General features: G+C 59.1%; 35 protein-coding genes (2 of these 35 cut by a window edge). 26 read left to right on the top strand and 9 right to left on the bottom strand.

Features of this window, described 5'->3' with window-relative positions; genetic code table 11:
• The 6 genes from H6650_02345 to H6650_02320 form a co-directional block, all read left to right on the top strand.
• Positions 1–1,127, top strand: the 3' portion of a protein-coding gene (locus H6650_02345) for a hypothetical protein (protein MCB8950833.1). The gene continues 247 nt to the left of window position 1, outside the view; only the last 1,127 of its 1,374 coding nucleotides appear in the window; its start codon lies beyond the left edge, outside the window; it ends in the stop codon at positions 1,125–1,127.
• 129 nt (positions 1,128–1,256) lie between these two features.
• The gene (gene der / locus H6650_02340) at positions 1,257–2,627 is read left to right on the top strand and encodes a ribosome biogenesis GTPase Der (GenBank protein MCB8950832.1); all 1,371 of its coding nucleotides are present in this window, start codon (positions 1,257–1,259) and stop codon (positions 2,625–2,627) included.
• An 89-nt stretch (positions 2,628–2,716) separates the two neighbouring features.
• Positions 2,717–3,586, top strand: coding sequence for a hypothetical protein (locus tag H6650_02335; GenBank protein MCB8950831.1), 870 nt, complete (start codon positions 2,717–2,719; stop codon positions 3,584–3,586).
• Positions 3,583–4,977, top strand: coding sequence for a hypothetical protein (locus tag H6650_02330; GenBank protein MCB8950830.1), 1,395 nt, complete (start codon positions 3,583–3,585; stop codon positions 4,975–4,977). Before H6650_02335 ends, H6650_02330 begins: the two co-directional genes overlap by 4 nt.
• 131 nt (positions 4,978–5,108) lie before the next feature.
• Positions 5,109–5,462, top strand: a complete 354-nt coding sequence (locus tag H6650_02325; protein MCB8950829.1) for a hypothetical protein — start codon at positions 5,109–5,111, stop codon at positions 5,460–5,462.
• Positions 5,459–5,800 carry a DUF4926 domain-containing protein gene (locus H6650_02320; GenBank protein ID MCB8950828.1) on the top strand — a complete coding sequence of 114 codons (342 nt, stop codon included), beginning with the start codon at positions 5,459–5,461 and terminating at the stop codon, positions 5,798–5,800. The genes H6650_02325 and H6650_02320 overlap by 4 nt, the downstream gene beginning before the upstream one ends.
• Before the next feature lie 188 nt (positions 5,801–5,988).
• Here H6650_02320 and H6650_02315 read toward each other — a convergent pair whose 3' ends face one another.
• Positions 5,989–13,518 carry a hypothetical protein gene (locus H6650_02315; protein ID MCB8950827.1) on the bottom strand — a complete coding sequence of 2,510 codons (7,530 nt, stop codon included), beginning with the start codon at positions 13,516–13,518 and terminating at the stop codon, positions 5,989–5,991.
• 761 nt (positions 13,519–14,279) lie between these two features.
• On the opposite strand from H6650_02315, the gene H6650_02310 reads away from it, so the two are divergent.
• Complete coding sequence (locus H6650_02310) at positions 14,280–15,494, top strand: phosphoglycerate kinase (protein ID MCB8950826.1); 1,215 nt, start codon at positions 14,280–14,282, stop codon at positions 15,492–15,494.
• Between the two features lie 208 nt (positions 15,495–15,702).
• Here H6650_02310 and H6650_02305 read toward each other — a convergent pair whose 3' ends face one another.
• The 5 genes from H6650_02305 to H6650_02285 form a co-directional block, all read right to left on the bottom strand.
• Positions 15,703–17,559 (bottom strand): aryl-sulfate sulfotransferase, encoded by a 1,857-nt coding sequence (locus tag H6650_02305; GenBank protein ID MCB8950825.1) that lies wholly within the window; start codon positions 17,557–17,559, stop codon positions 15,703–15,705.
• A gap of 141 nt (positions 17,560–17,700) precedes the next feature.
• Positions 17,701–19,572, bottom strand: a complete 1,872-nt coding sequence (locus tag H6650_02300; protein MCB8950824.1) for an aryl-sulfate sulfotransferase — start codon at positions 19,570–19,572, stop codon at positions 17,701–17,703.
• Between the two features lie 639 nt (positions 19,573–20,211).
• A complete protein-coding gene (asd, locus tag H6650_02295) occupies positions 20,212–21,261 on the bottom strand; it encodes an aspartate-semialdehyde dehydrogenase (GenBank protein ID MCB8950823.1) in 1,050 nt (349 codons plus the stop codon).
• Between the two features lie 545 nt (positions 21,262–21,806).
• Positions 21,807–25,367, bottom strand: coding sequence for a tetratricopeptide repeat protein (locus H6650_02290; protein ID MCB8950822.1), 3,561 nt, complete (start codon positions 25,365–25,367; stop codon positions 21,807–21,809).
• Positions 25,368–25,747: 380 nt separating this feature from the next.
• Entirely contained in the window at positions 25,748–25,918 is a 171-nt protein-coding gene (locus tag H6650_02285; GenBank protein ID MCB8950821.1) for a hypothetical protein, read from the bottom strand.
• 165 nt (positions 25,919–26,083) lie between these two features.
• On the opposite strand from H6650_02285, the gene H6650_02280 reads away from it, so the two are divergent.
• Together H6650_02280 and H6650_02275 are read left to right on the top strand one after the other, a co-directional pair.
• Positions 26,084–28,747, top strand: a complete 2,664-nt coding sequence (locus tag H6650_02280) for a right-handed parallel beta-helix repeat-containing protein (GenBank protein MCB8950820.1) — start codon at positions 26,084–26,086, stop codon at positions 28,745–28,747.
• A 396-nt stretch (positions 28,748–29,143) separates the two neighbouring features.
• Positions 29,144–31,867 (top strand): hypothetical protein, encoded by a 2,724-nt coding sequence (locus tag H6650_02275; GenBank protein ID MCB8950819.1) that lies wholly within the window; start codon positions 29,144–29,146, stop codon positions 31,865–31,867.
• 209 nt (positions 31,868–32,076) lie between these two features.
• On the opposite strand, the gene H6650_02270 is transcribed toward H6650_02275, so the two are convergent.
• Positions 32,077–32,496 (bottom strand): type II toxin-antitoxin system VapC family toxin, encoded by a 420-nt coding sequence (locus H6650_02270; protein ID MCB8950818.1) that lies wholly within the window; start codon positions 32,494–32,496, stop codon positions 32,077–32,079.
• Positions 32,497–32,739 carry a type II toxin-antitoxin system Phd/YefM family antitoxin gene (locus tag H6650_02265; protein MCB8950817.1) on the bottom strand — a complete coding sequence of 81 codons (243 nt, stop codon included), beginning with the start codon at positions 32,737–32,739 and terminating at the stop codon, positions 32,497–32,499.
• A 400-nt stretch (positions 32,740–33,139) separates the two neighbouring features.
• Here H6650_02265 and H6650_02260 point away from each other — a divergent pair, with 400 nt between their 5' ends.
• The 16 genes from H6650_02260 to H6650_02185 all read left to right on the top strand — a co-directional run bounded on the left by H6650_02260 (position 33,140) and on the right by H6650_02185 (position 51,576).
• Positions 33,140–33,355: a hypothetical protein gene (locus H6650_02260; GenBank protein MCB8950816.1), complete on the top strand. Its 216-nt coding sequence runs from the start codon at positions 33,140–33,142 to the stop codon at positions 33,353–33,355.
• A 59-nt stretch (positions 33,356–33,414) separates the two neighbouring features.
• Positions 33,415–34,086 carry a hypothetical protein gene (locus tag H6650_02255; GenBank protein MCB8950815.1) on the top strand — a complete coding sequence of 224 codons (672 nt, stop codon included), beginning with the start codon at positions 33,415–33,417 and terminating at the stop codon, positions 34,084–34,086.
• Positions 34,049–34,264, top strand: a complete 216-nt coding sequence (locus H6650_02250) for a hypothetical protein (protein MCB8950814.1) — start codon at positions 34,049–34,051, stop codon at positions 34,262–34,264. The genes H6650_02255 and H6650_02250 overlap by 38 nt, the downstream gene beginning before the upstream one ends.
• 205 nt (positions 34,265–34,469) lie before the next feature.
• Positions 34,470–35,879 (top strand): right-handed parallel beta-helix repeat-containing protein, encoded by a 1,410-nt coding sequence (locus tag H6650_02245; GenBank protein MCB8950813.1) that lies wholly within the window; start codon positions 34,470–34,472, stop codon positions 35,877–35,879.
• 568 nt (positions 35,880–36,447) lie between these two features.
• On the top strand, positions 36,448–36,582 hold the full coding sequence (locus H6650_02240; GenBank protein ID MCB8950812.1) for a delta-60 repeat domain-containing protein: 135 nt from the start codon (positions 36,448–36,450) through the stop codon (positions 36,580–36,582).
• Entirely contained in the window at positions 36,566–37,126 is a 561-nt protein-coding gene (locus H6650_02235) for a hypothetical protein (GenBank protein ID MCB8950811.1), read from the top strand. The genes H6650_02240 and H6650_02235 overlap by 17 nt, the downstream gene beginning before the upstream one ends.
• A complete protein-coding gene (locus tag H6650_02230) occupies positions 37,110–39,098 on the top strand; it encodes a right-handed parallel beta-helix repeat-containing protein (protein ID MCB8950810.1) in 1,989 nt (662 codons plus the stop codon). Before H6650_02235 ends, H6650_02230 begins: the two co-directional genes overlap by 17 nt.
• A 256-nt stretch (positions 39,099–39,354) precedes the next feature.
• Positions 39,355–40,716, top strand: a complete 1,362-nt coding sequence (locus H6650_02225) for a hypothetical protein (protein MCB8950809.1) — start codon at positions 39,355–39,357, stop codon at positions 40,714–40,716.
• On the top strand, positions 40,700–42,313 hold the full coding sequence (locus H6650_02220; protein ID MCB8950808.1) for a right-handed parallel beta-helix repeat-containing protein: 1,614 nt from the start codon (positions 40,700–40,702) through the stop codon (positions 42,311–42,313). Before H6650_02225 ends, H6650_02220 begins: the two co-directional genes overlap by 17 nt.
• A gap of 584 nt (positions 42,314–42,897) precedes the next feature.
• On the top strand, positions 42,898–43,122 hold the full coding sequence (locus H6650_02215) for a hypothetical protein (GenBank protein ID MCB8950807.1): 225 nt from the start codon (positions 42,898–42,900) through the stop codon (positions 43,120–43,122).
• The gene (locus H6650_02210) at positions 43,091–43,747 is read left to right on the top strand and encodes a hypothetical protein (GenBank protein MCB8950806.1); all 657 of its coding nucleotides are present in this window, start codon (positions 43,091–43,093) and stop codon (positions 43,745–43,747) included. The genes H6650_02215 and H6650_02210 overlap by 32 nt, the downstream gene beginning before the upstream one ends.
• 60 nt (positions 43,748–43,807) lie before the next feature.
• Positions 43,808–44,104 (top strand): hypothetical protein, encoded by a 297-nt coding sequence (locus H6650_02205; GenBank protein MCB8950805.1) that lies wholly within the window; start codon positions 43,808–43,810, stop codon positions 44,102–44,104.
• Positions 44,105–44,409: 305 nt separating this feature from the next.
• Positions 44,410–45,816 (top strand): right-handed parallel beta-helix repeat-containing protein, encoded by a 1,407-nt coding sequence (locus H6650_02200; GenBank protein ID MCB8950804.1) that lies wholly within the window; start codon positions 44,410–44,412, stop codon positions 45,814–45,816.
• Positions 45,817–46,211: 395 nt separating this feature from the next.
• On the top strand, positions 46,212–49,112 hold the full coding sequence (locus H6650_02195; protein MCB8950803.1) for a right-handed parallel beta-helix repeat-containing protein: 2,901 nt from the start codon (positions 46,212–46,214) through the stop codon (positions 49,110–49,112).
• A 161-nt stretch (positions 49,113–49,273) separates the two neighbouring features.
• Entirely contained in the window at positions 49,274–50,749 is a 1,476-nt protein-coding gene (locus H6650_02190; protein ID MCB8950802.1) for a hypothetical protein, read from the top strand.
• A complete protein-coding gene (locus H6650_02185) occupies positions 50,710–51,576 on the top strand; it encodes a hypothetical protein (GenBank protein ID MCB8950801.1) in 867 nt (288 codons plus the stop codon). Before H6650_02190 ends, H6650_02185 begins: the two co-directional genes overlap by 40 nt.
• Before the next feature lie 89 nt (positions 51,577–51,665).
• Here the strand turns inward: H6650_02185 and H6650_02180 are convergent, their stop codons facing one another.
• Positions 51,666–55,478, bottom strand: coding sequence for a tetratricopeptide repeat protein (locus H6650_02180; protein MCB8950800.1), 3,813 nt, complete (start codon positions 55,476–55,478; stop codon positions 51,666–51,668).
• 1,773 nt (positions 55,479–57,251) lie between these two features.
• Here H6650_02180 and H6650_02175 point away from each other — a divergent pair.
• Positions 57,252–57,671: the 5' portion of an Ig-like domain-containing protein gene (locus tag H6650_02175; protein MCB8950799.1), read on the top strand. 8,799 nt of this gene lie beyond the right edge of the window; the window shows 420 of its 9,219 coding nt (coding positions 1–420); the start codon lies at positions 57,252–57,254; its stop codon lies beyond the right edge, outside the window.

Raw genomic sequence — 57,671 nt, 5'->3', positions numbered from 1 at the left:
TTTTGGCCTTCGTGGACCTTTCTCAGGCCCCTTTTGGCAGTGAAGATGTTCCCATTCTGGTGGAAATCAACAAGGAGCAGGTGGAAATCGTCAGTTGGGTTCCCAACACGGCGTCGGTGGTTCTGGAGCGCATTATCAGCAGCGAAGTGCCCGTGAATGTGGATATTCGCGGCAACGTTGCCGGCGGGCATCGTTATTTGCAACCTGTGGTGGAGCCGGCCACAATCACGGTGACGGGGCCGGAGTCCCGCGTGACGGCGTTGAACGAGGCACGTGTGACGGTCTTTCTGGATAATGCGCGGGAGACGCTGGTGGTGTCGCCGCGTCCGTTTTTCTACGATGCACAGGGGAATGTTGCCGGCACAACCAGCGTCAGCCTCAGCACCGATATTGTCCAGGTCACCGTCCCCGTGGAAGAACTGGAAGGGTTTGCCCAGAAACCCATCACCGTCAAATGGCAGGGCACGCCCGCCAACGGCTACCGGCTCCTCAACGTCACCGTAGACCCGGACAGCATCCTGGTCACGGGCCGTCCCACGCAACTGAACTTGTTAAGCCGCCTGGAAACAGAGACAATAGACATTTCCGGGTTGAAAGAGACCTTCACCCAACAGGTCGTCCTGAACCTGCCCAACGGCATATCCCTGGACCAGCCGCAGCCGATCTTCGTCACTGTGGAAATCGAGCCGATCCTCACCAGTGATATTGTCAGCCGCGCGCCGGAGATTCGCGCTCTGGGGCCGGGTCTCACCGTCACCCTGGATACGGAAGTGGTGCGCGTGTTCATTTACGGACCGCTGGAGACCATTGATTCGCTGGAAGAGGACGACGTGCGCGTGACATTGGACCTGATAGGCCTGGACGTGGGCACGTACACGTTGGAGCCGCTGGTGACTATTTCCGCCAATGATCTGGAGGAGCGTTCCGTGCAGCCGCCGGATATCACGGTAGTGATTACGAAGCTCTTGACAACGACGAACGAGATCACGACCACCGGCGCCATTCCGACAACCCTTCCCGCGGCCACCAGCCACGCGCCGCCTCCGCCGGCGCCGGTCCCCATGGCCGCTTACTGGCTGCCCGTGGCCGCGCCACAAAAAACAACGTATTGGTTGAGGCGCCTTTAGGAGCGGAGATTCAATAAGATGGTGAAGTCATTTCCTGACCGCTCCTTGGCGTCCATCGCCAGCGGCGCACGAATCATGATGCGCCGACCCGCGTCCAGGCCAGAACTGGCCAGACGTTCTTGAGGTAAAATGTCCAGAAAACCACTTATCGCCCTGGTGGGGCGGCCCAACGTGGGCAAATCAACTTTATTCAACCGCATCGTGGGCAAACGGCTGGCGGTTGTGTCGGAAACGGCGGGCACGACCCGCGACCGCCTCTATGCGGAGGCGGAGTGGATCGGCGCGACCTTTCTCGTGGTGGATACGGGGGGCATTGAACTCCTGGAAGGGTGGCACACGGAGCCGCTGTCGGAAGATTCGGAGCAGTTTTTGCCCCTGATGCGGGAGCAGGCGGAGATGGCAATCCAGACCGCGGACGTGGTGATCATGGTCGTGGATGGTCGCGGCGGGTTGACGGCGGCTGACCGGGAGGTGGGGGAAATTTTGCGCCGCTCGCGGAAACCGATTTTCGTGGCGGCGAATAAGCTGGAGTCAACGAAGTTGTGGGATACGGCTTACGAGTTTTATGAGTTGGGATTGGGGGAGGTTTTTCCTGTTTCGGCGCTGCATGGGACGGGAGTGGGGGATTTGCTGGATGCGGCGGTGGAGGCGCTGCCGCCCGTTGATGAAGAGGCGGAGGCGAAAGATGATTCGATGAAGGTGGCTCTGGTGGGGCGGCCTAATGTGGGTAAGTCTACGCTGTTGAATAAGTTGTTGGGGGAGGAGCGGGCGATTGTTAGCCCAATTGCCGGCACAACCCGCGACGCCATCGACATCAAATTGACCTACGAAGGGCAGGTGGTGACGCTCGTTGACACGGCGGGCATCCGACGGCGGGGAAAAATCGATCCCGGCGTGGAGAAGTACAGCGTGCTGCGGGCGCTGCGGGCGCTGCACCGGGCCGACGTGGCCTTGCTGCTGATTGATGCCGTGGAGGGTTTGACGGCGCAGGATACGCATATTGCCGGCATGATCACCGAAGAAAACGTCAGCGTCATCCTCCTCGTCAACAAATGGGACGCCGTGGAAAAAGACACCTTCACCGTCAATCAGTACACCGACGCCTTGCGCCAGGGGCTTAACTTCATGCCCTACGTCCCCGTCCTCTTCATCTCCGCCCTCACCGGGCAGCGCGTCAACCGCATCCTACCGGAAGTGCTGCGGGTCCACGAAGGGCGCGCGCACCGCATTCCCACGGGCGAAATGAACAAGATCATGCGCGACGCCGTCAGCAAACATGCCCCGCCCAGTAAAGGCGGCATTCGCGTTAAGTTCTTCTACGCCACCCAGGTCTCCGTGGCTCCCCCCACCTTTGTTTTCTTTGTCAACAAGCCGGAGTGGGTTCATTTTAGCTACCAGCGCTACCTGGAAAACCAGATTCGCCAGGCTTATCCCTTTCCCGGCACGCCCATCAGACTCATTTTCCGTCCTCGCAGCGAAGACAGGTTTGGGAAGGTATGAGGTGGGAGGTGTGAGGTATGAGGTGTGAGGTATGAGGTATGGGGTGTGGGTGAATCTGTGAACTTGCCACGCGCCACTCGCAAACGCGCATGATTACTGAAGAAATCGTTTGGAAAGAAATATGGCCGGTGGTGGAGGGGGCGATTTCGGCGACGTTGGCGGAGGACGAGGCGGCGCTGCGTGCGTGCTTGCAGCCGCGCAAACAGGCGGCGGAGGTGCTTGACCTGTTTGGCGTGGTTGTCTTTGACATCCTGCTGAAGACGGTTTTGGGACGGGGGCGGCTGGCTTTGACGCGCGCCATCGAAACGGAAAACGGTAAGTTCGCGCATGTTGAGATTGTCTGGCCTGACCCTGACCTGGCGAACAACGCCTACACGGCGGCGGACCTGGTGGCCGTGAAGCTGCGCCCGTATCGCGGCCAGTGGCGCATTGTGGAGGTCAATCCGGCCAGTGTGGATATACCATTGACGGAAGCGCGCGCTGCCGGCATTCTGGCCTCCAGCAAAGTTTTCAGCACCTCTGGCGGCGTCCCCAACGAACCGTGGATACTGCCCATCGCCCTGTTCGGCGGGGCGCTGCAAATTCCCTTGCGCCCGCAAGCCATGAAAGACCCCGTTGAGCGACTCTTCTTGCCCGGCTTGCAGCACCGCGCCTACGGCCTCCTCTCCCTCGTCGCCGGTCGCCGCCTCTGGCGCGATTTCAAGAAAAAAGCGAATCCCAACCAGGATGCACCCGCCGCCTGGGCCGCCGCCATCGAATCCGTCATGAGCGAACAAACCATGCGTGACCAGACGCCCGCCGCCACCGGCAAACTGTATCAGGTCAACCTTTCCACCATCCTGCCGCGCATCCGCCAGATCAAGGAAACCTTGCGCATTCAAGGGATGGACGAGCGGTATTCCCCCATCGTCAGCACGCAAATCGTCTACTCGAACCAGGAAGGTAGCCCGGAATCGTGATGGCAAAGGTTGAGCGGCGGCGGTGGGCCATTGGCTTGCTCCTCATTCTCCTGGGCATACTGCTGCACCTGGCCCCGCTGGGGCAAGATAGCCTGTGGTTGGACGAAGCCTTTAGCGTGCAGGCGGCGACGAATAATGACGCGGCCACGCTCTGGAGCCAGAAAGTTGACACCCGGCATCCCCCATTGTATTACATCCTGCTGCGCCAGACTCTGATCACGTTGGGCAGCGAAAGCGAGGCCGCGGCGCGTCTGCCCTCGGCGCTGGCCTCCTTGCTGAATCTGGCGCTCCTGTACTGGTTGGCGCGGCTGCTGTCGGCGGATGCCTTCACCGCCTGGCTGACCGTGGCACTGCTGGCGCTGGCCCCGCTGAGCATCTGGTATGCCGCCGAAGCGCGTATGTACGCCCTGGTGACGACGGCGGGGTTGCTGCTGGCTGTTGGGTTGGCGGCGGACCGTTGGTGGGGGAGTTTGCCGGCATTTGCGGGGCTGGCGGCGGGTCTCGTCCTCGATTACACCATCATTCCGCTGTGGGTGGGGCTGGTGGCCGTCTGGTTGGTTTATTGGTGGTATGGTCGCCGCCGTCTGTGGCATTTGTTGCTGACGTTGGCGGCGATGGGGGGCGCGTGGTGGCTTTTTCGCCCCTTTTTGCCGCATCTGCTGCGCCTGTTGGACCAGATAGAGGGGGTGTATATTTTCGGGCGATTGGCGCGGGTGCTGGGGGTAGAAACGTTGTCTGGGGGGATGCTACTGGCGGGATTGGCGGGCGTGGCCGCGGGGGTGGTGGCGGCGGCGGCAGTATTGCGCGCGGCGCTGCGGCATCCTGGGTGGCGGCGGCGGTTAGGTTGGGTGGCGTTGCCGGCATTTGCCCTGACCACACTCCTCCTTGCCCTGCCCCGCTTCTACACCATTAAGCGCATCCTCGTCGTCGGCTGGCCGTATGTGGTGCTGCTGGTCGCCTGGATCGTGGGCGCGTGGCCGCGGCGGCGGGCGCGGCTGGCGGCGGGGCTGCTGCTGTTGTCGCTGCTGGCGGCGGGGGCGACGGTGCTGACACCGAAGGATGATTGGCGGGGGGTGACGGCGTATGTGGGGGCGGAAATGCCGGCATCCGACCACCTCTGGATCGATCCACCCTGGAACACTATCCCTTACAATTATTACCAGCCTTTACGGGCGGCGGAGCGGGGGCGGCGTGCCGGCAGTACGGAGGAACTGGCGGCGCTGGCGAACGAAGCGGGGTCGCGGGGCGCGGATATCTGGCTCATTAGCGAACGATTTGGCGGTCCGCCCCCCACCTCCGCCGGCGAAGCGTGGCTCGACGCCCATTGGCAGCTTGTGGAAAGCATCCCCTTCTACCGCCTGGAGCTGCGCCACTACCGCCCTCCGCCATAGCCTTGAGACCATTGCCGGTCGCCCAGAATACAAAAGTCTCCCAGACTTTTGTATTCTCCTCCGGCGAACGCTAAGCCGTTACCAACCGGACGTATCTCGACATTCGTTTGCGTTCTGGCTAGAATACACATGTGGAACTACGGGACTATGCTGAATTCATCGTCATTGATCCCGCAAAATTAACTGCCTATGCGTTGAATTTGCGGCATCCAAAAGGCAAGCACAAGGCGCGCGTCTTTCAATCGGTGTTGGGTTATACGGTCGCCAATCACGAGCATCTACTACATCAAGTCAAGCAGAAAGCGCAAGATGCTGATGCCGTGCTGTTACGAATTGACGAATTGGGACGGCATTTGCGCGTCGATCTTTTCATAATGGGACTGTCTGGGCAGACAGCTATGGTGCGCACGGGATGGTTCATTGCCAACAACAGTCAGACGGCACATTTGACAACATTGTTTGTGTTAAGAGAGCGCGAGAAATGATCAAACCTGCTCAATACGACGTCGTGGAAATGCTTCAGCCGGTGCTGGGAGCAAATTTGCCGGCAGGTTCTCAGGGAACCATTGTACATCAATACGACGAAGAAGAATTTGAGATTGAGTTCGTGGACGAATGGGGGGAAACTGTTACCCTGGTACGGCTCAATCGGCAACACTTCCTGGTCATCTGGCGCGCCGAGGGTGAAGAATCTGTTTCCGTGGCCGATCAGGTGGCGCAATTAGTGGATAGGCTGCCGGAAAATGCCGGCACGCAAATACTCAACTTCGCCCATTACCTCTCCTGGCGCACCCAGGGCCTCCCCCAAACGCACCCGGTTTGAGCCGCCCGTAGCCGCCCAGAATACAAAAGTCTCCCAGACTTTTGTATTCTCCGCCAGCAAAGCGTGGCTCGACCCCCACTGTCAATTTGCGGCAACCATCCCCTTTTACCGCCTGAAACTACGGCACTATGGAGCTTCTTAAGACCTCAAAAAGATTTGGCAGTCCATCAGGGTTTTGAATTTTGTGACTAGAGTTCACTTGTGGACAACATGCAAGATTGATACATAGGATTGCACGCAGGTGGCAAGCAAGATTGGTATGCAGGATTACAAGTTGACTGTATTGATTGATAAGAGGATGAGTTTTCCCCATTATCTATGCATTGCAGTGAACCTCCATAATGTTGTTCCGATAATTTGCATGGATTTCCAAATAAATATTCAACAACATCTGTTTCTGTAATAGTCCTTCCAGTAATCTCAGTGACTACATCGGCCATTACTCCTATCCCTTCCTGTAAAGTCATTTCTGTCAACTCTCGTTGGCCTCTTTTACTTAGTGCGCCCTCCTTAGTTACCCACAAGCTATCCGCTATGCGTCCTCTTACTTTCTTAGGAAACAAGACATCTATAACTTCATCTCCAACTTGAACAAGTGCCAAATCGTATATGCCATCCCTCACGATTTTAACACCACAGACAGGGGCACTAGACCAAGCGTCTTCCAACCACGATTCAACAGCACCAGACACCCCAGGAACCGGTATCATACCCCCAATAAAGCTAGCAGCATACTCTCCAGAAGATGATCTGGGTTTGAACATGTCAACTCCTCTTCCTCCATCTAGATAATTATCAACCACATCTCCAACATATCTAGCACCCGTTGAAAGAGTTCCGCCAAGAGCCATCACTCCTAATATGACAGGGACAGCCACTCTACCATCTAGATCAATATAGTTGGTGGGTGAATCTAAAGTATATTGATAATGATGGAGACTTGCAGGTGTTTTTCGTAATCCGCGATAAGTATCTTGAGTTAGCCAAATTCCAGTTACTGGGTCGTATTTGCGGGCGTAGAACTCGTAGAGGCCCATGTTTTCGTCCCACTCCTGGCCGGTGAAGGTGTAGTGGTTGTGGGGGTCGGTGAAGTTGCCGGGGGGTGTTTCGATCTGGCCGAAGGGGTGGTAGCGGTAGTTGTGGCTGGATTGGCCTTGCTGTTTGGTGAGGCCGCTGACGCTGCCCAGGCCGTCGTAGTGGTACCAGTACATCTGCCCTTCCGTGCCGCTGGGGAAGTGGTGCAGGGTGACGATGCGGTTCAGGTCGCTGCGGTAGAAGTTTTCATACTGTGGGTTCCATTGGTTGTATTCGGCAACCGGGTCCCAGCCGTCAAAGACGTACTCCACGCGCTTGGCGCCGCCGCCCCCTTCGTTCGCGTCATACGTCTTGGAGAGCCGCCGCCCCCAACCATCATACTCTAATGTGGTCACGCCGCGGTCCACGCGGTTGCCCTGGACGTTCATCTGGTAATCCTGGGCTTCCAGCAGGCGGTTTTCCGGGTCGTAGGCGTAGTCCGTGCCCTGGACGCGCGGGCCTTGCGGGCCGGGATATTCGGTGTTGGTGCGGCTGCCGTTGGCGTCGTAGCTGAATGTCTGGGTCTGTATGTCGCCGCTGGCGCCGTTGTTGCCCTTGTCCGCCAGTTCCAGTTTCAGCAGCAGTTGGCGAACCACGCCCTGGCTGTTGATCAGGCCGCTTCCGCGCGCCTGGCGCACGCGCAGCCGCAGCGACTCAATGGCCGCGGCCACTTCCGGCTCGTCCGGAACGGGGTGGTCTTCCAGGGCGGCGAGCAAGGCTTCCGCTTCCGCGACCAGAAACTGCGCCGCCAGGGAGTTGATGTGGACCCCATCCTGGGCTTGCACGTCGTAACGGAAGGCGTAGATCGCCTGCGCCACGTTGTCCTCCCGCTTGCTGCCAGGCAGGCGGGGGTGCGTGTTGCCCGTGACCGTCAGCAGGCGGTTGGTGTCGCTGTAGGTGTACACCAGCGTCTGTTCATCGAACGGGCGCGGCGTTTCGCTGTCGTCGTTTGTGTGCAGCAGCAGTCGGTTGCCCACCCGGTCGTAGACGTAATCGGTCCAGACGCCTTCGCTGTCCGCGTCACGAATGAGGCGGCGCAGGCCATCGTAGGTGTACTGGCTGACGACGACGGCGGGGTTGCGCCAGCCGTATTCGGCGACCATTTGCGTGCGGTGGCCGATTTCATTGTAGGTGTAGGAGAAGGCGCTGTTTGTCTCTTGCGCGCCCACGATCTGGCGATTGACGAGCGTTAGCAGGCGGTTGGCGCGGTCATAGCCGGCGGTGGTGATGGTGTCGTTGGGATTGGTGGTTAAGACCATCAGCCCCACGCCATCCCGGTCGTAGCCGGTGAGGTGGCCTTCGGGGTCGGTGACGGTGTGGAGCCAGTCGTTGTCGTAGTAGGCGTAGTCTACGGTACGCCCATCGTGGTACGTGAGGCTGGTGCGGTTGCCCACGGCGTCGTAGCCATACCCCAGGTGGCGACCGAAGGCGTCGGTGACGTCCGTCACCCGGTTCAGGGGGTCGTAGGTCCAGGCGGTCACGCCCAGGTGGTCGGTCATGCTGGTGCGGTTGTTGTTGGCGTCGTAGGTGTAGTCTACGGTAGTGCCATCCAACTCGTAGGCAACATGCTGTAACTGGTTATCGGGGTAGTAGGCATAGTCGGTGCGGTCGCCGTTGGCGTCTATGCGCCAGACGCGGTTGCCGACGGGGTCGTAGCCATACTGCCAGGTGTGGCCTTCGGCATCCACTTCTTGCACCATCCGGTTCAGGCCATCGTAGCTGAAGGCGGTTTGATGCAGATTGGCATCCAGGATCGCGAGCAGGTTGCCCACTTCGTCGTAGCTGTAGTGGGTGTCTACGTTGACGTCGGCGCTTTCCGGTTCGCCGGGACGGTCATTCTGGTTAACGGTGATCAGGCGATACAGGGGGTCATAGTCGTAGCGCGTGACGACGCCATCCGCTTCGATCAAGTAGGTCTGGTTGCCCAGGGGATCATACTGGTAGGTTGTGTTTTCTTGCTCCGCGTTTGTGGTGGCGATGAGGCGATCTACCGGGTCATACTCGTAGGTGGTGGTGTGCAGATTGCCATCGGTCCAGGCGATCTGGTTGCTGTTGGCATCATAGCTGTAGACGTCCACATACCCTTCGGCGTCGGTGACGGTGCGAACACGGTACACGTCATCGTAGGTGTAGCTGTCGTTGGCGTGGCCGTTGGCGTCTACTTCTTGCAGCAGATTGCCCATGGCATCGTAGCTGTATTGCCACTGACCGCCGAGGGCGTCCGTTTGCAGCGCGACGCGGTTCATGCCGTCGTAAACGAAATGGGTCTGGCTACCGCGCGCGTCGGTCAGCGTGAGCAGGTTGTCCAGGCGGTCGTATTCGCTGAGGACGCTGTGGCCTTCGGGGTTGATGACCTCGGTTTGCCGGTCCAGGCCGTCGTAAACGAATTCGATGGCGTGATCGTTGGCGTCGATGAGGAAGCGGAGATTGCTGACGGGGTCGTACTGGTATTCCGTTTCGCCCCCTTCGTTGTCAATGGTGCGGATGCGGCGGTTGACGGGATCATATTGATATTCGGTGACGTAGGCTCCACGTGGGTCATGGATGATACGGAGATTGCCGGCAGCATCGTAAGCAAAACGGGTGGTGACATTCTGGTCGGACAGGTTGTCGCCGCCGGAAACAGCGTTCTGAATCTGGCGGTTGACGCGATCCATGCCATCATAGTCGTAATGCGTGACGACGCCCAGGGGGTCGGTTTCGTCCACCAGGTTGCTGTGCCGGTCGTAGGCGTAGGTCCAGGTGTGGCTGAGGGCGTCGGTACGGGTTTCCAGCCGCGCCAGGCCGTCGTAGGTGAAGGTGGTGGTGTAGGCGCGGGGGTTGGTGAGGGTGACGAGGTTGTCTACGCCATCGTAGGCGTATTGGGTGACTTGTTGTGCGGCGTCTTCCTGCCGCACCAGGCGGTGAGCGGGGTCGTATTGGTAGTGTGTCTGGTTGTGGTTGGCGTCGGTGAGGGTGAGGAGATTGCCGGCATTATCATACCCATACAGCGTCGTCACATTCGTATCTGCCGTCTCCTCCGCGCCGGGAATGTGGTTTTCAATCCGCTTGACATTTCTATCCAGCAAATCGTACTCAAAATGGGTGACTTGATTCTGGGGGCAGGTGTTGCCTGCCAGCGGGCTGTTGCAGCGGCTGATGTCCGTCAGGTTGCGGTTGCCATCGTATTGGTAAAAGGTGTGCGTGTCTTCCGGCGCATGTGTCTCAATGAGATTGTAGACGCCATCGTAGACGTAGGTCCAGGTGCGCCCGGCGGCATCCTGCATGAAGATCGGGTTGCCCATGGGGTCGTAATCATAATCTGTGACCTGAGCCGCGGCGTCTTCCACACGCACCAGCCAATCCAGGTGCGGATCGTACTGGTAGTGAGTCTGATGGAGGTTGGGATCGGTGGTGGAAAGCAGATTGCCGGCAAGATCATACGCATACGACGTGGTCACGTTGGTTTCCGCATCCGGGGGCGCGCCCGGCACAGCGTTGTCAATCCGGCGCACCAGGCGGTCCAACGCATCGTATTCGTAATGGGTGACGCGGCTGGTGGCGCAGGCATCGTCAACCACGGGGCTGTTGCACCAGATTTGGTCCACTACGCGGCGCGCGCCATCGTAGGTGTAGAAGGTGTGCGTGTCTTCGGGCGCATGGACGGCGATCTGGTTGTAGACCGCGTCGTACTCATACGTCCAGACGTAACCGGCCGCGTCTTCCTGGCGAACCAGGTTATTCATGTCGTCGTAGGCGAACGTTGTGGCGAATCCTAACGGGTTCGTCCGCTGGGCCAGCATTTCCGAGGCGTCATACTGGTAGGTGATTTCGCCGCCGTTGGCGTCAACTTCCCGCGCCAAATTATTGTTGGCGTCAAAATCATAGTGCAGGTGGTAGCCAATGGGACCGTCGATGTCGGTGATGTTGTCGCCGCCATCATAGGCGTAGCTCCAGGTGGCGCCGGTGGGGTATTCCGTTTCCGTGAGCCGCCCCAGGGCGTCGTAGGCGTAATGGGTGGTGTAGCCGGCGCCATCGGTGGTGGCGAGCAGGTCACCGGTGTTGGGATCGTACTGGTTGTGGGTGTGCGTGCCGGCATAATCATGCACATCCACCGGCAATCCACGACCATCGTAAACGATTGTGGAAAACGTCCCCCCTGGGCGCTCAATGCGAACCAGATTCCCTTGCGCGTCATACGCATAATGCGTGTCCCGTCCTAACGCATCCTGGGCGCGCGTCACGCGGTTCAGGTCGTTATAATCCCACGCCTGATGCCAGGACAACGGGCCATCCTCCGTCAGCCGGTTCCCACGATCATCATACGTATACGACCATTCCCGTCCCTCCCGGTCCTGGTAGTAAGTGCGGTTATAGTCCGCGTCATAACCAAACGACTCCGCAAAACCGCGGGCGTCGATAATTTCCACATTTTGCCCCAGATCATTGTAACGATAGGTCGTCTCGTTGCCGTAACTATCGGTGATCGTCGTTGTCAGCCCATCATCACTGTAAGCAAAGGTGTTGATTTCCGCGCGGCCAATGCGCTGCCATTCCACACGATACTCATCATCATAGGTCTGCTCCAGGGAAGTATGCCCCTTGGGCGTCACCATCTGGGTCAGGCGTTGGTCGTCATCATAGCCATACGTCGTCGTTTCGCCGCGGGCATCCGTGAAACTGGTCAACAGGTCGTTCGTGTACCCGTAGCTGATGCTTTTGTTTTCCGGGGCATCAATTTGAATGACGCGATCCTGGTCGTCATAGGTGAACGTGAGCCAGCGACCGCTGTCATTTTCCACACGAGTCAGCAGATCCCCGTTGTATTGCAAAGTAATCTGGTTGCCGTTGCGATCCACGCGCGCAATCAGGCGCCCCTGGGCGTCAAAGCGTTCGACTTCCAGTGTGTATTTGTGGCGCAAGACAAACGCATCCCCCTCTTTTGTCAACGTGTCAAAATTCGAGGGGGAATCGGCCACGAAATGGTCGTCTTGCCAGGTAAAACTGGCGGTGTGCCCGTCCGCGTATTGGATTTGCGCCCCTTGATAGAAAGGGGCCGCGTCTATTTCTTGCAGGTAAGCGGCAAAGGGGAAGGTCCAGCCGGGGCCAAACGGCTGCGGCGGTTGGGAAGCCGGCTCCTCGACATACCCCCCGTTACCATCGGCAACGTACTGCATTTCCGTCGCGCCATTCCACAGCAAGGACCGGGCATTATACGTGCGCGCCACGACCAGATCGGTATTGCCAACCCCCATCACGCTCAAGTCATTGGTCTGATAATAGAAATTGCCGTTAGCGGTGTTCACCGGGTCGCTGGAGGCGCGCTGGTATCCCATGTCGTTGCACCCTTTGCGGCACGGCCAGTAGCCGAGGTCTTCCGTTTCGCTGCCATAGGCGGTAAATGTGGGGAAAGTGGCGCTGTTGTTGCACCCATCCACGGCGCTAATGGTGTAGGCGTTCGTCTGGCCAACCGGGTAGGGGACCGCGGCCACGTAATACCCTCCACCATAGTCGTACATGGGATAAGTTTGCCCATTGAAATCAAGGGTGAGGGCCACGCCGCTCTCGTCGGTAACCAGGGCGCTGACGACGGCGTAACCACTGTTTCCGCCCAATTCTAACAGGCGCCCTGTCTGTTCCAGGGTAACGGGGCCGATGATGGGCGGCGTCACGTCGTCGCACGAGCCGCCGCTGACCAGGTAATAGCCCGACGTGCCGCGATGGGGCACGTAGTAATCCCAAAGTTCTATGTAGATGGTATTGATGCCAGGCGCAAAAAGATGAGAAACATTGACAGGCAATGTGCTGGTGATTCCTGGTCCACCTGCACTGTAATCATAATAGTAGTATTGAATAGTGCCGTTTGGTTGTTGAACTTCGAGATAAAAAGCATCATCCGTGGATAGAAGGCCTGTTCCGTCTGACGTCGAAGATAGAGAAACAAAATCGCCAGCATGGTCATAGGAGATAATTGTCGAGAAAAATATGTCCGGTGGCGATTCAGATGGTTCACTAATGGGTTCCACCAATAAAACCGTACCACTGACAATGTTTGCCGCAGACGGCGTAGGGAAATCGTCGGGAGATATAGCGTGGGGATGGGGTAGTTGGACAGTCTCAGCGGATTTCAATGAGGGACCGGCTGCCGGCATTTCCCCGGTCTGCCCTACTTCTTGCGTGGCGGGGACATTTGCGTCGGCGGGAACCGCGGCGTCAACCAGGGCAGCCAACGGTGATACAGATGGCGGCGCGAAGGGTTTGCCGGCACGCACGGCATGGCTGGCGGAGAAACGCCCCTGCGCGCGTTGTTGTCCGTCCGGCGCGGGCGCGTGGTCTGCTTCCAGGGCGTCTGCCGGCATCGTTTGCGCGGATGGATTTACGTTACGGGGGAAATCGGCCAGGGGATCGGGAGCCGCGGGCACGGAAACAACCGGAATGACGCTGTTTGCCGCGTCCAACAATGACTGCACCCGCCATGTGGGGTTGATGCCTTCATCCGGCAGGCGCGGGGAGGAAATGCCGGCATCCGGTCTCCCACCAGCCTCCATCGCACCAGCAGACAAGGGAACCAGCCCTTGCGGATCGACAATGCCACTCAGCGCCTTCTCAATGGCGCTTGTTTGCGGATCGGGAGAAGAGAAAGGCGACGACGCAGGTGATGGCATCTCCCTCTCCGGCACGGATGGAGATGAAACTGCCACGTCATTCGTTTGTGCTTGCGCACGCGAGGGATTATTGACCAGTGGGATAAAAACGCCCAACAACATAGCCAGCAACTGCAGACTGCTGACAGCTCTTAACCAACGACGATACATCGCTACCTCCCAGGCACTTAAATGGCAACCCTAACAGGCTTCTTCTGACCGACTAACGCTCTCCGAAAATGGGTCTAATCTGGCTTAAGACTGACGATGAAATAAAGTATGGAATGGCAAAGTCAGTTTGAAGGAACGGTCAGGAAACAACTTCGTTATTTTTAAAATTTCCGTTCCTAAAGTGGCCGTCCGCAATTAAATGTGCGGACAGCTTGTCAGTAACCGTCCGAAGAAATGTGAAGTTATTTTTGGGCGGTTATTAAGTGTATAGGACTTTATTCTACAATGGGCATAAAATGCCAGATTGTCAATCAGTATATGTTTTTCAGGTGGGGTGTCAATCGAAGAAATGGGGAGGATAATGCCGGCATACAAGTACTTTAGAGCCATTTTCCTCCCTACAGGACATGGGCGTTTGGGGAGTGGCGGCTTCAGCCAGCCCATTTGGGGTTCGCGCATTGTGGCGCGTGCCGCCTATGGGCAACTCCTTTATAATTGGACGACAAACGCGCTTTTGTCCTGGCGCAAGAAGGTAGCCGAAATATATGTCCGGGGCGGTGGCTGTCAAACAAACATCTGGCGCAGCGCATGCCCCCGGTTGAGAGGAAAACATGAACAAGAAAACGATCACCGACATTGACGTAAGTGGGAAGACAGTGCTGGTGCGGGTGGACTTCAACGTTCCCCTGAGTAGCAAGGACCCCAACGACAACATCACCGTTACGGACGACACACGCATCCGCGCCGCCCTGCCCACCATCAACTACCTGCTGGCCCATCACGCGGCCATCATCCTCTGCTCCCACCTGGGGCGGCCCAAGTCCGAGGCGGACCGGCAGTTCGCCATGAATCCGGTGGCGGAGCGACTGTCCGCCTTGCTGGACCGCCCCGTGCGCAAAATGGACGACGTGGTCGGCGACAGCGTCACGCAGGCGGCGGCGGCCATGCAGCCGGGCGACGTGGTTCTGTTGGAAAACACGCGCTTCCATCCCGGCGAGAAGAAGAATGACCCGGCCCTGGCCGCGCGGCTGGCAGACCTGGCGGATGTGTACGTCAACGATGCGTTTGGCACGGCGCACCGCGCCGAAGCAAGTACGGAAGGCGTGGCCCACGCCATGCGCGCGAAGGGCGGGGCGTCCGTGGCCGGCTTCCTCATGGGCAAGGAAATGAGCGCGCTGGGGCAGGCGGTTTCCAATCCGCCGCACCCCTACGTGGCGATTATGGGGGGGGCGAAAATCTCGGACAAAATTAAGCTGATTGAGAATCTGCTGCAAAAGGCGGAGAAGATCCTCATCGGTGGCGGCATGGCGAACACCTTCCTGCGGGCGAAGGGGTACGAAATGGGTCTTTCGCTGGTGGAGGCGGAGGCGGTGGGGGAGGCATCCCGCCTGCTGGACCTGGCGGCGGAGCGGCTGGTGCTGCCGGCAGACCTGGTGGTGGCGGATCGGTTTGCGGCGGATGCGGAGGGGGCGATTGTGCCGGCATCTGGCGTCCCCGCCGACAAAATGGCCCTGGATATTGGCCCGCAAACCGTAGCTCAGTTTGCGGCGCAGTTGGCGGGAGCGCGGCTGGTCGTCTGGAATGGCCCCATGGGCGTGTTTGAGTTCAGCCCCTTTGCCGTAGGCACAAACCGCATCGCCAGCTTGCTGGCCGACCTGGCCGACGGCGGCGCGGAAGTGATCATCGGCGGCGGCGATTCGGCGGCGGCGGTGCAGAATGCAGGGCTGACGGCGCGTATGTCGCACGTGAGCACGGGCGGCGGCGCCAGCCTGGAACTGCTGGAAGGCAAGACACTGCCGGGCATTGCCGCGCTGGATGATAAATAGGCCGCGTTGAGGAAGGAAACTTCATGCGCCGCGGCGCACCATCAATGACAACATCTTCCCGGAAGCTGTTATCCAGGGGCATCATCCGTGACGAAGCTTCCGGGAAGATCATTTTCAGCGGCGGAATGGCGTTCCGCGAATGCAACATCTTCCCGGAAGCTGTTATCCAGGGGCATCATCTGTGACGAAGCTTCCGGGAAGAGGCCGGTTATCGCTCGATCAGGGGCAGCAAGGGGACGGGGTCGTTGGTGAGGTAAAGATTGGGGACGCGGAAGGAGCGGTATGCCGGCATTTCCGTATACAGCTCATAATTCAACGTCCCATCCGGCAGCACCTCCTGCGCCAGCGAATAATTCACCATCTCCCCCGTTTGAATCCCGGAATCAAAGTGATAATTCCCATTCGCCAGCGTCTGCGCGCTGCCCAACGCAAACGCATACGTGCCCAAATTGGCATTCAGCACCAATGACGCCGTCATATTCGCTTCATTGATCTGGAACACCTGCCCGCGGCTGTAGCAAAGCTGCGCATCGGCCGCGCAGCGCGTATTGCCGTTGTCGTAGAGGATAATCTGATTCTCGCTGATGAAATGCGCGTCATGTTGGTGCGTATTCCACAGCGTGTCATCCTCTGTGCCCAGGTCAAAGTCACCCGCCGGCCCCAGATGCCAGAAGACGGTTCCATCCCCCGCGCCGTTGGCGTAGTTGATCTTCACCACCCAATCCTGGTGGCGAATGGAGAGGAGCAGATGGCCATCGGGCGTCGGCGTCACGGAATTCGAGTGGGTCCAATCGTTGGCGATGTCATCCAGCAGCACGGGCGGGCAGCCCGGACCCTCGTTGACGCACGTTTCCCCCAGCACGGCCGCCCGCGCCGGATCCAGGTGCGCGAAGCTGTCCCACGCCCACTTCACTTGCCAGTTCGGGTCCAGCACAATCACGTAGTCGCCAATCACGTCCACGGGACCGGGTCCCTGCACATCCACGAGGATGCGTTCAGTGCTGGCGATGATGGCCATGTCCCCGTTAGGCAGCAGCGTGGCGTCATGATGAAAAGATGTGGCCGGCTCCAGTCCCAGGTCCGCCAGTTGTTCGTTGATGCGCGGGATGTTCGTCTGCCGCACGACGTTGCCGTTCAGGTCCACTTCGCGCAGCACCTGGTCTGCCCGATCGGCTCCATCCAGAATGATAGTGAACGTGCCGCCGGGCATGGGGCGCAGCAGCCAGACAGCATTGAAAAATTCGCGGAGGTAGCCCCACATGGGCCGCCCCAGGAGGTCCGTGGCGTAGGGGAAGTTGTCATGGTTCACGGTTCCAATGATCGCGGAGTGGAGAATGAGGTTCTCGTAGAGGCTGGTATCTCCGTTGGGCGGAATGGTGATGTCGTTGGGGGGCAGGAATTGGTAGAGAATAAACCGGGTAATGTGGTAGCGCGGGGGGCCATAGCCGAGGCTGTTGCCTTGCGCGTCGAAGGTCTCGTGTCTTAGCCAGTAGAATGCCGTGGGGTACATGCCGGCAATATAAAAATTCATACTATGCACGCCATCACACAACTGCTTGTTCGTGGCCGTGGCACGGTTCGTGCCCCGCGCCCAGAATATGACGCGCATCGATTGGCCCGCCGGGCAGGGCGCGGCGCTGTATAAAGCCGTCAACGGATGCCCCGATTCGGAAACCACGGGTTCCGTGGTGGTGCGCGGCAGGTAGTAGAAGCCATGCGTTGCCTGCACCGTTTCGCCGGTGTCGCGGTCGCGCACGGTGGCCACCACCATATACGCGCCATCACCCAGGAGCGCCCACTCGAAGACGTTGCTCTCCTGGAAATCATACATCAGGCGGATGTTGTCGCCGTAGGGCAGGTAGCTAAAACGGTATTCATAATTGCCGGGCGGATCGGCGGTGACGGTCCAGTTAATGATCGTGCCTACGAGCTGCCCGGAGGGGATGTCTGGTGTGAGTTGGACGGAAAAAGTGCCGGCATTTGCCGCATCCGTCGTTCGTGTTTTCTGTATCAGGCCAGTCACAAACGCGCCCAGCAGCACAAACAGTAATAACCATTTCTTCATAATGGGGTTCCCTCCTGTCAGGAAAGTGTGAAGCTTTGAATGATGCCGGCATGAGGAGTGACATTCCTTCTGGAAACGTCACTCCTCGTGGAGATTTTCGCCAAAACGACTCAGACCTGAACCTGATCCCGCGGATCAGGCTTAATCCGCGGGGTTGACGTAATCCAGCGGATTGATCAGGTCCGTGATCGGCGGGCTGCCCGGCTTTGAATACATATTCACCATGCGGAACGAGCGGTACGCCCCTAACTCCAGCAGCAGGCTGTAGTTGGTTGTTCCGTCCGGCGACACCTCCTGCGCCGTGCTGATCAGGTACGTACCCACGGGCTGGATGCCGGAGTTGAAGTGGTAATTGCCGTTAGACAACTTCTCCGCGCTGCCCAGAGCAAATGAATAGTTGCCCAGGTCGGCATTCAGTACCAACGAAGCTGTCATATTCACTTCATCAATCTGGTATACCTGCCCGCGGCTGTAGCAAAGCTCCGGATCAGCCGCGCAGCGGGTGTTGCCATTGTCAAACAACGCGATCTGATTGCCGGCAACATAATTGGCGTCGTGTTGGTGCGTCAGCCAGGCATTGGGGTCCGGATCATTGAGCGTGAAGTCACCGTCAGGTCCCAGGCGCCAGATCACGCTGCCATCACCGGCGCCGTTGGCGTAATTCAGTTTCACCACCCAGTCCTGGTGGCGCATGGAGAGCAACAGATTGCCGTCGGGCGTGTAGGCCACGGAATTGGCGTGCGTCCAGTCGTTGGCGATCACGTCCAGGAACAGCGGCGGGCAACCAGGCCCCTGGCTGACGCAATGCTCGTCGAGAATGGCGAGGCGGGCCGGGTCCAGATGGTCGAAGGCGTTCCAGGCCCAAACAACCTGCCATTCGTGGTCCAGAACCACGATGTAATCCCCAATGACGTCTACGGGACCAGGCCCCTGCACGTCAACAAGGATGCGCTCGTTGTTGCCCAGCATGACGTAGTAGCCATTTTCCATCAGCCGCGCTTCGTGGTGGAACGTGGTAAAGTCATCCGTGAACCCCATGGCCTTTATCTGCGCGTCAACGGCTTCCACGGTTGTTTCCCGCACCACGTTGCCGGCCAGGTCTACTTCACGCATAATCTGCCCTTGCACGTCCGGGCGGTCCGCGCGAATGAGAAAAGTGCCGCCCGGAACGGGGCGCATGAACTGGGTCTGGTTCACGTTGTGGTCATAGTACCAGACCATCCGCCCACCCAGGTCGCGCGCGTGGGGGTAGGCGGGGGTTGTGTCGGTGCCGTTGATGGGAGAAAGCAGAACGAGGATTTCCGCATAGCTTGTTTGCGGTCCGGGAGCGACGTAGGGGTAGGCGAACGGCTTTATGAGGGGGACCGTGCCGGCAATAAAGTACTTCACTGGCCCCGTAGCGACAGGATTGCCCTGCGGGTTGTACACCTGGTGCAGCATAAAGTAGAGGCCCCCCTCGTGCATCCCCCCAATGTAGAAGTTCATCGTATGCGCGCCATCACACGGTTTTTTGTCGGTGGACGACGGGCGCGTTGTCTGGAACTCAATGAAGACGACGCGCATTTTATACCCCGCCGGGCACTTGGGGGCGCTGTACAGGGCCACCAGGTTGTTGGTTGAGAACGAAACAACAGGCGACAGGGGCGCGCGCGGCCGGATAAGGTAGGTGATGGAGGTGGTGCTGATCTGCCCCGTGTTCCGATTCTTGGCCGAGGCCTGCACGACGAACAGGCCATCTTCAATGGGGGTCCACGTCAGCACATTGTCCGGCGTGTAATCGTAAATAATGTGCATCGCTTCTCCCTGTCTGCCGGCGGAAAAACGATACAGGTAGGGATCGGCATCATCGACGGAAATCGTGAACTGAATAGGCGTGCCCAGAAGCTGACCGGTGGGCAGATTGGGCGTAATTGTCACCACCGTGTCTGGCGTGGCGGCGGCACCTTCCCCGGCAAAGGCCACGGGAACAACAAACAACATACAAACCAGAAGAACGAAAAACATCTTTCTCATTTTTCCCTCCGCGGGTTCTGATATTGTGGCGCGTTGCCGGCATATGCGGTAACGCAGAGTGGAGGACGCTGGAGTGCGTCCTAAAAAAAGGCAGCGTGCCGACGCACGAGCTAACGGCGCTGCGATCCTCTCACCGGGATGTCGCCCTGGCTGCGCAAACAACACCCTGGCAAAGTGCTTTTCGCTCGGATTATTATGTTTTCCCGTTGATTTATGGGTGTGGAGGCTCGGTCCGCGGATGCGGACGCGGAGCGCGCTACCCTTTCACGCGCTGCAACACTATTCAATTCGCGCACATTCCACGGCGAAAAATACGCACGGCTCGTCGCGCAGCGAAGTACCGGCGAACTGTATGGCTTTGTTTTTAGATTATAGTCAAATGTTGAACGTTTGTCGACACGGTGTTGGTACTACCCACCTGTCATGTACAGGACGCGAGTGTTCGTGACGTGGCAACTTCAACCGACCCACATAGGGGGCTTGGCCGGCTGAAGCCTCGACGCCGCTCACCCTGCGTGGATTTGGCCAGACTCGACTCAAGGGAATAAGCGCGCGGAAATGCCGGCATTCCAACCCAACGATGCCCCCCAATGCTTGAGAGGAAATGCCGGCATCCCTTCGCCACGAACAACCCTCTCCCTACTTCACATATCCCTGCCGCACCAACAACTCCCCATTCAGGATCGACCCGCTGGCCGCGCCGCGCAGCGTATTGTGCGTCAGCGCCATGTAGCGCAAATCCAGCACATCACACGCCCGCACCTTCCCCACCGTCCAGGCCATCCCATTTTCCGCGTCCCGATCCAGCCGTGGCTGCGGGCGGTCCTCTTCATGCCGGTAAATAAGCGTCCGCGGGGTGCTACTGGGCAGTCCCGCGCACGCGGCGGGCGGCTGCCACGTCTCCAGCGCCGCAATCGCCTCCGCCACCGATGGCGGACGGCTCACCTTTACGGAAACGCTGGCCAGATGCCCATCCAACACCGGAACGCGGTTCGCCTGCGCACTGACGCGCAGGTCCGCCAGCGTCAATTCCCCATCCCGCACCAGGCCCAACAGTTTCTTTGGCTCGTTTTCCAGTTTCTTGTCCTCGCCGCCGATGTGCGGGATCACGTTATCCGAGATGGCCATGGATGGCACGCCCGGATAACCCGCGCCCGAAATGGCTTGTAACGTTACCATAATGGCCGCCTCCAGCCCAAAGGCATCCTGCCATATTTTCATGGGCAGCACGGCGCTGGTCGTAGAGCAATTGGGGCTGGCTACGATGAACCCCGACCAGCCGTTTACCTCCTGCTGGCGGCGAATCAGGCCCGTGTGGTCGGGATTGATCTCCGGAATCAGCAGGGGCACATGCTCCGCCATGCGGAAGGCGGAGGCATTGGTGGCAACCGCGTATCCGGCGGCGGCGAACTGTGGCTCCAACTCGCGCGCCAAATCCGTCGGCAGCGCCGAAAAAACCAGGGGGACGTCCAGATTAGGCTCGCTGGGCAGCACCGTCAGGTCGGCGATGGACGCGGGGGGTTCCCCCGGAATCACCCACTGCACACCCTCACCATAGCGACGGCCTACGGTGCGGTCCGAACCGGTCACCGCGGTGACTTCAAACCAGGGATGGTCTGCCAGCAATTGCACAAAACGTTGGCCGACCGCGCCGGTGGCGGCCAGGACGGCAACGGGAATCTTGGTCATAGCGCAAACTCCTTATGGGGCGAGTTGGAAACTCGCCTCCTTGAAGCATCGTGGTCAGTGGGGCGAGAAAGGACGAGGGAAAGCGGGCGCATGTTCGCCCACCTGTCATCTCTTTTGTCGCGTTTACCATTGACCCCATGTACATTCTCGATATTTCGGGGAAACACAGCCTGAGCTTGTCGAAGGCTGTTGGTTATGTAGATTTCGCCAGACTCCCGTTGAAGGGAGACGACCCCATCGATAAAAGGTCTTTCTGGGACAAAACCCGATTTCTTGCTACGGATCGCGGGATTATAGGCGGAAGGGGGGTGTGGAGCAACCGGCGGGGAAGGCGGGAGAGTACTGAAGGGGCGTGGCTGAAGTTGAAAGGTGGCGTGATCCGTGGCTCACCCGGCCGCAAAGGCAAGAATAGTGGCTGAATGCTCGTCATGTAGGACGCAAAACAGTCGGAAATGATGAAGAAGTCGCCGCAAAGCACGCTTTGCCGGCATCACCCACCCCACCACATTACCAGGATACCCCTCTGGCGACGCTCCCCTTGCGCGTCAATGGCTCTTACTCCGCTTGGAGGCGGTCAGTAGTATCTCTTGATGGGCCTTGACACCTTCGACATAGCAGCGACGCAGCCGGTCATCCGCGATCTTTTGCGCGCGCGCGTTGATGATGTGCGCGGTCTGGATGATGATCTGCTGCGCCAGTTTCGTATTTCCTTGCGCCCGCAATGTGTGACAACATACCAGGCAGGCCATTCCCAGGTCTTCCAGGCCGTCGATATTTCCACTCTGTATTCTTTCCCAGACGGGCCGCGCCTCGCGTTCGGCCTGATCGATCTGCTGATTTTGCAGCAGCGTGTGGGCCAGGCCGGCGCGGGCTTCGAGGGCGCGATGGTGTTGCCCGGTCTGTCGGAACAGGTCCAGGGCCAGGCGGAATGCGGTCTCACTTTCCGGCCATTGGTTAATGCCGGCATAACCCCATCCCAAATACAACTGTGCGCAAGCCTGCGTAAATTTGTTCCCACTGGCTACCCCCACCTCCCAGCCCCGCAAGCAGTAAGCCGTAGCCGCATCGTACTCGCCCCGCTGGTTCAAAAGATACCCTCCCACCATCCCCAAGAAAACAAACTCCAGCGCGCCAATCTCTTCCGCCAGTTGCTCCGCCTCCTGAAAGTAGTGGTTCGCCCTCTGATAATCCCCTAAATGACACAAAACCCTGGTAAGGTCCGTTAGGATGTCCACTTCCTGCCAGCGCCATTTTCCCTCGCGGCACGTGTGCAGCAAGTCAAGCAGTTCATGATAAGCCTGATAGTGTAGCCCCATGTCGTTGTGCATCAACGCTATCTGCTGACGAATAACCATTTGTTCATAGGGATGCCCCCGTTCCTCTACGGAGAGCAGCGCCCTTTCCGCCGCCTGCCGGGCCTCGCGCAGCGCCCCCAACTGGCGATAGACACCTGCCAGAAGATAAAGCCCCTGGCTCTGACCCACGCGGAAATCCATTTCTTGACTGATGGCAACGACACGTTGACTTATTTCCAGGGAACGTTCATAGTCACCCTGGTTGAAGTGAATCGAATTCAAAATACTCAGCGCGTGGCAGAGCAGGCGACGATTCCCAATCTCATGTGCCAGGCCTTCCGCCTTTTCCAGACAGCTTTTGGCCGCGTCAAAATGGTGGCGCGCGCCATAGACGCCGGCCAGATTGCCCAGAATCTGCGCTTCGATGTGGATCAACTGATCCGTCTGGGCCAGTTGCAAGGCCTTTTCCAATATCTCCTGGGCTTCCGCAAAACGGGCCTGCTGTTGCAGGCAACGCCCCCGATGCAAATAAGCCGTAACCAGGAGGAGGGTCGGCAAGCGCACCCTTTCGTCCACGCGCAGAACCTGGTCAATGACCTGTAGCGCCTCATTCGTTTTGCCTTGCGTCAGCAAGCACCGCGCCAGATGTATGCGAATGTATTCCGATAAGAAGGGCGGGGGCGCGGTGTTGCGTTCGTTAATCCATTTCTCGATGGCGTGGAACAAGGATATGCCCATTTCGGTCAGACTGGCCTGGACGAAGTATTCGCTGAGGGGGGCCAGGCTGCCCTGCACGGCTTCCAGGTCACCCTGGGGGGCTGCCCAGGCGATGGCCTGCTGGATATTTTCCCAGTCTATGCGTAACCGATCCGCCGCTTCTCGTGGTTGCCAACCGGTCAGGGCCAGTTCCTGGTCGGCGACGAGCGTCAAATAGAAGCGGGCGTGGGCATGGTAGATCCGTTGCGCATCAGGTTGCCGTTGCAGCTTTTGTTCGGCGAACTGCTGCACGAGGGGATGCCAGTTGTATCGCCCCTCGTTATCCCGCCGCAGCAGGGATTTGTCTATCAGGGCATTCAGGCTGTTGAGCGTGGTGTTGGCGATCTTAAGGGCGGCCTCGCGTTGAAAGCCGCCGCGAAACACCGCCAGTTGTCGCAAGTTGGTTTGCAGGGGGGGAGCCAGGAGCTGCCAGGAACTGTCCAGGGTGGCCCGGATACTGCGTTGTCGTGCCGGCATATCCACGAGTTCCACCCCCAGCATATCCATATTCTCGGCCACCGTCTGGCACAACTCCACATACGTAAGGTAGCCGGCCCAGGCCGCCGCCAGTTCCAACGCCAACGGCAGCCCTTCCACCAGCCGGCAGATACGCGCCACGTAGCCCACGTTCCCGTCATCCAGCGCCGCCGCCTGAGGTTGCCGCATGGCGCGTTCATTGAACAGCCGCACACTGTCGAACGTCAGAGCGGATTCCACATCCATCACATGCGCGGGTGGCACATCCAGACCCGCAAGCGGCAGGTTATAGGCCGCCTGAACGCTCAATCGTTCCCGTGATGTCACTAACAAGGTCACACGTTTGGTGTGTTGCAGCAGATCAACGATAAACGCCTCCTCCCCCATCAAATGTTCCAGATTGTCCAGCAACAGGAAAATGTCTCTGCTGTGCAGGTAATCCAACACCTGGCGCGCGGGCGACTGTCGGCCATTCAGGTCCAGTCGCAATGCATGGGCTACCGCGTGGGGTAAAACGGGACCCTGTTCGTAATTTTGTGTGTCGGCCAGGGAAACTAACCGTACGCCGTCCTCGAAATAAGCGGCAATCTGCGCGGTCACGGCCAGAGCCAACCGCGTTTTGCCGGCGCCGCCCGGTCCGGTAATGACAACCAGGCGGTAGGCGGGATCGAGAAGGGTCTGTTTTAGCTGCCGCAATTCTCTGGTACGTCCCACAAAGGGGGTGGTGGGTTGAGGTAGGGTTGCATCCGTCATGGTTTGGGAGGGTTTTCGCTGCTGTGGTACGGTTCTGCTTGTTCTGAGGGCGTCGGCCAGTTCGATGGTTTCGTGAGAGGGAGGGATGCCCAGTTCCGTGCGCAGGATATGCCGGCACTGCTCATACTGCGCCAATGCCCCCTCTCTCTCTCCCCGCTCCGCCAACAGCCCCATCAACGCCCGATGCGCCGTCTCCTCCCAGGGCACAAACTGCACCAGGCGTCGCCAGGATTGCTCCGCCAGGCTCCAATCACCCAACAACTGCTCATGCGTCGCCAGTGCCTTCAGCAGCAGCACCATCTCGTCTTGATAATGCTCCTGCTTTCGCTGTTGCCATTCGGCAAAAACGGGACTCGGCAGCACTGACAATGCCGGCAAAAACTCCCCCTGATACAGCGCCGCCGCCTGTCGCAAACGACGATTACACACCTGGCAGTGAGTGAGCGCGCGGTGCGGATGATTGGCGCAGGTCCGCATGAGTTCGTCGAAAATGCGCACATCAATATAGCAGCGCGCCGCGTCGGCGGGCAACCGCAATTGAACCGTTTGCGGGCCAATGTCCAGCACCTCGGAACCCAGGCCCTGGCTCACCGGTCGCAGCGTGCGCCGCAGGCGGGAAAGCGATACCCGCAAATTGTTGTGCGCATCCGGTTCCGTTTTTTCGCTCCATAGCAGGTTAGCCAGAGCGGAGCGATCATGGGCTGCCCCGGATTCAACCACCAGGTACGCCAAAAGCGCCCGGATTTTATCAGAGCGGAAGGAAAGGGGACGTCCCTGCCATTCAGCAAGGAAAGAGCCAAAAAGCGTTAGGTGGAAAGAAGCCATCTGATTCCCGTAACGGCTCAGGTGCGGCGCACTTTCCCGGAATGCGCGCGACAAAAATCCCGTTTGTAAGTGCGCCGCACCTCTGGGATCTGAGTGGTTGTTGATTCCCAAAGGCAAAGATTGGTTATTTCATCTGGCAAACTCACGGGCGTGAGTGGTTTTGATAATACAGAAACTACCATCAGGCGTCAACAAAAGAATCCCGACAAAGAAAGCCCTTTTTCCTCCTACGAGAATAATCTTCCCGGAAGCTTCGTCACGGATGATGGCCCTGGGGAACAGCTTCCGGGAAGAGGTTGTCAATCTACGAAAATAACCTTCCCGGAAGCTTCGTCACGGATGATGGCCCTGGGGAACAGCTTCCGGGAAGATGTTGTCATTCATGGTGGCGCGCCGCGGCGCGTGCCATCTCCTCCCGTGTTAACGATCTGGCAATGCTGGTAATGATTTGGTAATGCTCCATCTACTACACTAAGGTCGATGACGGCGTTGCCACACCCGGCGAAGTCGTCGCGGCGGGCGGGGATGAGAAGGCGCTCCCATGCCGGCAAAACAATCTCAATTTACTTGTCCGGCTCAGGGATGGGTGCTGGCCTTCTCTGCTACGGGGAGTACCCGGCTGACGCGGGACAAGCCTTTACTCAGGAGGAATAATGCTTCACAAGATCGCTCACAGATTCATATTTCCGGCGTTACTTTTCGCCACGATATTAGTCGTGCATGGTATAACGCAGGCCGCCAATCCGAATTTTCAACAGATACAGAACATCCCCACACATAGAGCCTGGGACTGGGAAGCGTTCACGATTGGGGGCGATACCTATCTGGCCGTAGCCAATTCCAGCGACGACGTTTCCGTCAATATCAACTCCTATATCTACCGTTGGAACGGCAGCGCGTTTATCGAGACGCAGGCCATCCCGACGAATTCAGCCTATGATTGGGAAGCATTCACGATTGGGGGCGACACCTACCTGGCGCTGGCCAATCTCCACAACGGTATAACGTACCATATTGACTCGCGTATCTATCGCTGGAACGGCAGCGCCTTTGTCGAAGTGCAGGCTATCCCGACGGTCGGAGCCTTTGACTGGGAATCATTTACTATCGGTAGCGATACTTATCTGGCCGTAGCCAGTCACCATAATGACTCCAGCTACAACGCCGATTCTTATATCTACCGCTGGAATGGGAACGCCTTTGTTTTGGTGCAAACCATCCCCACAAATGGGGCCACTGATTGGAAGGCGTTCACCATTGGCAATGATTCATACCTGGCATTGGCCAACTACAACAATGATTCAACTGTCAACGTTGACTCGCGGATCTACCGGTGGAATGGCAGCGCTTTCGCGGAAATACAGGCAATCCCCACCAATGGCGCCTTTGATTGGGAAGCCTTTACCATCGGGGGTGACACGTACCTGGCGGTGGCAAACAGTAGCAATGGGGCAACCCATAATATCAATTCGTATATCTACCGTTGGAATGGCAGCGCCTTCGTTGAGGTACAGGCGATCCCCACCAATGGCGCTAAAGATTGGGAAGCGTTTTCGATGGGTACTGAAACGTATCTGGCAGTGGCCAACCATTACGATGGCGTAACCTTTAATCTTGATTCGCGCATTTATCGCTGGAATGGCAGTTCCTTCGTCGAGATACAGGCTATCCCCGCGCACTCAGCTATTTCCTGGCGGGCATTCACCATCGGCAGCTACACCTACCTGGCAATAGCCAATTCCTATGATGGGACAACTGTGAACGTGGACTCCGTGATTTACAAAGCAGAGTCGGAATCACTGCAAGCACTGGTAGATGCCGCCAATCCGGGTGAAACGATCACATTGACGCCGGGAACGATTTATCTGGGGGCCATCGTGAATAAACCGGGGCTGACCATCGACCTGAACGGGGCCACACTCGCCCCCGGCTCACCCGCGCTGACCATCACCGCCGCGGACGTGACCGTGGATTGCGCCGCCGGCGGCGTGCTGGACGGCGACCCGGGTGGCGCGGGCGGCAACAGCCTCTTCCCGGCCATCCTGGTACAGTCCGGCGGCGACAACCTCATCGTGGACGGCTGCGAAATCCGGCATTGGGAAGACGGCGTACAGGTGGCGGCGGACGTCACCTCCTTCAAGCTGGTCAGCGGCTACCTCCACGACAACACCGACGCCGGCCTGCAAATCGACAGCGGCGTGGCCCTGGGCGGCGTGGTCACCGTGCGCGGCAACCTGTTCAAGGCCAACGGCGGCAACGGCATCCAGCACGACGGCGCCAGCAACCTGGACGCGCAGTACAATTCCTGGGGCGCGCGCGCCGGCGCGGCAAGCGGCGACGGCAGCGGCGGCACGGGACCGCTGGACGTGACCAACCCCACCTTCTCCGAACTGTTCTTCGCCCCCGACCCGACGGACACCGCCCTGGAGCAGCGAGAGGTGTTCAACGGGGAGACCTTCATCACCACCGTGGACGTGGACGCGGCGGGGCTGTACGGGGTGCAGTTTGAACTCACCTACGACGACACCCGCCTGACCCTGAACAGCGCGGCGGCCAGCACCTTTGCCGGCGGCGCGGGTGGCTGCGTCCTGGACACGGCCACCTCCGGCGTGATAACGGGTCACTGCTACCGCCAGGAGCCGGACGCGGACGCGGCGGGCGTGGACAACCAGGTGATTACGCTGGACATGACCTCGATTGCTGCCGGCACGGCCATCTTCGACGTGGCCACCGACCCGGCCCTGCTGGCCAGCGCGGCCCAGGCCGGGGTGAAGGTGTACGTGAACAACGGCGGCTTCGGTGCGGAGGAAGGGAGCGGCCTGCGCCTCATCCTGGACACCAACGACGGTGAAATCATCGTCATCGACCTCCGCTTCACCGGCTTCATCGACCGCGAAGGGCGGCCCAACGACAGTGGGGCCACCATCCAGGTGTTCGACGTCGCCAACCGGGCCACGGCGGTTGAGTTAGGCAACGGCAGCAGCGCCAGTTCCGGCGCGTACACCACCACTCCGCTGGGCGCGGTGCTGGACGAAGTCGTCTACCTCTACAGCGACGCCCCCCTGCACCTGCCCACCACCGCGGACAGCGCCACCGACTACGCCCACGCCTTCACCGCCAGCGGCCCGGACGCCAACGGCCTCATCAGCCCGGCGACCGTCCTCCTCCTCGGCGGCGACGCCAACGACGACAACGAAATCACGCTGGCGGACGCCACCTGCATCGGCGCCGACTTCGGCACGGGCAACAACACCTGCGCCGACGGCGGCGGCGGCGGGCAGCAGAACTCGGACGTGAACGAGACGGGTCTGGTGGACCTGCTCGACCTGGTCCTCATGTCCGGCAACTACGACGGCCAGAGCAGCCCCTGGACGCCGTAAGCGGCCGCTTCTAGATTGGTCCAATCTCAGAGATTGGACCAATCTTGTGTTACACGCACGTTCTCCTCCTCTCTATTGACGTCCATCCCACTTTGGGATGGACGTCTCCTTTTCACTCTCGTGTAATAAACATGCACCATGAATACCCGCGTATTCCCACCCCAAGGGCTGGTAATGATTTGGTAATGCCCTGTTTTGTATACTGCCGGCAAGCAACTGGTGGCAACATCATCCCCAATGGATACGGATTGCCAACCACCGAATGCGAGTGAGAGGGCATTCGCATTACTTTGGCGTAGTTACCACTCGCCGCCCGGCTCAGACGCGGACGCCGGCCCTCTCCACCACGGGGAGCGTTCGCTTGCATCAGGACAGGTTATTCTTCAGGAGGAAAAAATGGTCCACAAACGCGCTCACAGGTTCTTGTTCTTTGCTCTACTGACCGTCATCATAACGGCCATGGTCAGTACCACCCAGGCTGCCGAACCTCAGTTTCAGGAAGTACAAGCTATCTCTACCAATGGGGCCTACGATTGGGAACCGTTTACGATTGGCAGCGATGCCTATTTGGCGGTAGCCAATTACTACAATGACGCAACAGGCAATATTGACTCCCGGATTTATCGTCAAATCAGCGGCACATTTGTTGAGATACAAGCAATCCCCACAAATGAGGCTCGTGATTTGGAATCGTTTACCATTGGCAGCGATACCTACCTGGCAGTGGCTAACTTTAGCAATGGCTCATTCAACATTGACTCCCGTATCTACCGCTGGAATGGCAGTCAGTTCATTGAGATACAGGCTATTGCCACCAATGGGGCACATGACTGGGAAGCGTTTACAATCGGCAGCGACTCCTATCTGGCAGTAGCTAACAGTAGCAATGGTACGACCAGCAACATCGACTCTCGTATTTACCGCTGGAACGGCAGTCAGTTTATTGAGATACAGGCCATCCCTACTAATTGGGCGGCACATTGGACATCCTTTACCATTGGCAGTGACACCTATCTGGCGGTAGCTAACGCCAACAATGGTGCGACGAATAACGTCAACTCCCGCATCTATCGTTGGAATGGCAGCGCTTTTATTGAAGTGCAGGCCATTCCCACCAATGGAGCCGAGGACTGGGAATCGTTTACCATTGGCAGCGACACCTATCTGGCAGTGGCTAACTTGTATAATGACACAACCAAAAACATTGACTCCCGCATCTACCGTTGGAATGGCAGCACCTTTGTCGAGGTGCAAGCCATCCCCACCCATGGAGCGCGTGACTGGGCGGCGTTTACCATCGGGGGCAACAGCTACCTGGCAGTTGCCAATAATGGGGACGACACAACCTCTAACATTGACTCCCGCATCTATCGTTGGAATGGCAGCGCTTTTATTGAAGTGCAAGCCATTGCCACCAGTGGAGCGCGCGATTGGGCGCCGTTTACTATCGGTAGCGCTACTTATCTGGCAGTAGCAAACCAATATGATGGCACAACCCGCAACATCAATTCCCGCATTTATCAGTTCCAGGCAGAATCACTGCAAGAACTAGTGGATGCAGCAAGTCCAGGTGATACGATTATCCTCACGCCAGGAACATCATATTATGGGGCAACTGTAGACAAAGTTGGACTGACGGTTGACGTGAATGGGGCCACCATTATCCCCGGCTCACCCGCGCTAACCATCACCGCCGCGGACGTGACCGTGGATTGCGCCGCCGGCGGCGTGCTGGACGGCGACCCGGACAACACCGGCAGCAACAGCCCCTTCCCGGCCATCCTGGTACAGTCCGGCGGCGACAACCTCATCGTGGACGGCTGCGAAATCCGGCATTGGGAAGACGGCGTGCAGGTGGCGGCGGACGTCACCTCCTTCAAGCTGGTCAGCGGCTACCTCCACGACAACACCGACGCCGGCCTGCAAATCGACAGCGGCGTGGCCCTGGGCGGCGTGGTCACCGTGCGCGGCAACCTGTTCAAGGCCAACGGCGGCAACGGCATCCAGCACGATGGCGCCAGCAACCTGGACGCGCAGTACAACTCCTGGGGCGCGCGCGCCGGCGCGGCCTCCGGCGACGGCAGCGGCGGCACCGGGCCGCTGGACGTGACCAACCCCACCTTCTCCGAACTGTTCTTCGCCCCCGACCCGACGGACACCGCCCTGGAGCAGCGCGAGGTGTTCAACGGGGAGACCTTCATCACCACCGTGGACGTGGACGCGGCGGGGCTGTACGGGGTGCAGTTTGAACTGTACTACGACGACACCAGATTGACGCTCAACGGCGCGGCGGCCAGCACCTTCGCCGGCGGCGCGGGCGGCTGCATCCTGGACACGACCACCTCTGGGGTCATTAGCGGTCACTGCTATCGCCAGGAGCCGGACGCGGACGCGGCGGGGGCGGACAACCAGGTGATCACGCTGGACATGACCTCGATTGCTGCCGGCACGGCCATCTTCGACGTGGCCACCGACCCGGCCCTGCTGGCCAGCGCGGCCCAGGCCGGGGTGAAGGTGTACGTGAACAACGGCGGCTTCGGTGCGGAGGAAGGGAGCGGCCTGCGCCTCATCCTGGACACCAACGACGGCGAAATCATCGTCATCGACCTCCGCTTCACCGGCTTCATCGACCGCGAAGGGCGACCCAACGACAGCGGGGCCACCATCCAGGTGTTCGACGTCGCCAACCGGGCCACGGCGGTTGAGTTAGGCAACGGCAGCAGCGCCAGTTCCGGCGCGTACACCACCACTCCGCTGGGCGCGGTGCTGGACGAAGTCGTCTACCTCTACAGCGACGCCCCCCTGCACCTGCCCACCACCGCGGACAGCGCCACCGACTACGCCCACGCCTTCACCGCCAGCGGCCCGGACGCCAACGGCCTCATCAGCCCGGCGACCGTCCTCCTCCTCGGCGGCGACGCCAACGACGACAACGAAATCACGCTGGCGGACGCCACCTGCATCGGGGCCGACTTCGGCACGGGCAACAACACCTGCGCCGACGGTGGCGGCAATGCGCTACAGAACTCGGACGTGAACGAGACCGGTCTGGTAGACCTGCTCGACCTGGTCCTCATGTCCGGCAACTACGACGGCCAGAGTAGCCCCTGGACGCCGTAAGCGGCCAGTTTTAGATTGGTCCAATCTCAGAGATTGGACCAATCTTGCCACAAACTGAAGTTTGCGCGGACTTTCTTTCCCTCCGTTTTAGCGGCGTCCCCCCATTGTGGGGGGACGCCCCCTCCCCTTGGTTGCTCTGGCTAATTGTCATCACAACTGGCAACCACAGTCTCCAGCCAGTACTGAAGAAGCCTCCTTTCCTTCCGCACCTAGATGTCGAACAAGGGAACGGCTACCTGCTGGGCCGCGGCAAGCAATTTCTGGTCAAGCGTCGCTATGGGTAATCCCAGCCGCATGGATAGCTCTAGATAGGCCGCGTCATAGCTCGAAAGATGGGTCGCCCTTCCCAGGGCCAGAATCTCACCCATTCTTTTCTCTATGCGCTCATGTTCCACAGTGATCGGTAATTGTGCCAGCAGCGCCAGGAAACGTACGCTATCTGTCTGGCGCAGCCGCCACCGGTGCTCCGCGACCAACAGCACATTCACAACCTCCAGCGGCCAGATAGACGGTACGATGGCCTTTGCGGTTATCAATTTGTCAAGCACGGCGTCCGCATAGGGGTCCGCTTCATCCTGGAAACACCAGGTCATGATGACGGAATTGTCAATAACAAAGAGGCTGCTCATTTAACGCCTGCCTTCTTCGATCAGGTCACGAATCGTCGTATCGCCCAGACTGTTTTGTTGGCGAAAGTGACGCAGGTCCGCAATGACCGTAGCAACATCAACCTGCTCGTTTGGATCAACGGGTTGCAGGATGGCCACGGGCACACCGTGTCGGGTGATGGTGATGCGAGCGCCTTGCCGCGCAACGCGCTCCAGTAATTCCGAAAGATGGGTTTTCGCTTCATAAGCGCCGACCGTTTCCATGTAAAACACCCCTTTAGACTAGTATAAGACCAGTCTACAAAACAAGAGACGGCATGTCAATGTTTGAGTTCACTGAAAAAACCGGGTTTTTCGAGTGTCCGGCCGAAATCACCAGAGTGGTTCATGTGTAAAAACCCGGTTTTTGGCCTTTTTTCAGTAGAGTCAACGTTTCATTGTTGGTAATGATTTGGTAATGCCCTGTTTTGTATACTGCCGGCAAGTAGTTGGCGGCAACATTGTCCCCAATGGACGCGAATTGCCAACCACTAAATGCGAATGAGAGGGCATTCGCATTCCTGCGAAACAAGGACTCTCATCTGTCGGCCAAAGCTCAGGCGCCGGCCCTCTCCACCACGGGGAGCGTTTGGTAGGTGGACAGACTTCTTTTCAGGAGGAAGAAATGTTTTATCGACACATCCGTAAATCTTGGACGTTGGCGCTGCTGCTCCTTATCATGATGATCATGACAGGGACTACCCGGGCCGCTAATCCGGACATCCAGCAAGTGCAGATCGTTGTCACAGACGGAGCCTATGATTGGGAGGCGTTTACCATCGGCGGCGACACCTATTTGGCAGTAGCCAATAATTCGCAATGGTTCGACTCACAACCTTGATTCTCGCATTTATCGCTGGAATGGGACTGCCTTCGTTGAAGTGCAGGCGATCCCGACGAATGGGGGCGCGGGATTGGGAACCATTCACCATTGGCGGCGACACCTATCTGGCGGTGGCGAACTCACACAACGACACGACGCCAAATATCAACTCCAAGGTCTATCGCTGGAATGGATCTGCATTTCATTGGAGATGCAGAGCTTTCCTACGAAACCAGACGCCGGATTGGGAATCGTTCGTCATCGGTGGAGACACTTATCTGGCCGTGGCCAATTTCAACGATGCGACAACCCAACAACTTATCTCCCGCATCTATCGTTGGAATGGTAGCCAATTCACGGAGGTACAGGCTATTTCCACGAATGGGGCTTATGATTGGGAACCGTTCACCATTGGCAACGACACGTATCTGGCGCTGACTCAACATTATAGCGCCGGCAACTATAACCAGAGTTCGCGCATCTTTCGTTGGAATGGCAGCTCGTTTATCGAGATACAGACTATCCCCACCCACGGCGCGACCGACTGGGAATCATTCACCATCGGTAGCGACACGTATCTGGCGGTAGCAAATTGGTACGATGGGAGCACCTATGGCCTCAACTCAATTATCTACCGTTGGAATGGCAGCGCCTTTGTCGAGTTCCAGACCATCCCCACCGTTGGAGGTTTTGACTGGCACGCCTTTACCATTGACAACGAAAAACTACCTGGCGTTAGCCAGTCGTAATGATGGCACGAACTGGAACCTGGACTCCCGCATTTACCACTGGAATGGCAGTTCGTTTGTTGAAGTGCAGACTGTTCCCACCCACGGGGCCACTGATTGGGAATCCTTCACCATTGGCAACAGCACCTATCTGGCAGTAGCAAACTATCGTGATGACAGCAACTACTTTCAACATTAACTTCCATCATTTATCAATCCCAGGTAGAGTCCTTACAGGACCTGGTAAATGCCGCCAATCCGGGCGACACCATTACGCTGACACCAGGCGTGGCTTATATGGGAGCAGTTGTAGACAAGGCTGGACTGACCATTGAGATGAATGGGGCCACCATTATCCCCGGCTCCCCCGCCCTGACCATCACCGCCGCGGACGTGACCGTCGATTGCAGCGCCGGCGGCGTGCTGGACGGCGACCCCGGCGGCACAGGCAGTGCAACAGCCCCTTCCCGGCCATCCTGGTGCAGGCGGGCGGCGATAACCTCATCGTCGATGGCTGCGAAATCCTCAATTGGGCGGACGGCGTGCAGGTGGCCGCGGACGTCACCTCCTTCAAGCTGGTCAGCGGCTACCTCCACGACAACACCGACGCCGGCCTGCAAATTGACAGCGGCGTGGCCCTGGGTGGCGTGGTCACCGTGCGCGGCAACCTGTTCAAGGCCAACGGCGGCAACGGCATCCAGCACGATGGCGCCAGCAACCTGGACGCGCAGTACAACTCCTGGGGCGCGCGCGCCGGCGCGGCAAGCGGCGACGGCAGCGGCGGCACCGGGCCGCTGGACGTGACCAACCCCACCTTTGCCGAACTGTTCTTCGCCCCCGACCCGACGGACACCGCCCTGGAGCAGCGCGAGGTGTTCAACGGGGAGACCTTCATCACCACCGTGGGCGTGGACGCGGCGGGGCTGTACGGGGTGCAGTTTGAACTCACCTACGACAACACCCGCCTGACCCTGAACAGTGCGGCGGCCAGCACCTTCGCCGGCGGCGCGGGTGGCTGTGTCCTGGACACGGCCACCTCCGGCGTGATAACGGGTCACTGCTATCGCCAGGAGCCGGACGCGGACGCCGCCGGCGTGGACAACCAGGTGATTACGCTGGACATGACCTCGATTGCTGCCGGCACGGCCATCTTCGACGTGGCCACCGACCCGGCCCTGCTGGCCAGCGCGGCTCAGGCGGGGGTGAAGGTGTACGTGAACAACGGCGGCTTCGGTGCGGAGGAAGGGAGCGGCCTGCGCCTCATCCTGGACACCAACGACGGCGAAATCATCGTCATCGACCTCCGCTTCACCGGCTTCATCGACCGCGAAGGGCGACCCAACGACAGCGGGGCCACCATCCAGGTGTTCGACGTCGCCAACCGGGCCACGGCGGTTGAGTTAGGCAACGGCAGCAGCGCCAGTTCCGGCGCGTACACGACCACCCCGCTGGGCGCGGTGCTGGACGAAGTCGTCTACCTCTACAGCGACGCTCCCCTGCACCTGCCCACCACCGCGGACAGCGCCACCGACTACGCCCACGCCTTCACCGCCAGCGGGCCGGACGCCAACGGCCTCATCAGCCCGGCGACCGTCCTCCTCCTCGGCGGCGACGCCAACGACGACAACGAAATCACGCTGGCGGACGCCACCTGCATCGGGGCCGACTTCGGCACGGGCAACAACACCTGCGCCGACGGTGGCGGCAATGGGCAGCAGAATTCCGACGTGAACGAGACCGGCCTGGTGGACCTGCTCGACCTGGTCCTCATGTCCGGCAACTACGACGGCCAGAGTAGCCCCTGGACGCCGTAATCACACCACTTCTCCTTTAGACGCAGCCCGCGCGTTGGAAAAACGCGAGGGTTGACCCCCACACGTTCTCCTCCTTTCTATTGACGTCCATCTCGTTGTGGGATGGACGTCTTCTTTCCTTTCCCGCCGCCCAGGCGCGACGTGAACAACCGGGTATGCCTCTCCCAAAAGTTGGTAATGATTTGGTAATGCTCTGTTTTGTATACTGCCGGCAAATAGCTGCGGGCAACAGCGTCTCCAAATAGACGTCACCCAGCAACCAGGGAATGCGCATGAGAGGGCACGCGTATTCTTCCAGGCTCATGACATCTCGCCTGCCCTACCGGGAACGGACGACAGCCCTCTCCATCATGGGGAGCGTTCGCTTGCATCAGGGCAGGATATTTTCCAGGAGGAAAAATGTTTCGCAAACACGCTCGAAAGTTAATGTTCTTTGCTCTCCTCACTGTCAGCATTCTCTTAATGACCGGCACGATCCAGGCTGCACCGGGCGATTTGGATTCCAGCTTCGGTACTGGCGGTATAGCTACGATAGGAGGGATAGGGAGGCACGCCGTACCAAGGGGCCATACATGATGGGAAAATCTATCTTGCCGGCCCTGGAGGCGGGCAGACCGTGGCGCGCTTCAACAGCGACGGGAGTGTCGATACCACCTTCGATGGTGATGGTTTTGCGCGGATAGCCCTTGAAACCGAGTTTTAGTCTGGATGTAGCTGTTCAATCTGATGGCAAAGCCATAGCCGTGGGCGAAGCGTATGATGGTGAAGGAGACGCATCCTTCAGCGTCGTGCGATTCAACACAGATGGCAGCCTGGACACCAGCTTTGACGGGGATGGCATTGTCAAGACGGACATTGCCCCAACAATGCATGATACGGCCCGTGCCGTCGCTGTGCAGTCGGATGGCAAAATTGTCGTCGTCGGTGGCTGCTGCAACAATCCCTACCATCTCGCTATCACCCGCTATAACAGTAATGGCAGCCTGGACACCAGTTTCGATGGGGATGGCATTGTCGAGGTTAACATTGGTTCAGAAGTTGCTTTTGCCAGCGATGTTCTCATCCAGCCTGACAATAAAATCGTGGTCGTTGGGCCAACCAAAAATTCAGGAGCGTTTTCAGACCTATTTGTGGCCCGTTTACACAAATGGAAGTCTGGACTCAGGCTTCGGCAGTGGGGGAATCGCTATAACCGGGTTGGCCTCGGAGCAGACCAATTATTACCATGGGTTGGCGTTACAAGATGATGGCAAGATTGTCGTTGCCGGCAAAAAGAACATCAGTGGTAACGATTCTCTCATTGTGCTGCGCTACCAGAGTAATGGTGTGTTGGATGGTAGTTTCGGCAGCGGCGGCATAGTAACCACCGACATTGGCCTATTTCCCGTTGATCGAACAGGAGTAGCCGTTCAGGCCGATGGCAACATTCTGGTAACGGGTAGAAGCGGATCGGGCATTATCCTTCGTTACCTCCCAGATGGGTCATTGGACTCAGAATTTGGGAGCAGTGGTATTGCCACAATCCCAAGCAACTATATCAATGACGTCATCCTACAACCCGATGGCAATATTGTCGCCATCGGCTACGGGAGCGGCGGCACGTGGTTGGCAGCGCGATTGAAACCCGCCGATCTTTTGCTGCAAGACTTGGTGGATGCGGCGAACCCCGGTGATACGATTACGCTGACGCCAGGGGAACAATACATCGGGGCCACAGTGGACAAAGCAGGGCTGACGATTGAGATGAACGGGGCCACCATTTTCCCCGGCTCACCCGCGCTAACCATCACCGCCGCGGACGTGACCGTGGATTGCGCCGCCGGCGGCGTGCTGGACGGCGACCCGGACAACACCGGCAGCAACAGCCCCTTCCCGGCCATCCTGGTACAGTCCGGCGGCGACAACCTCATCGTGGACGGCTGCGAAATCCTCAATTGGGAGGATGGCGTGCAGGTGGCGGCGGACGTCACCTCCTTCAAGCTGGTCAGCAGCTACCTCCACGACAACACTGACGCCGGCCTGCAAATCGACAGTGGCGTGGCCCTGGGCGGCGTGGTCACCGTGCGCGGCAACCTGTTCAAGGCCAACGGCGGCAACGGCATCCAACACGACGGCGCCAGCAACCTGGACGCGCAGTACAACTCCTGGGGCGCGCGCGCCGGCGCGGCCTCCGGCGACGGCAGCGGCGGCACCGGGCCGCTGGACGTGACCAACCCCACCTTCTCCGAACTGTTCTTCGCCCCCGACCCGACGGACACCGCCCTGGAGCAGCGCGAGGTGTTCAACGGGGAGACCTTCATCACCACCGTGGACGTGGATGCGGCGGGGCTGTACGGGGTGCAGTTTGAACTCACCTACGACAACACGCGCCTGACCCTGAACAGCGCGGCGGCCAGCACCTTCGCCGGCGGCGCGGGTGGCTGTGTCCTGAACACGGCCACCTCCGGCGTGATAACGGGGCACTGCTACCGCCAGGAGCCGGACGCGGACGCCGCCGGCGTGGACAACCAGGTGATCACGCTGGACATGACCTCGATTGCTGCCGGCACGGCCATCTTCGACGTGGCCACCGACCCGGCCCTGCTGGCCAGCGCCGCCCAGGCGGGGGTGAAGGTGTACGTGAACAACGGCGGCTTTGGCGCGGAGGAAGGGAGCGGCCTGCGCCTCATCCTGGACACCAACGACGGCGAAATCATCGTCATCGACCTCCGCTTCACCGGCTTCATCGACCGCGAAGGGCGACCCAACGACAGCGGGGCCACCATCCAGGTGTTCGACGTCGCCAACCGGGCCACGGCGGTTGAGTTAGGCAACGGCAGCAGCGCCAGTTCCGGCGCGTACACCACCACTCCGCTGGGCGCGGTGCTGGACGAAGTCGTCTACCTCTACAGCGACGCCCCCCTGCACCTGCCCACCACCGCGGACAGCGCCACCGACTACGCCCACGCCTTCACCGCCAGCGGCCCGGACGCCAACGGCCTCATCAGCCCGGCGACCGTCCTCCTCCTCGGCGGCGACGCCAACGACGACAACGAAATCACGCTGGCGGACGCCACCTGCATCGGGGCCGACTTCGGCACGGGCAACAACACCTGCGCCGACGGTGGCGGCGGCGGGCAGCAGAACTCGGACGTGAACGAGACCGGTCTGGTGGACCTGCTCGACCTGGTCCTCATGTCCGGCAACTACGACGGCCAGAGCAGCCCCTGGACGCCGTAAGCGGCCGCTTTTAGATTGGTCCAATCTCAGAGATTGGACCAATCTTGTGTTACACGTTCTCCTCCTTTCTATTGACGTCCATCCCACTTTGGGATGGACGTCTCTTTCATTCTCGTGTAATAAACATGCACCATGAATACCCGCGTATTCCTCTCCCCATAGTTGGTAATGATTTGGTAATGCCCTGTTTTGTATACTGCCGGCAAGCAACTGGTGGCAACATCATCCCCCATGGATGTGGATTGCCAACCACCGAATGCGAGTGAGAGGGCATTCGCATTACTTTGGCGTTGTTACGATTCGCCGCCCGGCTCAGACGCGGACGCCGGCCCTCTCCACCACGGGGAGCGTCCGACGAAAGCGGGACAGCGTTTTTTTCAGGAGGAAAAATGTCTCACAGACGCGCTCGCAGGTTTTTGTTCTTTGCTCTGCTCATTGTCAGCATCCTGTTATCGAACGGCACGATCCAGGCCGCGCCGGGCGACCTGGATTCAATTTTGGAAATGGCGGCATAGCCACGATAACAGGACCAACCGGCGCAGCTTATTCTGGCGCTATATATAATGGCAAGATATATCTTGCCGGTCTTGGAGGTGGTCAGACCGTGGCCCGTTTTAATAGCGACGGGAGTGTGGATACCACCTTCGATGGCGATGGTTTTGCGCGGATAGTTCTTGGCTCGAGTTTTAGTCTGGATGTGGTTGTTCAATCCGATGGCAAAGCCATAGCCGTAGGCGAAGCGTATGACGGTGAAGGAGACGCATCCTTCAGCGTCGTGCGATTCAACACAGACGGCAGCCTGGACACCAGTTTCGATGGGGATGGCATTGTCAAGACCGACATTTATCCGTCAGGCCATGATACAGCCCGCGCTGTCGCCGTACAGCCGGATGGAAAAATCGTCGTTGTTGGCGGAGTAGGTCCCGATCCCTACCATCCTGCCATCGCCCGTTACAATAGCAATGGCAGTCTGGATACCAGTTTTGATGGGGAGGCGGATGGCATTGTTGAGGTTAACATTGGTTCAGAGGCCGCTTTTGCCAGTGAAGTTGTCATCCAGCCTGATAATAAAATCTTGGTCGTTGGGCCAACCAAGAACGTGGGAGCGAATTCAGATCTATTCGTAGTCCGCTTGAACACGGATGGAAGTCTGGATTCGAGCTTTGGCAGCGGTGGAATGGCGATCATGGGGTTAAACTCGGAGCAGATCCATCACTTCCACAGCCTGGCGCTGCAAGATGACGGCAAGATTGTCGTTGCCGGCAAACAGAAAGTCAGTGGTATCGATTCAATCATTGTTTTACGCTACCAAAGCAATGGCGTTTTGGATAGCGGTTTCGGCAGCGGCGGCATGGTGGCTACAGACGTTGGCAGCATTACCTCTGATCGTACAGGGATTGCCATCCAAACCGACGGCAAGATTCTGGCATCGGGCCAGGGCAACGGAAATGGCGTCGTTCTACGTTATCTCCCCAACGGATCTTTAGACTCGGAATTTGGGAACGGCGGCATCGCCACAATTGCCGGCAGTTTCCTCAATAACCTCGCCCTCCAACCTGATGGCGATATTGTCGCTATTGGGCACCTATGCCGGCGAGTGGATGGCGGCCCGTCTTAAGGCCGCTAATCTTTTGCTGCAAGACCTGGTGGATGCGGCGAACCCCGGCGATACGATTACGCTGACGCCAGGGGAACAATACATCGGAGCCGTGGTGGACAAAGCAGGGCTGACGATTGAGATGAACGGGGCCACCATTATCCCCGGCTCACCCGCGCTAACCATCACCGCCGCGGACGTGACCGTGGATTGCGCCGCCGGCGGCGTGCTGGACGGCGACCCGGACAACACCGGCAGCAACAGCCCCTTCCCGGCCATCCTGGTACAGTCCGGCGGCGACAACCTCATCGTCGACGGCTGCGAAATCCTCAATTGGGAGGATGGCGTGCAGGTGGCCGCGGACGTCACCTCCTTCAAGCTGGTCAGCAGCTACATCCACGACAACACCGACGCCGGCCTGCAAATCGACAGCGGCGTGGCCCTGGGTGGCGTGGTCACCGTGCGCGGCAACCTGTTCAAGGCCAACGGCGGCAACGGCATCCAGCACGACGGCGCCAGCAGCCTGGACGCGCAGTACAACTCCTGGGGCGCGCGCGCCGGCGCGGCCTCCGGCGACGGCAGCGGCGGCACCGGGCCGCTGGACGTGACCAACCCCACCTTTGCCGAACTGTTCTTCGCCCCCGACCCGACGGACACCGCCCTGGAGCAGCGGGAAGTGTTCAACGGGGAGACCTTCATCACCACCATGGACGTGGACGCCGCCGGGCTGTACGGCGTGCAGTTTGAACTCACCTACGACGACACCCGCCTGACCCTGAACAGCGCGGCGGCCAGCACCTTTGCCGGCGGCGCGGGTGGCTGCGTCCTGGACACGTCCACCTCCGGGGTGATAACGGGTCACTGCTACCGCCAGGAGCCGGACGCGGACGCGGCGGGCGTGGACAACCAGGTGATTACGCTGGACATGACCTCGATTGCTGCCGGCACGGCCATCTTCGACGTGGCCACCGACCCGGCCCTGCTGGCCAGCGCGGCCCAGGCCGGGGTGAAGGTGTACGTGAACAACGGCGGCTTCGGTGCGGAGGAAGGGAGCGGCCTGCGCCTCATCCTGGACACCAACGACGGTGAAATCATCGTCATCGACCTCCGCTTCACCGGCTTCATCGACCGCGAAGGACGCCCCAACGACAGCGGGGCCACCATCCAGGTGTTCGACGTCGCCAACCGGGCCACGGCGGTTGAGTTAGGCAACGGCAGCAGCGCCAGTTCCGGCGCGTACACGACCACCCCGCTGGGCGCGATGCTGGACGAAGTCGTCTACCTCTACAGCGACGCCCCCCTGCACCTGCCCACCACCCCGGACAGCGCCACCGACTACGCCCACCCCTTCACCGCCAGCGGCCCGGACGCCAACGGCCTCATCAGCCCGGCGACCGTCCTCCTCCTCGGCGGCGACGCCAACGACGACAACGAAATCACGCTGGCGGACGCCACCTGCATCGGGGCCGACTTCGGCACGGGCAACAACACCTGCGCCGACGGCGGCGGCAATGGGTTGCAGAACTCCGACGTGAACGAGACGGGTCTGGTGGACCTGCTCGACCTGGTCCTCATGTCCGGCAACTACGACGGCCAGAGTAGCCCCTGGACGCCGTAAGCGGCCGCTTCTAGATTGGTCCAATCTCTGAGATTGGACCAATCTTGTGTTACACGCACGTTCTCTCCTCTCTGAAGACGTCCATCCCGTTGTGGGATGGACGTCTCTTTTTCACCTTCACGCACTCCAGGCGCGCCGTGAACGGCTGTGTATTCCTCTCCCAAAAGTTGGTAATGATTTGGTAATGCTCTGTTTTGTATACTGCCGGCAAGCAGTTGAGGGCAACATCGTCTCTAAGTGACCGTCTATAAACAACTTCCCGTTTTTAAGATTGACTCTTCTGAAAAAAGGCCAAACGGGCCGCGGCATAATCTTTTTACACGTGAACCACTCTGGCAATTTCCGCCGGACAATCGAAAACCCGGTTTTTTCAGTGAACTCAAGATTGGACCAATCTCAGCAAGTTAATTTTGGACGATTACTAAATAGACGAAAAACCACCGACCGCAGAATGCGCGTGAGAGGGCACTTGCATTCTTCCAGGTTCATGACATTTCGCCTGTCCCACCGGGCACGGACGACGGCCCTCTCCATCACGGGGAGCGTTTGCTTGCATTGGGGCAGGTTATTCTTCAGGAGGAAAAATGGTTCACCAACGTGTTCGCGGATTCGCTTTCCTTGTCCTGCTGGCTGTCACAGTGCTTCTGATGGCCGGCAAAACCCAGGCTGCCGGCAGCCTGGACACCAGCTTTGGCGGCGATGGCATCGTCACCACCGCCTTCGGCGGCAACGACGTCATCATTACCGCCATGAAACGGCAGACAGACGGACGGCAAAATGGTCGTCGCCGGGTACACGAACGTCTATAACGGCAGCGACATTGTTGTCGCCCGCTTCAACACGGACGGCAGCCTGGACAGCAGTTTTGACGGGGATGGATATGCCATCATCTATCTCACGGAGCGTTCGGAGCTTGCCAACGATCTTTTCATCCAATCCGATGGCAAGATCGTCCTTGCCGGTTATCAGTGGACGGGAGCCGGGGGAGGCAACGGCGGCGATTCACTCGTGATGCGCTTGAATAGCAATGGCTCCGTGGACACAAGCTTCGGCAGCAGCGGCAAAACCCTCATCGATTTATCCCCGGGAACAGGGAGCGATTCCTTGCACAGGAAGTGGCCGTGCAACCGGATGGCAAGATCGTCGCCGCCGGATATGCTGAAAACGGCGGCAGCGGCGGCCCGCAACATTTTGTCGCCGTGCGACTCACAAGCGGTGGCTCGCTGGACACCAGTTTCGGCGGTTCCGGAATTGTTTCCACAGCGGTCGAATCAGTCCCCGGTCTGGCCTATGGCATGGCCCTGCAATCGGATGGCCGCATTGTCGTCGCCGGGCAGACGCCTGGCCCGGACCAGGACAGGAAGATTTCGCCCTGGTTCGTTTTCAACAGCAACGGCAGCTTGGACACCAGTTTTGACGGGGATGGCATGGTGATCACCCATTTTAATGCCGGCACTAACACCTCATCAATCCAGCGTGTCATCTTGCAACCGGATGGCAAGATCATCGCCGTTGGGGAGATGGTCCGGCGTCGTTGCCCTGGCGCGTTACAACACCGATGGCAGCCTGGACACCGGTTTCGGCAACGGCGGCACCGTCACCACGGACACCTTCGGCTCCGGAGGAGAATCAGGCCACCAGGCGGCGCTTCAGGCTGATGGCAAGATCGTGGTAGCCGGATACACCTCCAATGGCAGCAATAATGACTTTCTGGTGCTGCGCTACAACAGCAATGGCTCTCCCGATACAGGTTTTGGCAGCGGCGGCTTTGGGGTGTTACCACACCCATAGGCGTGGGGATGACATCGCCACCGATGCCGCCGTCTTGCCAGACGGAAATATCCTGACGTCCCGATGGCTATAGCTGGGACGGCAGCCGTAATTTGGTTGCTATGGCCCGCTATCTGCCTGTCAACCTCTCGCTGCAAGACCTGGTGGACGCCGCCAATCCCGGCGACACCATCACCCTGATGGCGCCGGCGAACTGTACGATGGGGCGGTCGTCAACAAGGCGGGCGTGACCATTGATCTGAATGGAGCCACCATCGCCCCCGGCTCCCTGCCCTGACCATGACCGCCGCGGATGTGACCGTAGATTGCGGCGCCGGCGGCGTGTTGGATGGCGACCCCGGTGGCGCGGGCAGCAACAGCCCCTTCCGGCCATCCTGGTGCAGTCCGGCGGCGACAACCTCATCGTCGATGGCTGCGAAATCCTGCACTGGGAAGACGGCGTGCAGGTGGCCGCGGACGTCACCTCCTTCAAGTTAGTTAGCAGCTACATTCACGACAACACCGACGCCGGCCTGCAAATCGACAGCGGCGTGGCCCTGGGCGGCGTGGTCACCGTGCGCGGCAACCTGTTCAAGGCCAACGGCGGCAACGGCATCCAACACGACGGCGCCAGCAACCTGGACGCGCAGTACAACGCCTGGGGCGCGCGCGCCGGCGCGGCCTCCGGCGACGGCAGCGGCGGCACCGGGCCGCTGGACGTGACCAACCCCACCTTTGCCGAACTGTTCTTCGCCCCCGACCCGACGGACACCGCCCTGGAGCAGCGGGAAGTGTTCAACGGGGAGACCTTCATCACCACCATGGACGTGGACGCGGCGGGGCTGTACGGGGTGCAGTTTGAACTCACCTACGACGACACCCGCCTGACCCTGAACAGTGCGGCGGCCAGCACCTTCGCCGGCGGCGCGGGCGGCTGCATCCTGGACACGACCACCTCTGGGGTCATTAGCGGTCACTGCTACCGCCAGGAGCCGGACGCGGACGCGGCGGGCGTGGACAACCAGGTGATTACGCTGGACATGACCTCGATTGCTGCCGGCACGGCCATCTTCGACGTGGCCACCGACCCCACCCTGCTGGCCAGCGCGGCTCAGGCGGGGGTGAAGGTGTACGTGAACAACGGCGGCTTCGGCACGGAGGAAGGGAGCGGGCTGCGCCTCATCCTGGACACCAACGACGGCGAAATCATCGTCATCGACCTCCGCTTCACCGGCTTCATCGACCGCGAAGGGCGACCCAACGACAGCGGGGCCACCATCCAGGTGTTCGACGTCGCCAACCGGGCCACGGCGGTTGAGTTAGGCAACGGCAGCAGCGCCAGTTCCGGCGCGTACACCACCACCCCGCTGGGCGCGGTGCTGGACGAAGTCGTCTACCTCTACAGCGACGCTCCCCTGCACCTGCCCACCACCGCGGACAGCGCCACCGACTACGCCCACGCCTTCACCGCCAGCGGGCCGGACGCCAACGGCCTCATCAGCCCGGCGACCGTCCTCCTCCTCGGCGGCGACGCCAACGACGACAACGAAATCACGCTGGCGGACGCCACCTGCATCGGCGCCGACTTCGGCACGGGCAACAACACCTGCGCCGACGGCGGCGGCAATGGGTTGCAGAACTCCGACGTGAACGAGACGGGTCTGGTGGACCTGCTCGACCTGGTCCTCATGTCCGGCAACTACGACGGCCAGAGTAGCCCCTGGACGCCGTAAGCGGCCACTTTTAGATTGGTCCAATCTCTGAGATTGGACCAATCTTGTGTTACACGCACGTTCTCCTCCTTTCTATTGACGTCCATCCCGTTGCGGGATGGACGTTTCCTTTTCACTTCTAGGCAGCCGGGGCGCGCCGTGAACGACTGCGAATTCCTGTCCTAAAAGTTGGTAATGATTTGGTAATGCTCTGTTTTGTATACTGCCGGCAAGCAGTTGCGGGCAACATCGTTTCCAATAGACGTAAACCACCAACCACCGAATGCGCGTGAGAGGGCACTCGTATTCTTCCCGGTTCATTACATCTCACCTGTCCCTCAGGCACGGACGACGGCCCTCTCCATCACGGGGAGCGTTCGCTTGCATCAGGGCAGGTTACTCTTCAGGAGGAAAAAATGGTTCACAAACACGTTCGCAGATTCGCTTTCCTTGTCTTGCTGGCTGTCACAGTGCTTCTGATGGCCGGCAAAACACAGGCCGCCGGCAGCCTGGACACCAGTTTTGGCGGCGATGGCATTGTCACCACCGCCCTCGGTGGCAACGACGTTACCATCACTGCCATGAGGCTACAGACGGACGGCAAAATGGTCGTCGCCGGGTACACGAACGTCTATAACGCCAGCGACATTGTTGTTGCCCGCTTCAACACGGATGGCAGCCTGGACACCAGTTTTGATGGGGATGGATATGCTATCATCTATCTCACGGAGCGTTCGGAGCTTGCCAACGATCTTTTCATCCAATCCGATGGCAAGATCGTCCTTGCCGGTTATCAGTGGACCGGAGCCGGGGGGGGCAACGGCGGCGATTCACTCGTGATGCGCTTGAATAGCAATGGCTCCGTGGACACAAGCTTCGGCAGCAGCGGCAAAACCCTCATCGATTTGTCCCCGGGAACAGGGAATGATGTCTTACAGGAAGTGGCCGTGCAACCGGATGGCAAGATCGTCGCTGCCGGATACGCTGAAAACGGTGGTAGCGGCGGCCCGAATCATTTTGTTGCCGTACGACTCACAAGCGGTGGCTCGCTGGACACCAGTTTCGGCGGTTCCGGAATTGTTTCCACAGCGGTCGAATCAGTCCCCGGTCTGGCCTATGGCATGGCCCTGCAATCGGATGGCCGCATTGTCGTTGCCGGACAGACGTATCCTGGCCCGGGACAAGAGGATTTTGCCCTGGTCCGTTTTAACAGCAACGGCAGCCTGGATACAAGTTTTGACGGGGATGGGATGGTGATCACCCATTTTAATGCCGGCACCAACACTTCATCAATCCAGCGCGTCATCTTGCAACCGGATGGCAAGATCGTCGCGGTTGGGGGAGGATCCAGTGTCGTTGCCCTGGCGCGTTACAACACAGATGGCAGCCTGGACGCCGGTTTTGGCAGCGGCGGCACCGTCACCACGGACACCTTCGGCTCTGGAGGAGAATCAGGCCACCAGGTGACACTCCAGGCCGATGGCAAAATCGTGGTAGCCGGATACACTTACAATGGCAGCAACAATGACTTCCTGGTGCTGCGCTACAACAGCAATGGCTCTCCCGATACCGGCTTTGGCAGCGGCGGCTTTGTTACCACATCCATAGGCGTGGGGGATGACATCGCCACCGATGCCGCCGTCTTGCCAGACGGAAATATCCTGACGGCCGGCTATAGCTGGGACGGCAGCCGCTATCTGGTTGCTATGGCCCGCTATCTGCCTGTCAACCTCTCGCTGCAAGACCTGGTGGACGCCGCCAATCCCGGCGACACCATCACCCTGATTCCCGGCGAACTGTACGATGGGGCCGTCGTCAACAAGGCGGGCGTGACCATTGATCTGAATGGGGCCACCATCGCCCCCGGTTCCCCGGCCCTCACAGTGACCGCCGCGGATGTGACCGTAGATTGCGGCGCCGGCGGCGTGTTGGATGGCGACCCGGGTGGCGCGGGCAGCAACAGCCCCTTCCCGGCCATCCTGGTGCAGTCCGGCGGTGACAACCTCATCGTCGATGGCTGCGAAATCCTGCACTGGGAAGACGGCGTGCAGGTGGCCGCGGACGTCACCTCCTTCAAGTTAGTTAGCAGCTACCTCCACGACAACACCGACGCCGGCCTGCAAATCGACAGCGGCGTGGCCCTGGGCGGCGTGGTCACCGTGCGCGGCAACCTGTTCAAGGCCAACGGCGGCAACGGCATCCAGCACGACGGCGCCAGCAACCTGGACGCGCAGTACAATTCCTGGGGCGCGCGCGCCGGCGCGGCAAGCGGCGACGGCAGCGGCGGCACGGGACCGCTGGACGTGACCAACCCCACCTTCTCCGAACTGTTCTTCGCCCCCGACCCGACGGACACCGCCCTGGAGCAGCGAGAGGTGTTCAACGGGGAGACCTTCATCACCACCGTGGACGTGGACGCGGCGGGGCTGTACGGGGTGCAGTTTGAACTCACCTACGACGACACCCGCCTCACCCTGAACAGCGCGGCGGCCAGCACCTTTGCCGGCGGCGCCGGTGGCTGCGTCCTGGACACGTCCACCTCCGGCGTGATAACGGGTCACTGCTACCGCCAGGAGCCGGACGCGGACGCGGCGGGCGTGGACAACCAGGTGATTACGCTGGACATGACCTCGATTGCTGCCGGCACGGCCATCTTCGACGTGGCCACCGACCCGGCCCTGCTGGCCAGCGCGGCCCAGGCGGGGGTGAAGGTGTACGTGAACAACGGCGGCTTCGGCACGGAGGAAGGGAGCGGGCTGCGCCTCATCCTGGACACCAACGACGGCGAAATCATCGTCATCGACCTCCGCTTCACCGGCTTCATCGACCGCGAAGGGCGACCCAACGACAGCGGGGCCACCATCCAGGTGTTCGACGTCGCCAACCGGGCCACGGCGGTTGAGTTAGGCAACGGCAGCAGCGCCAGTTCCGGCGCGTACACCACCACTCCGCTGGGCGCGGTGTTGGACGAAGTCGTCTACCTCTACAGCGACGCCCCCCTGCACCTGCCCACCACCGCGGACAGCGCCACCGACTACGCCCACGCCTTCACCGCCAGCGGCCCGGACGCCAACGGCCTCATCAGCCCGGCGACCGTCCTCCTCCTCGGCGGCGACGCCAACGACGACAACGAAATCACGCTGGCGGACGCCACCTGCATCGGCGCCGACTTCGGCACGGGCAACAACACCTGCGCCGACGGCGGCGGCAATGGGTTGCAGAACTCCGACGTGAACGAGACGGGTCTGGTGGACCTGCTCGACCTGGTCCTCATGTCCGGCAACTACGACGGCCAGAGCAGCCCCTGGACGCCGTAATCCTTACTTTCGCCACTGCTTCTCCCTCATTTCTGGCGACGCCTACCTTGCCTTCGGGTGGGCGTCGCCTACTTCTTCCGAATCGTCAGGGGAAGCGTGGCTGAAAAAAGCCTGCCTCTACGTAATAGGAATCGTACATTTCACTCCACGATGCACGTGTTATGAGAACCTGTTCCAGCGGGAAAGAGCGCCTGCGGCTGCTCTGGTTGTGCTTTTGGGGGGTGGTGGGATCGTTGTTGGTTGCGCCTACATCGGCCAATTATCAAACGCCGCAATCATCCGCCACTGCCTTGCAACCCGTGATAGACGCGGCGCCACCTGGCAGCCTTGTATCCCTGAATCGCGGCGAGGTTTACACCGGCGCCGTCATTGACAAACCTGGGTTAACCCTTGATTTGAACGGGGCTATCATTGTCCCCTCTCCGGGGATAACGATTACGGCCGCGGATGTCACCCTGGACTGCACCAATGGCGGCGAATTGAATGGCGATCCGACCCTGTCCGGACAACCCAGTTTGCTGGCGGGCGTGACCATCACCGAGGGAGGGGATAACGTGATCATGATGGGGTGCGATGTGCATCAGTGGGCGGATGGCGTGATCGTACAGGGAAGTGTGACTTCCTTGAAACTGGTGCACAATTACCTGCATGAGAATGGGGACGCGGGTTTACAGATTGATGCCGGCATTTTCCTGACAGGCATCGTCTCCATCACGGGCAATTTGTTCAAGGCAAACGCCGGACCCGGTATCCGGTATGATGGCGTGGCGGTGCTGCCGGCATCCGCCAACAGTTGGGGAAATATGGAAGGCGCGGATGCCGGGGATGGTCTGGGGGGTAGCGGAGTCGTTGATGCCGGCACAGCCACCTTCGCCGAGCCATTTGTCGGCGTTGATCCCGACGACTTCTCCATACGCCAGCGCACGGTTCTACCCGAATCATCGTTCGAAGTCGTGGTAGCCGTTGACGCCGCCAATCTGTACGGCATATCCTTCCTGTTAACCTACGACCCGGCCATCCTGCAACTGCAAACCAGCGCGAGTGGCGAATTCGCCGGGCAGGGCCATTGCTTCATCATCACCGCGGAAGTAGGAAGCATCAGCGGCGTCTGCTACCGCCAAAACCCGGACATCCCCGCGACTGGCGTGGGCGTGGTGGTCGCGCATCTACAGTTTTTGGCCCTACAAACAGGAACCAGCATCTTTGATCTACGCACGGCGCCCGGCGAACTGGTTACGGGAGCGCGCGGGGGTGTGGGGGTATACTTGAACAATGGTGGGTATGGCGACGTTGCCGGCAATATCCTGCGCCACATCACTGACGAAAACGACGGTGAAATCATCGTCGCCCGACCCACATCCGTCAATCTGACGGAATTCGCGGGACAACGCCCTGACACGGCCACCGTTTTCCTGCTGCTGGCCGCGGGACTGTTGACCTTGCTGGCGTGGCGCACGCGGGGATGGTCGCATGGGCGTCATCCGCCCCTATCGTCAGATTTGGGGGAGAGGGAGCAAACGACAGTATGCGCCGGATGCGCGGGTTCCGGGCAGGAAAATTCAATGGACCTTGATGAAAGAAATGAGGAGAAGTTGTCATGCACATCAATCACGGGAAACGATATTCATGGAAGCTGATGGGGAGCCTGCTCATCTGCCTGACTCTGGCGGGATTGGCGCGCGCGCAGGAAGTCGCTCCGTCTCCCGTCTACGTGGAACCCGCGCGCAAGCAAATTGTCGCGGGTGAGACGGGAGAAGTGGCCGTGATGGTGACGGATGCGGTGGATTTGTATGGTTTTGACGTGACGTTGTCGTTTGATCCCACGGTGGTGCAGGTGGTGGACGCCAATCCGGGCACGCCAGATCGCATTGAGGTGGGGTTTGGTACTTTTTTGGATTCGGGGTTTGAGGTGCGGAATGTGGCGGACAATGATGCCGGCACAATCCGCTTCGCCATGACCCAGATCAACCCCAGTTCCCCCAAAAGCGGCAGCGGTGTCCTGCTTGTCCTCACCTTTCTTGGCGTGCAATCCGGGGGCAGCACGCCCTTAATCATCGCCGACGCGCAATTGAGTCAGCCCCGCGGTATCCTGGTCCCCGCCGCCTTTGCCGAAGGAAGTGGCCTGTTGGAAGTCGTTGATGCCGGCACGGAAGACGCCACCACGCCCATCCCCGTACAGGCCGGCACAAATCCTGACATCTCCTTGACCTTGACGGCCATGTCGCCAACGGGGGCCGCCGCGACGAACGTGGTCAGCACACCCATTCCGACCACCGCGCCCACGATCCCCTCCCCACCGACGCCCACGCCCACAGCCACATCCACGCCCTCGTTCCTGGACACATTGTCCACATTCCAGATCATCGGCCTGACAACGATTAGCTGCCTCTTGCTGCTATTGCTGTTGGGCGCCGTGGGACTCCTCCTGAGCCGCCGTCGGCGCAAAGAGGACGAGACGCCTTAGGAACGGAAATTAAATAAGACAACGAAGTTGTTTCCTTACCGCTCCTGCAAACTGGCGCTGCAATTCGGAATTGATTGCAGCGCCAGTCCTTAATGCCGTTTGTCTCTCCAGGCATTTTTTGTCGCCGGCTTGTGAAAAGCGCCGGGGGACCCGCGCCTGCTCTCCACCAGGATGAGGCGATTGGCGGTCACATTTTGCAGATAGAGGCGGCGCAATCGCTCATTATCGATATGCGCCGCCCGCTCCTGCACCACACGGTGCGCCCGCTGCAATACCCGCTCCGCGGCCGCGGCGTCGTCCTGGCTCTGGAAAACGCGATAGCAGATCAGATAAAGGCGCGACAGGTTTTCCACGCCGTTGCCCTCATCCCCTTGCAAAACCCCCCAGACGGCCTGCGCCATCGCCCGAGCTTGCGCCGCGTCTCCAGTCTGCTGGTACAGCCACGCCAGTCCGGCCTGGGCTTCCACGATGCGATGGTTTTGCCCCGTCTTTTTCCGCAGCGCAATGGCTTGATGAAAAGCCTGCTCGCTCTCCGTCCATTGCGACCGGGCGGAATACGCCTGACCAAGATAGGTCAGGGCGCAAGCCTGGGTGTTCTGGTTGCCCGTTTTCAGGCTGGTGGCGCGCGCCTCCTGGCAGAAATCAATGGCCGCGTCATACTCTTCCAACCCCAGAAAGATGTAGCCGGCGACAACATCAACGAACATCTGCTCTATCGCGCCAATTTTGCGCGCCAATTTCTCGGCTTCCTCGCAATGTTCGCGCGCCTGCTCGTAGTCACCCATGTGGGCCAGGATCAGGGCCTTGTCGTTCAAGGCGTTGATCAACTGCCAGGGCCTCCCCATTTTGCGGTAACTCTCCACAATGGGCTTTATCTGCGCGAGTGCTTGATAATGGCGGCCAACGGCATCGTTGACCAGGCTGATCTCCTGTTCGACAAGAACCTGTTCAAAGGGGCGGTCGAGTACGGCCATGCCGACTAAGGCTTCCCCGCCAAATTGCCGCGCCTCAATCAGATTGCCGCGATGCCGGCAAATAGCAATCAGGGAGTACAGTCCACGCACCTCTCCCACCGGATAAGCAATCTCCCTGCTGATAGCCACCACCTGCTGCGCCAATTCCTCCGCCTGGCGGTAGTCAGCCAGATTCATGGCGGACACGGCCAGATTGGCAACAGAGATACAAATGAGACGGGCATGGCCAATCTCGCGGGCGATTTCCTCCGTGCGCCGGAAACAATGTTGCGCCTGATCCAGAATGGAGCGTTCCGCAAAGACAAGCCCCAGGTCTACCCAAATATGCGCTTCCAGTGGCGCTGCTTGCGCCTCTTGCGCCGCACGCAGCGCCTGCTCCAATGTCGTCTGTGCCCGCGCATATTCTCCTTGATGCTGCAAGCATTTGCCCAACTGCCAGTTCGCGGCGGCCACCACGTCGGCGGGCAGATCGACTGTCTCCGTGTCCGCCAATATCTTGACGCTGACGGACATGGTCTCGTGTGTTTTCATCTGAGCTATCAACAGCCTTGCTATTTGCAGGCGCAGCCGCACCAAAAAGAGCAGCATCTGTCGGCTGTCGCGCTTGTTCTCCCGGCGCAGAACGAGGTTTTCCATCGTACGCAGCAAGGAAAGCCCAAACTCCGTTCTGCCCGTTAAGAGAAAGAACTCGCTCAGGCCGGGCAGACAGCTCTCTACCGTTGTCAGGTTTCCCTGCGCCGCCGACCAATATACCGCCTGCTGAATGTTGTCCCATTCCTTCTGCAAGCGGGCGGCGGCCTCCTGTGGTCGCCAGCCCATCAAGGCCAATTCTTGATTGGCGACAAAGGTCAGGTAGTAACGGGCGTGCCGTTGGTGCGTAGAGGTCCAGCACGTTTTGATCCGGCCGCGGCGAGTGGGAATGTGGGCGCAGACAAGCTGCCCTCCCCCATTTTGGGCGCGACAACTCTGGCATATGACGTCCCAGGCGCGCGGCCCCTCTTCCTCCGCCGACGTCTGGGGGAGTTGTTCCGTTTTGCTGTTGAAATGCGCCAGGTCTTGGCTGCGCAGGTGGTACGGAAAGAGCCATAGCTTCTCGCTCACAAACTGCTGGACCAGGGGATGCCAATCGTACCGGCCATCTTCCCCTCGACGGAGCAGCGACCTGTCAACGAGTGCGTTCAGATCGGGAAGGTCGGCGTCGGCCACATTCAAAGCTGCCTCGCGGTCGAATCCGCCACGAAAGACGACCAACTGGCTCAAGTAGTACTGGGTTGTCGGTGGCAGCAGCGCCCAGGAGCTTTCGAAGGTGGCGTGAATGTCTCGCTGTCGTGCCGGCACATCCACCAGATTGACGGCCAGCGCATTGATGCTGTCGGTGACGGCCTGCCGCAATTCCGCATAGGAAAGATACCCGGCCCAGGCCGCCGCCAGTTCCAATGCCAGAGGCAGCCCTTGCAGCAACTGGCACAATTGAATGACGTCTGGCAGCGAGTCGGCGTCCAGCGGCGCGGCCAGCGGTTGGCGGCTGGCCCGTTCGGCAAAGAGCCGGACGCTGCTGTACGTCATGGCTTTGGTGATGTCCGTGGTGATTTCGGGGGGAACGGTCAATCCTGAAAGCAAGAAGGTGTAAGCGGCCTGCAGCGGCAACCGCTCCCGTGAGGTAATCAGCAGCGTGACTCGCGCCGTCTGTTGCAACAAGTCTCGAATGAAGTCCACTTCCGAAAGCAAATGTTCCAGGTTGTCGAGGAGCAGCAAAACGTCTCGTTCACGTAAATAGGCAAGAACCTGCGCCACCACAGGCTTGCGGCTGTCCAGTTCCATGTTGAGCGCCTGGGCCACGGCCGTGGGCAAAATGACGGGTTGTTCCATTTGAGATGCGCCGGCCAGTTGAACCACGCATATCCCTTCGGCATAGTGGGAAGCGATCTGGTCGGCGGCGGCCAGCGCCAGCCGTGTTTTGCCGACGCCGCCCGGCCCCATCAAGACGACCAGGCGATAGGCGGGATCAAGCAGGATCTCCTTGAGTTTTCGCAGTTCCTTCGTTCTACCTATGAAAGGTGTGGCTGGTTGGGCAAATGGAAAATAAGACACGTCTCTCCCCCTTGATGTAGGTATTGTGGCGAGTTGGCCCGACTCGCTTTCCATTTTGATTTTGTCTATCAGCGCCATTGTCTCCGCCCCAGGTAACACGCCCAGCTCGGTCATGAGGATATGCCGGCATTGCTCATACTGCGCCAGCGCCATTTCCCGCTTACCCCGTTCAGCCAGTAGCGCGATAAGCTGACGGTGCGCTTCTTCTTCCCAGGGTACAAGCTGTAAGAGATGATGTAGATATTCCTCCGCCAGCTTGCCATCTCCCAATGCTTGAAAATGCGCCGCCAGGGACTTCAATGTATTCACAGCCTGATTATGGCGTTGCTCCTGCTGCTGGCGCTGCCACTCGGCGAAAACAGGGCTTTCGACGATAGTCAACCCGGCCAGAAAATCTCCCTTGTAAATCGTCGCCGCCTGCCGCAGACGACGATTACACGCCTGGCAATGCGTCAAAGAGCGATGCGGGTGTGTCTGGCATTCTTTGGTCAGCTGATCAAAAGTCACACTATCAGCGCGAAACGCCTCAGACGCGAAAAATGGCCCCAATTGCACCGTTTGCGACGTGATGGAAAGGGCGGATCGCCCGGTTGCCGCACCGATAGGAGCCAGCGTTCGGTTCAGCCGCGAGAGAGAGACACGCAGGTTGTTGAGCGCATCCTTGTCCGTTTTTTCGCTCCAAAGCAAATTCGCCAGCGTCGAACGATCATGCGTCTGGGATGATTCGACCACCAGGAACGCAAACAAAGCCCTTATCTTGTCAGAACGAAAAGACAAAGGCTTGCCTCCCCAAGAAGCCGCAAAGGAGCCAAACAGCGTCAATTGTAATAGAGACATTATGAACTCAAAACCGCGCGTTCGTCTAGGGGGATTACAGGACGAAAGCGTACTACTGAGATTAGGGAGCGATGTAGCAGTTATTGGCAGGAATCCGTCAAAACCTTATGGGATGGCAGACGGAAAAGACAGGCATGTTGCGATGGACAACGATATGAGGATTGAGTCGGCATTCTACTACATTAAGCGGGAAGCAACAACAAAATACGTCAAAAAACTCAAAACCGAAGTGCGGCTCCTTATACGATACGCACGCTGGCAACCTGTCTCGTGATCGAACGAGAGACCGCTCTATTTCAGACTTTAGCATCTCATCATTCCAGCCATTTGCGACCAGATGAAAGCCGCCGTGTGCGGCACGCGTCCTTTGCGGACCATACAATGCTACGATAAATGAGGCCAAAAACCGGGTTTTTACACATGAACCACTCTGGTAATTTTGGCCGGGCACTCGAAAAACCCGGTTTTTTCAGTGAACTCAATAATGTTGTTGTTAATCCGTCGGCTAACGTCTGTCAATTTTGGTCCCCTTCATGTTATGATATTATAGTAGGAAAGGTTCCTCAGGCATCGTGGTCAGGACGCGATGCGTACCTTCCGAAATATAGGCATAGACAGGCAGGCAATCCCCCGTTTCGGTCCGCTTGAGCGCATCCGTTATTTCCAATCTTAAAGACGGATGTGCCCATGGCAAATATGGCTCTTACAGATTTCACGGGTCCTGCCCCACATATGGTTTGGAGTCGCGGCTTTAGCCGGTTCTTGCGCACATATTCCGGTTAAAGCCTCCACTCCCCGGGAATTCCTGGCTTACGCCTCCACTCCCCGCGAATTCCTGAAGAACCGCAAATATCTCAATCCCCCTGTTTTCCATAAACTTCGATAATTTATCAGCCCGTCTAGCAATCCGTATCCAGCCGAGGAGAAGAGGATCTCACTTATGGCCTAACGTGGAAACTAAGAGTTTCAATTTATATTATTAGATAATAACCTTACCGGACACTGACGTTTTTGGCGTGGAGGCTTCAGCCGGGCCACATATGGCGTTTGATCCGGCTAAAGTTGTGACGCCGGCCACCATATGTGGATTTCGCCAGACGCCAGTAACCATCAAACTGACGATGAAATAAAGTACGGAATTGCATCGTCAGTCTGAAGTAACGGTAACGAAACACCTTCGTTGTCTTATTCGATTTCCGCCCCTTAGTAACCGTCCGAAAACAACTTCACACTTTTTACGAACGGTTACTGACAAGCTGTCCGCACATTTCCGCTAAATTAATTGCGGACAGCCACTTAGTGATAATCCGAATTCAAATCATTTGGAGATTGGGCCAATTTCGCCAGAGAAACTTGGTCCAATCTGGCCTAGTAGTTACTCATTTGGCATCAAGACAGCTTTCGGGAAGGTGGTCGTGAATAGTCCGTCAGACAACCCTTTTCCCACAGGTTGAGAACAACGCCAATGAACTTTTCGTCGTTAACGCGGCTAAAGCAAGCAGCCAGGTGACGATTGAGTACCAACAAAACCAAACAGATCGCTTCCCCGATTTTTGCCACCACGATGCACATTCGCTGACTCCCTGTGGCGCTTTTCCGCGGCAAAGTCACTCTTCTTGTCGGCGGAAACCCCTCTTTTCATAACAATCGCCGGTTTATCCCATTGTAGTCCCCAGAATGGGAATACGGTTGTTGTGTGCCCTGTAACCGAAAACCCCAAACGTCGAACCAAAATCAAGGTACGCACGACTGTTCGCTCAACGGGAGGAAATCATGCTATCCAATAGGTCTGGACTTTCGATTGGCAAGACCATTGTCTTCTGTCTTGTTGTTTTGAGCGCGATTGTTGCGTTCGCGTCCACGCTGCTATCACCTGTGCCTGGTGCCACGGCGACTGTCCTGAGCGACACGTATGTGCGCACCAGTCTGGTCCAGATCACCAATGACGGTGGTCGATTAGACTGGTCACCTGACGGCGCCACCATTTACTTCGACCGGCGCGGCGCGGATGAACTGTACGATGTGTGGTCCATGAACCCGGACGGCTCAAATGAGGTGTGCATCACCTGTGACCGCCTGGAACTGCCCAACAATCATCAAGGTAACCCGGAGATAGACCCCGGCGGGCGCTATCTGGTGTTCCAGGTCGAGAAAGCAGAACATGCCGGCACTATCGGCGGCGTGAACAGCGAA

Source organism: Ardenticatenales bacterium (assembly GCA_020634515.1).
Lineage (GTDB): Bacteria > Chloroflexota > Anaerolineae > Promineifilales > Promineifilaceae > JAGVTM01.
The sequence above is the reverse complement of the archived record's forward strand: the minus strand, read 5'-3'. Positions and strand labels throughout refer to the sequence as shown.

Bases quoted from the DNA above. Each gene is read 5' to 3' on its own strand.
- der (MCB8950832.1), top strand. From the start codon at position 1,257: ATGTCCAGAAAACCACTTATCGCCCTGGTGGGGCGGCCCAACGTGGGC.
- H6650_02335 (MCB8950831.1), top strand. From the start codon at position 2,717: ATGATTACTGAAGAAATCGTTTGGAAAGAAATATGGCCGGTGGTGGAG.
- H6650_02320 (MCB8950828.1), top strand. From the start codon at position 5,459: ATGATCAAACCTGCTCAATACGACGTCGTGGAAATGCTTCAGCCGGTG.
- H6650_02315 (MCB8950827.1), bottom strand. From the start codon at position 13,518: ATGCCATCACCTGCGTCGTCGCCTTTCTCTTCTCCCGATCCGCAAACA.
- H6650_02310 (MCB8950826.1), top strand. From the start codon at position 14,280: ATGAACAAGAAAACGATCACCGACATTGACGTAAGTGGGAAGACAGTG.
- H6650_02305 (MCB8950825.1), bottom strand. From the start codon at position 17,559: ATGAAGAAATGGTTATTACTGTTTGTGCTGCTGGGCGCGTTTGTGACT.
- H6650_02300 (MCB8950824.1), bottom strand. From the start codon at position 19,572: ATGAGAAAGATGTTTTTCGTTCTTCTGGTTTGTATGTTGTTTGTTGTT.
- asd (MCB8950823.1), bottom strand. From the start codon at position 21,261: ATGACCAAGATTCCCGTTGCCGTCCTGGCCGCCACCGGCGCGGTCGGC.
- H6650_02290 (MCB8950822.1), bottom strand. From the start codon at position 25,367: ATGGCTTCTTTCCACCTAACGCTTTTTGGCTCTTTCCTTGCTGAATGG.
- H6650_02275 (MCB8950819.1), top strand. From the start codon at position 29,144: ATGGTCCACAAACGCGCTCACAGGTTCTTGTTCTTTGCTCTACTGACC.
- H6650_02270 (MCB8950818.1), bottom strand. From the start codon at position 32,496: ATGAGCAGCCTCTTTGTTATTGACAATTCCGTCATCATGACCTGGTGT.
- H6650_02265 (MCB8950817.1), bottom strand. From the start codon at position 32,739: ATGGAAACGGTCGGCGCTTATGAAGCGAAAACCCATCTTTCGGAATTA.
- H6650_02260 (MCB8950816.1), top strand. From the start codon at position 33,140: ATGTTTTATCGACACATCCGTAAATCTTGGACGTTGGCGCTGCTGCTC.
- H6650_02255 (MCB8950815.1), top strand. From the start codon at position 33,415: ATGGGGGCGCGGGATTGGGAACCATTCACCATTGGCGGCGACACCTAT.
- H6650_02225 (MCB8950809.1), top strand. From the start codon at position 39,355: ATGCGAGTGAGAGGGCATTCGCATTACTTTGGCGTTGTTACGATTCGC.
- H6650_02220 (MCB8950808.1), top strand. From the start codon at position 40,700: ATGGCGGCCCGTCTTAAGGCCGCTAATCTTTTGCTGCAAGACCTGGTG.
- H6650_02215 (MCB8950807.1), top strand. From the start codon at position 42,898: ATGGTTCACCAACGTGTTCGCGGATTCGCTTTCCTTGTCCTGCTGGCT.
- H6650_02210 (MCB8950806.1), top strand. From the start codon at position 43,091: ATGGTCGTCGCCGGGTACACGAACGTCTATAACGGCAGCGACATTGTT.
- H6650_02205 (MCB8950805.1), top strand. From the start codon at position 43,808: ATGGCAAGATCATCGCCGTTGGGGAGATGGTCCGGCGTCGTTGCCCTG.
- H6650_02195 (MCB8950803.1), top strand. From the start codon at position 46,212: ATGGTTCACAAACACGTTCGCAGATTCGCTTTCCTTGTCTTGCTGGCT.
- H6650_02190 (MCB8950802.1), top strand. From the start codon at position 49,274: ATGAGAACCTGTTCCAGCGGGAAAGAGCGCCTGCGGCTGCTCTGGTTG.
- H6650_02185 (MCB8950801.1), top strand. From the start codon at position 50,710: ATGCACATCAATCACGGGAAACGATATTCATGGAAGCTGATGGGGAGC.
- H6650_02180 (MCB8950800.1), bottom strand. From the start codon at position 55,478: ATGTCTCTATTACAATTGACGCTGTTTGGCTCCTTTGCGGCTTCTTGG.